Raw genomic sequence first — 57,168 nt, forward strand, 5'->3', positions numbered from 1 at the left:
GGGGGGCGGGGGAGACCACGGAGAACTTCTCGGCGAGGGCCTCGGTGTACATGAAGTCGAACGCCTCGTAGCCGACCTGGTATCCGGCTTTCCGGAGGAGCCGGTGGACATACGCGGCGGAGGCGTCGTGGCCGGCCGAGCCGGCCGCGCGGTGGCCGCCCGCCGACCCGGCTATGGCCTGGAACCGCTCCAGGTGCCGGTACGCGCCTTCGGCGGAGGAGCTTTCGACCAGCTGCCGCGAGAGTTCGGCGGCGTCCCTGGCCGGGTTCCGCGAGGCGTGTCCGCGGTCCGTGGACGCGGCGAGGAGGAGGGGTGCGGACAGGGCGGTGGCGGCCACGACAGCCGCGGTTCTGAGACGAGTCGTGTGCACTGGGGTCCTTCCGGGACGAACGGATGTGGGGGACTGACCGGAGGACCGGCGGGAGTCCGCGAGCGGCCGGGAACGGTCCCGGCCGGGAACGGCCGCTCGGAGCGTGCCGCTGTCCGGGCCACGGCCTTCGCCTGCTGTTCGTACGCCCGGGGCCCGGTGAGCGGGCCGGGGCCGGTGACCTCGGCCACCGAGCGGTGCCTTCCCGCTTCGCCGCAGACCCCGGCGGCCTTCCGTCGGCCCGTCGGACGTACGCCGGACTGTCTGTCCGGCAGGGCCGGGAGGGTCTGCGCCTCCCAGGCGCGGGACCCGGGCCGTGCGTGGGGCCGTTTCAGTGGTCCGGCTCCGTTTCCGGCGGCCGCCCGGGCCGTTCGCGCCTCACCGTCGTAGGCGGGCACCAGGTACTGGCAGAGCTGCCGTGCCCTCCCTCCGGGCTCCGAAGGAGCGAGGGGGGCCACGGCCATGGGAACCGGACTGCGGGACGGCCGTTCGTCCGCGCCGGGTCCCTGAGCGGTGCGGGCCTTGCCGTTGTCGCTCCTGGTCATGCATCCGATGATCGCGAGGGAGACCGGGTTCGGCGACTCGGCAGGACCTGAGGGTGTTGCCGTGACTACTCCGCGTGCCCCGCGTTCCCTGTGGGCGGCGGCGGCGCCGGCCGGTCCGCCCGCATCCTCAGGTAGCGGGCCTCCGGCGAGCTGAGCGTGTGGGCCGCCGCTCGCCGGTAGGCCGCGCGCGCCGCCTCGCGGTCCCCGGCCCTGTCCAGCAGATGGGCCCGTACGGCGTCCAGCCGGTGGTGGCCCGCCAGCCGGTCCTCCAGGGCCGTCACGGCTGCCAGCCCGGCCCGGGGGCCCCGCACCATGGCGAGGGCCACCGCACGGCTCAGCTCCGCCATCGGGTCGGGTGTGCGACGTAGGAGGAGGTCGTACAGGGCGAGGATCTGCGGCCAGTCGGTGTCCTCGGCACGGTCCGCCTCGTCATGCAGCGCCGCGATCGCCGCCTGCAGCTGGTACGCCCCGGCAGGCCCCTCGGAGAGGGCCTGCTCCACCAGGGCCGTGCCCTCGCTGATGGCCGCCCTGTCCCAGAGCGTGCGGTCCTGCTCGTCGAGGGGGATCAGCTCGCCGTCGGGGCCGCTGCGGGCGGCGCTTCGGGCCTCGGTCAGCAGCATCAGGGCCAGCAGTCCGGTGACCCGCCCGTCCCGGGGCAGCAGCCCGCGCACGGCACGGGTCAGCCGGATCGCTTCCCGGGCCAGGCCGGCGCGGTGCAGCGTGCTGCCGGACGTCGCGGTGTATCCCTCGTTGAAGATCAGGTAGAGCACCTGGAGCACCGCCGCGAGCCGGCTGTCGCGGTCACCGGGGCCCGGCCACCGGAACGGCACACCCCGCACCTTCTGCTTGGCCCGGCTGATCCTCTGGGCCATCGTCGCCTCGGACACCATGTGGGCCCGGGCGATCTCGGCCGTCGTCAGGCCGCCCACGGCACGCAGGGTCAGTGCGATCTGGGCGGCGGGGGACAGCTCGGGGTGGCAGCAGAGGAAGAGCAGGGTGAGCGTGTCGTCGGCGGCGGGCGCCCGGCTCTCACCGGGCGGTGGGGCCGTGAACGCGTCGCGGGGCGTGAGCGCGGCGGCCCTCTGCTCACGCCGCTGCCGTGCGGAGTCGCTGCGCAACTGGTCCGTCAGCCGTCTGGACGCGGTCCTGATGAGCCAGCCGCGCGGGTTGTCGGGCAGCCCACGGACCGGCCACTGCCGGGACGCGGCGATCAGCGCTTCCTGCACGGCGTCCTCCGCCGTGTCGAAGTGGCCGTAACGGCGTACGAGCGCGCCGAGGACCTGCGGCGCGTGGTGGCGCAGCAGATCCTCGATACCGGTCGGCCCTACGTTCACACGGTCCCTCTCCCCGGGCGGGGCGGGCGTCCTACTCCGCGGCGGCCCGGGGCTCGCCGGTGCCGTCGTCGATCGGCCGGATCAGCACCGGGTGGACGGGGGCGCCCTCCGGCTGCGGACACTCCTGGATGCGTGCGGCGATCTCGGTGACCCTGTCCAGGCTCGCGCAGTCGAGTACCCAGTACCCGGCGAGCTGTTCCTTGGTCTCCCCGTAGGGGCCGTCCGTGATCACCGGCCGGCCGTCCGCGCCCGGCATCACGGCGCGGGTCCTTGCGGGTTCGGTCAGGCCCTGGCCGTCGACCATCTCGCCCGACTCGGCCAGATCGTTGTTGAGTGCTTCCATGAAGGCGAACATCGCCTTCATGTCCTTCTCACTCCAGGCCGGGCTCCCGGCGGACGGGTTGCCGCTCATGGCCTCGTAGTCGGCCTGAGTGCCCTGAACCATCACGAGGTACTTCATGGTGTCGCTCCTCGGCTTCTCGGTCGCCGCCCCTTGTGGGCAACTCTCACAGGGGACGTCGAAGCCTGTGACCGGTTCTCGACACCACGCGGGGGCCTTTCCGGAATCACTCCGCCGCACGGGCCCGGAAGCAGTCCCCGTAGAGTTCGGCTGCGCCGTCCCGTCGACCCCGAGGTACCCCTGTGTCCCCCGCATCACCCCCGCCCGCCGTCCGGGCGCCCGCTTCCCCCGTGAGCGTCGTGGGAATCGGTGCCGACGGCTGGGCCGGCCTGCCCGGTACCGCACGCGCGGTGCTCCTGGACGCGGAGGTCCTGATCGGCGGTGAGCGCCAGCTGGGGCTGCTCCCGCCGGAGTGCGTGGGCCGGCGCGTGTCCTGGCCCTCGCCCCTGCGGCCCGCCGTACGCACTCTGCTCGCCGCGCACGCGGGGAGCAGGACAGCCGTGCTGGCCAGTGGCGACCCCATGTTCTACGGCATCGGCCGGGCCCTCACCGAGGAGCTGGGTGCCGGGGCGCTCCGTGTGCTGCCGCACCCGTCCTCGGTGTCGTACGCCTGCGCCCGGCTCGGCTGGCCGGTGGAGGACACCGAGACCGTCACCCTCGTCGGCCGCCCCACGGCCCGGCTGGCCGGCGCGCTGCACGACGGGCGCCGGCTGCTGGTGCTCTCCGCCGGCGCCGCCACGCCCGCCGCCGTGGCCGCCCTGCTGCGGGACCACGGTTTCGGACCCAGCCGGATGCGGGTGCTCGAACAGCTCGGCGGCACGGCCGAGGACTGCCTGGACGGGTTCGCCGACACCTGGGAGCACCCGCCCGGGGACCCGCTCAACGTCATCGCGGTGGACTGCCGGAGCACCCCGGGCACCCTGCGCCTCGGAGCCGTGCCCGGCCTCCCCGACGAGGCGTACGAGCACGACGGCCAGCTCACCAAACGCCATGTCCGGGCGGCTACGCTCGGGGTGCTCGCACCCGCTCCGGGCGAGCTCCTGTGGGACGTCGGCGGTGGCTCCGGCTCCATCGCGGCGGAGTGGATGCGGACCCACCCGTCCTGCCACGCCGTCACCGTGGAACGCGATCCGGTACGGGCGCGGCGCATCGAGCGCAACGCGGACCGGCTCGGGGTCCCCGGGCTGCGCGTGGTCACCGGCCGCGCACCCGGCGTCCTGGCCGGACTGCCCGTACCCGACGCCGTGTTCATCGGCGGCGGGCTGACCGCGCCAGGCCTGCTCGACGCCTGCTGGGACGCGCTGCCCCCGGGCGGGCGCCTGGTCGCCAACACGGTCACGCTGGAGTCGGAGGCGCTGCTCACCGAGTGGTACCGGCGGCTCGGTGGTGACCTGGTCCGCCTCGCGGTGGCCCATGCCGTACCCGTCGGCGGGTTCACCGGCTGGCGTCAGGCCATGCCCGTCACCCAGTGGTCCGTACAGAAAACCTCGCACGCTCCAGGAGACGACAGATGACCGTGTACTTCATCGGTGCGGGCCCCGGCGCCGCCGACCTGATCACCGTGCGCGGTGCCCGCGTCCTCGCCGCCAGTCCGGTCTGCCTGTACGCCGGCAGCCTGGTGCCACGCGAACTGCTCGCCGAATGCCCCCCGGACGCGCGGCTCGTGGACACGGCTCAGCTGGACATCGACCAGATCACCGCCGAACTGGTGCGGGCGCACGAGGACGGTCACGACGTGGCCCGGCTGCACTCCGGCGACCCCTCGGTCTTCAGCGCCGTGAACGAGCAGATGCGGCGGCTCGACGAGGCGGGCGTGCCGTACGAGGTGGTGCCCGGGGTTCCCGCCTTCGCCGCGGCCGCGGCGGCGCTCAAGCGGGAGCTGACGGTGCCCACGGTCGGTCAGACGGTGATCCTCACCCGGATCGCCCAGCGGGCAACGGCGATGCCCGAGGGCGAGGACCTGGCCACGCTGGGCCGCAGCGGCGCGCTGATCGTGCTGCACCTCGCGGCGCGGTACGTGGACCGGGTGGTCGACGAACTGCTGCCGCACTACGGGGCCGACTGCCCCGCAGCTGTGGTCGCCATGGCCTCACGCCCGGACGAGATCATCCTGCGCGGCACGCTGGAATCCATCGCGGAGCAGGTGAAGGCGGCGGGAGTGATCCGGACAGCGGTGATCATGGTCGGCCGGACGCTGGGCGCCGAGCAGTTCCACGACAGTCACCTGTACTCCCCGGCGCGGGACCGCCGCACCTGCTGACGGGCGGGGGCCGGACGGCCGCCGCCCGTCGTCCCACGCCGCTCACCGGGCTTCGCTGCGTCCCACGACGGCCCCTGCCCGGTCGATGCAGATCACATCGACCGCCACCGGTGCTCCCCGCAGCACCGACAACGCCTGGTCCCGGGCGGCCACGGCGACCAGGTCGCCCAGCGGCACCCCGGCTGCGGTGCACAGCTGCAGCGCCGCGAGGCCGGTGTTGGCGGCCTCGATCTCCGCCGCCAGCCCCTCGCTCGCACCGCCCTGCCGCGCCAGCCGTGCCAGATAGGGCTTGTCGACCTGGGAGCGGCCCGAGTGCAGGTCCAGGTGCCCGGCGGCCAGCTTGGACAGCTTGGCGAACCCGCCGCAGATCGTCAGCCGCTCCACCGGATGCCGGCGGACGTACTTCAGCACCGCGCCCGCGAAGTCCCCCATGTCCAGCAGGGCGATCTCCGGCAGCCCGTACTCGGCGGCCACTGTCTTCTCCGAGGTCGAGCCCGTGCATCCCGCGACATGCCGGTGCCCGGCCGCGAGGGCCACGTCCACCCCGCGCCGGATCGAGTCGATCCAGGCCGAGCAGGAGTACGGCACCACGATGCCCGTGGTGCCCAGGATCGAGATGCCGCCCAGGATGCCCAGGCGAATGTTCCACGTGAAACGTGCGATCTCCTCGCCGTCGTCCACCGAGACCGTGATCTCGGCGTCACCGGTGCCGCCGTGCTCCGCCGCCACGCGTGCGATGTGGTCCCGCATCATCTGACGCGGGACGGGGTTGATCGCGGGCTCGCCGACGTCGAGCGGCAGCCCGGGAAGCGTCACCGTCCCCACCCCGGGTCCGGCCCGGAACACCACTCCGGACCCCGCAGGCAGCAGCCGTACGGTGGACCGCACCAGCGCGCCGTGGGTGACGTCCGGGTCGTCGCCCGCGTCCTTGACCACACCGGCCGTGGCCTCCCCGTCGCCGAGCGCCTCCACCGCGAGCGCGAAGGCGGGGGTCTGGCCCCTGGGCAGGGTGATGGTCACCGGGTCGGGGAACTCGCCGGTGAGCAGGGCCGTGTAGGCGGCCGTGGCCGCCGCCGTCGCGCAGGCCCCGGTCGTCCAGCCCGGCCGCAGACCGGTGTGCTTGAGTTGGGCGGCACGCCCGCCCTGCGCCTCACTGCTCATGGATGGACCGATCCGATGCCCTTGCACGTACTCGTCCTCGGCGGCACGACGGAGGCCCGCCGGCTGGCGGAGTCGCTGGTGGCAGCGGACGGGGTCCGGGTGACCAGCTCACTCGCGGGACGCGTCGCCCGGCCGAAGCCACCGCCCGGCGAGGTGCGCGTCGGGGGTTTCGGCGGAGCCGAAGGCATGGCCGACTGGCTCCGTGGACACCATGTGGATGCGGTCATCGACGCCACCCATCCCTTCGCCGGAACGATCAGTTTCAACGCGGCCTCGGCCGCCGCCGCTGTCCATGTTCCCCTGCTGGCCCTCCGGCGGCCCGGCTGGGTGCCCGCAGAGGGCGACCGGTGGCACCTCGCCGATTCCCTCGCGGGTGCGGCGGAGCTGCTGCCGGAGCTGGGGTCGCGCGTCTTCCTGACCACGGGACGCATGGGTCTGGCGGCGTTCGCCGCACTGGACTCGCTGTGGTTCCTGATGCGCTCGGTGGACGCTCCCGGTGCCCCGCGTCCGGCGCGGATGGAGGTCCTGCTGGACCGCGGGCCGTTCTCCCTGGAGGGCGAACGGGAGCTGATGCGGCGGCATCGCATCGACGTCCTGGTCACGAAGGACAGCGGCGGCGACGCGACCGCCCCCAAGCTCACGGCCGCCCGCGAGGCAGGAATCCCGGTGGTGGTGGTCGCGCGCCCGCCGGTCCCCGCGGGTGTGCCGGTGGCCGGGACGCCGGAGGAGGCACTCGTCCTGCTGCGGGCCCTTCTCACGTGACGTGGCCGCGCCCGCGCTCGTGTGCGGGGGCCGTCGGCGCTTCGGCCCGCCTCAGACGCCCGTGCGGCCGTCGAGGCGCTCCCGCACGAGGTCGGCGTGGCCGCAGTGCCGGGCGTACTCGCTGATCATGTGCGTGTAGATCCAGCGCAGGGTGACCTGGCCCCCCATGAACGGGCTGGTGTCGTCGAGGGTGCGGGCCGCGCAGTTCTCCCGGGCCCGGTCCGTCTCCGACCGCCATACGGCCAGCGCCTGCTCGTACGCCGCGTCCTCGGCCAGGTCGAACCCGCCGTCGGTGTCGTCCGGGTCGGCCTCGGGTGCGTAGATCGCCGGTACCTCCTCCTGGGCGAGGACCCGGCGGAACCAGTTCCGTTCGACCTCCGCGGCGTGCTGGACGAGCCCGAGAAGGGTGATCGGTGAGGGCTCCACGGCTGCTTCGCGGAGCCGCTCGTCCGTCAGGCCCTCGCACTTCTGGGCGAGCGTGGCGCGGTAGAAGTCGAGCCAGCTCTCCAGGGAGGTCCGCTCGTCGGCGTCCAGGGGAGGCATGTGGCGTATGGGGGTGCTCATGGGCGCCATCGTGGCACGGGGGTCCGACAACGAACCTGGCACCGGCCCCCGCCGGAGCGGCAGGAGGCACCACCGGCCCGGGAGCCGGCCCGCCCACCGGTGCCGCGCGCGGGACATGACGCGCGATCAGGAGCCGGACTCCCGGACGGCTTGGGCGGGGGTGCTGACCGGCCGGGGCGGCGCCGGTCCATGGGGCGCCGCCCCGGCCGGTCAGTCCTCCGGGTAGCGGCGTGGCGTCCAGACGATCTGCCGCCCCTCACCCCTCCGCACCCAACGGGTCTGCGAGGAACCGACGATGAGGATCGTCCGCATGTCCACCTCGGCCGGGTCCAGGTCGGCCAGCCGCACCGTCCGCACGCTCTCGGCCGGGCCTCCGACATCGCGGCCGAGCACCACGGGTGTGTCCGGGGAGCGGTGCTCCAGCAGCAGGTCGCGGGCCTTGCCGACCTGCCAGGTCCGGCTGCGGGAGCCAGGGTTGTACAACGCCATGACGAGGTCGGCCGTGGCCGCCGCGCGCAGTCGCCCGGCGATGACCTCCCACGGCTTGAGCCGGTCCGAGAGCGAGATGGTGGCGTAGTCGTGGCCCAGGGGCGCACCGGCCCTGGCGGCGGCGGCATTGGCCGCGGTCACTCCGGGGAGCACCCGCACGGCGATGTCCGTGTACGCGTCCTGAGAGGCCACCTCCAGCACGGCCGTCGCCATCGCGAAGACCCCGGGGTCGCCTCCGGACACCACGGCCACCCGGCGGCCGCGGCGTGCCAGGTCGAGGGCGAACTCGGCGCGTTCCGACTCGACCTTGTTGTCGGAGCCGTGACGCTGCTGGCCCGGCCGCACCGGCACCCTGTCCAGATACGTCGTGTAGCCGACCAGGTCGTCGGCGGCGGCCAGCGCCCCGCGTGTCTCGGGCGTCAGCCACAGCGGTCCGGCCGGCCCGGTGCCGACCACGACGACCTCCCCGGTGTCCCGGCCCGCTGCCGGGGAGGGGCGGGGCGCGTCGATCCGGCTGGGCAGCACGGCGACCGCGAAGTACGGCACGGAGCCGGCGTCGGTGTCCGCCAGGTCACCGGTCCGCTCCCCGGCCATGGTGGCGCGCTCGACGTAACGCGCCTCGGGCAGCCGCCCGGACGCCTCGAACGCGCGGCGCACGGCGGGGAAAGTCCGCCCCAGCTTCATCACCACCGCGGAGTCCGTGGCCGCCAGACGTGCGGTCAGCTCTTCCTCCGGAAGGGTTCCCGGCAGGATCGTCAGCACCTCCTCGGCCTCGACGAGCGGGGTTCCCAGACGGGCGGCGGCAGCGCTGACCGAGGTGACGCCGGGGATGACCTCGGTGTCGTAACGGTCCGCGAGCCGCTTGTGCATGTGCTGGTACGAGCCGTAGAAGAGCGGGTCGCCCTCGGCGAGCACGGCGACGGTGCGCCCGGCGTCGAGGTGCGCCGCGAGGCGGGCCGCGGCCTCGGCGTAGAACTCGTCCAGCGCACCCCGGTAGCCGCCGGGGTGGTCCGTGGTCTCCGTCGTGACGGGGTAGACCAGCGCCTCCTCGATGTGGTCGGCGCGGATGTACTGCGCCGCGATCGAGCGGGCGATGGAACGGCCGTGCCGGGCGGAGTGGTACGCGACGACATCGGCCTCGCCGATGACCTGCACGGCCCGCACGGTCATCAGGGCCGGGTCTCCGGGACCCAGCCCGACGCCGTAGAGCCGCCCGGTGCTTCCGGTGCCGTCGGCCTGCTGCTGCTCGGGCACGCTCACTCCTCCTCGCTGGCGATCGCGTTGAGGGCGGCGGCGGCGATGGCGCTGCCGCCGCGCCTGCCCCGCACGACGAGGTGCTCCAGCCCGGACGGGTGGGCGGCCAGAGCCTCCTTGGACTCGGCGGCCCCGATGAAGCCGACGGGCACACCGATGACCGCGGCGGGGCGCGGGGCGCCCTCCTCGATCATCTCCAGCAGTCGGAAGAGCGCGGTGGGCGCGTTCCCGACGGCGACGACCGCGCCCTCCATCCGGTCCCGCCACAGCTCCAGGGCGGCGGCGCTGCGGGTGGTTCCGAGCTTCACGGCCAGTTCGGGGACGCCGGGATCGGACAGGGTGCAGATCACCTCGTTGTCCGCGGGCAGGCGCTTGCGGGTGACACCGCTGGCGACCATCGCGACGTCGCACAGGATCGGTGCGCCGGCGCGCAGCGCCGCGCGGGCGTCGGCCACCGCGCTCGGCGAGAAGGCGAGATCGCGTACGAGGTCGACCATGCCGCAGGCGTGGATCATGCGAACGGCGACCTGGCTCACGTCGGCGGGCAGCCCGGCCAGATCCGCCTCCGCACGGATGGTGGCGAAGGACTGGCGGTAGATCGCCGGTCCGTCCTTCTCGTACTGGTGCACAGTGCTGTCGCTTTCTTCATCGAACAAGTCGGACAGGAAGGTGGTGCGTGGTGGTCAGCTGCGCGCGCCCCGGGCCGCTGCCACGGCTGCGGCGAGTGCGCCCGGGTCGTCCCGGACCGTCACCGCCGATGCCGTCCGGTCCCCCCGGACGTGGGAGATCCGGTGGCCTCCGGGGACGGCGACCACATCGATCCACTCCCCGTGCGGATGACCGCAGCGGCGTTCGCACCCGGACCAGTACACAGGGAGCCGCCCGGCCGGGCCGACGGCGGCCCCCGCCTCGGCCCGCACATCGGCCAGTGACTTCGCGCAGCCGGGCTGCCCGATACAGGCCCCCACGCCGGCCCACGGGGAGCCCGGTCCAGTGATCAGACCGGCGTCGGAGAGGCCGCTCAGCAGGCTGCCCGCACGGTCGGGTGCGACCCCGGTGACGACGGCCCCGCGCCACGGGGTGAGGCGCAGTTCCCCGGCGCCGGCCAGCAGCCGCCACTGAGCCCGGTCCAGCCGGCCCAGCGGCACGCCGACCGACAGCGCGGTGTGGTGGCGGTGACTGCCCGGCACGGGGCCGGGGGCGGGGGGCTGGGCTCCGAGGGGGCGGGGGTGGTGGTGCGGGGCGACCGTCAGGCCGGCCTGTCGCAGCCGGCGGACGACTTCGGCGGGCAGCGCTGCCGCCGCACCGTCCGGCAGGTCCTTCACCCGCCAGGCGCCGGGCCCCCGGGCCGCGTCGAGGAAGGCCTCGGCGGCGATCAGCGCGGCGCGCGGCCCGTCGGCCCAGGGCACGCGGAGCACGGAGTCACCGGGGCCGATGCGCAGCAGGGCGCCGCCGTCACCGTGGCCGAGGAGGGTGAGGTCGGCGCCGAGGGCGTCCACGTCGCCGCGGCCGTCGTCGAGGGCGAACAGGAAACGTCCGGAGAGCGCCGTCGCGCGGTCGCTCGCGCAGAGGAGGCTGTCCAGTCCGGTCAGCCAGGGTCTGACGTCACCGGCACCGAGGCCGTCGAGCCCGGAGAGGGGGGACGCGACCATGTTGCGCACCCGTTCATGACGTGCGGAGGGCAGCAGCCCGGCCTCGTCCAGCAGCCCGGCCAGCTCGGCGCCGCAGTCCGGGCCGAGCCCGCGCAGTTGCACGTTCCCACGGGAGGTGAGATGCAGCTCACCGTCACCGAAGCGCTCGGCGGCATGCCCGAGCACCTCTGCCTGCCGGGGCGTCAGCACCCCGCCGGGTATGCGGATCCGCGCCAGCGCACCGTCATCCGCCCGGTGCAGGCGCAGCGCACCGGGACAGGCGTCATCGCTGCTCCGGGCACACGCATCACCCGGAGACCGGGACGGGAGGGAGGAGGCGGGCATGGCGGCGAGCATACCGACCGTGACCGGGTCGCATCCTGACGGTCACTGTGACCTGCGGGACACCACCTCTCCCGGCCGGTGCGCGGGCCGCCCGGGCAGGCCCCGGTCCCGGCCGGTGCGGGGGCCGTCTGGTCAGGACCCCCCACCCGCCGCCTACTATGCCTAGCGGCGGTCCGTTGGGTCCGCCATCGCCATACGGCGACATGGGAGGAAGCCCGGTGAGATCCCGGCGCGGTCCCGCCACTGTGAGCCCGGCCCCAGGCCGTGCGAGTCAGGAACTCCCATCCCCGAGCTCGGCTCCGCCCGAGCGGGGGAGACCCCCAATCCGACACCGCCTGGGGCGTGGACACCCCGGGGAAGGACTGACGCCGCATGATCCTGCTCCTGTCGACGTCCGACACCGACCTGCTCAGCGCCCGCGCCTCCGGCGGCCCGGTCGGCTTCCGTTACGCGAACCCGTCCCGGCTCTCCGTCGAGGACCTGCCGCAGCTCCTGGAGGGCACGGACCTCGTCGTCGTACGTCTCCTCGGAGGTGTCCGTGCCTGGCAGGAGGGCCTCGACCAGGTCCTCGCCACCGGCCGGCCCGTCGTCGTGCTCACCGGCGAACAGGCCCCCGACGCACAGCTGATGGCCGCGTCGACCGTGCCCATCGGCATCGCGGCGGAGGCGCACGCCTACCTCGCGCACGGCGGCCCCGCCAACCTGGAGCAGCTGGCCCGCTTCCTCTCCGACACCGTGCTGCTCACCGGTCACGGCTTCGAGGCGCCCGCCCCCGCCCCCGCGTGGGGCCCGCTGGAGCGGACCGCCGGGGACGTCACCGGGCCGACGGTCGCGGTGCTCTACTACCGCGCCCACCACATGAGCGGGAACACCGCGTTCGTCGAGGCGCTCTGCACGGCCGTGGAGGACGCGGGCGCCCGCGTCCTCCCGCTGTACGTCGCCTCGCTCCGCACCCCTGAGCCCGAGCTCATCGACGAACTCCGCGCCGCCGACGCCATCGTGACGACGGTCCTCGCCGCGGGCGGCACCAAGCCCGCCACCGCGTCGGCCGGCGGAGACGACGAGTCCTGGGACGCGGGTGCCCTCACCGGCCTCGACGTGCCCGTCCTCCAGGCGCTCTGCCTCACCAGCCCGCGGGCCGCCTGGGAGGAGAACGACGAGGGCGTCTCCCCGCTGGACGCGGCGACCCAGATCGCCGTCCCCGAGTTCGACGGCCGGTTGATCACCGTGCCGTTCTCCTTCAAGGAGATCGACGAGGACGGCCTGCCCGCATACGTCGCCGATCCCGAGCGGGCCGCCCGGGTCGCCGGGATCGCCGTACGCCACGCCCGGCTCCGCCACATCCCGGCCGCCGAGAAGCGGATCGCGCTCGTCCTGTCGGCCTACCCGACCAAGCACTCCCGCATCGGCAACGCGGTCGGCCTCGACACCCCGGCCAGCGCCGTCGCCCTGCTGCGCAGGCTCCGGGAGGAGGGTTACGACTTCGGTCCGGAGGAGGAGATCCCGGGCCTGGTGTCCGGTGACGGCGACGAGCTGATCTACGCGCTCATCGAGGCCGGCGGCCACGACCAGGAGTGGCTGACCGAGGAGCAGCTGGCCCGCAACCCGGTCCGGATCCCCGCCGCGGACTACCGCCGCTGGTTCGCCACCCTGCCCGCCGAACTCCGGGAGGCGGTGGAGGAGCACTGGGGCCCGGCGCCCGGTGAGATGTTCCTCGACCGGTCCCGCAACCCCGAGGGCGACATCGTGCTCGCCGCCCTGCGCCGCGGCAACCTGCTGATCCTCATCCAGCCGCCGCGCGGCTTCGGCGAGAACCCGATCGCGATCTACCACGACCCCGACCTGCCGCCCTCGCACCACTACCTGGCCGCGTACCGCTGGATCGCCGCGTCCGCCGACGACAACGGCTTCGGCGCCGACGCGATGATCCACCTCGGCAAGCACGGCAACCTGGAGTGGCTGCCGGGCAAGAACGCCGGCCTGTCCGCCGCCTGCGGCCCCGACGCCGCGCTGGGCGACCTGCCGCTGGTCTACCCGTTCCTCGTCAACGACCCAGGCGAGGGCACCCAGGCCAAGCGCCGTGTGCACGCCACGCTCGTGGACCACCTCGTACCGCCGATGGCGCGCGCCGACAGCTACGGCGACATCGCCCGCCTCGAACAGCTCCTGGACGAGCACGCCCAGATCGCCGCGATGGACCCGGCCAAGCTCCCGGCCGTCCGCGCCCAGATCTGGACCCTCATCCAGGCCGCGAAGCTCGACCACGACCTGGGCCTGGAGGACCGGCCGGAGGACGAGGGCTTCGACGAGTTCATCATGCATCTCGACGGCTGGCTCTGTGAGATCAAGGACGTCCAGATCCGCGACGGCCTGCACGTCCTCGGCGGCGCCCCGGCCGGCAAGGACCGCGTCAACCTGGTCCTCGCCGTCCTGCGCGCCCGCCAGATCTGGGGCGGCACGTCCTCGCTGCCCGGCCTGCGCGAGGCGCTCGGCCTGGACGAGTCGGCGGCCACCCGCACCGCCGCCGACGCGGCCGAGGAGCAGGCCCGCGCGCTCGTCCAGGCCATGGACGACGCGGACTGGGACCCGGCCGCCGTCGCCGGTGTGGCCGAGGGCCACCCGCAGGCCGTCGCCGACATCCTGGACTTCGCCGCCCGCGAGGTCGTGCCCCGCCTCGCCGCGACGACCGACGAGCTCGACCACGCGGTCCACGCGCTGAACGGCGGCTTCGTCCCCGCCGGCCCGTCCGGCTCCCCGCTCCGCGGCCTGGTCAACGTGCTGCCGACCGGCCGCAACTTCTACTCGGTCGACCCCAAGGCCGTCCCCTCCCGCCTCGCCTGGGAGACCGGCCAGGCCCTCGCCGACTCGCTCCTGGAGCGCTACCGCGCCGACAACGGCGACTGGCCCACCTCCGTCGGGCTGTCCCTGTGGGGCACCTCCGCGATGCGCACCGCCGGCGACGACATCGCGGAGGCGTTCGCCCTCCTCGGCGTCCGCCCCGTCTGGGACGACGCCTCGCGCCGGGTCACGGGCCTGGAGGCGATCCCGTACGAGGAGCTGGGCCGCCCCCGCATCGACGTCACGCTGCGCATCTCCGGCTTCTTCCGCGACGCGTTCCCGCACACCATCGGCCTGCTCGACGACGCCGTACGCCTGGCGGCCTCCCTCGACGAGCCCGCCGAGCGGAACTTCGTACGCGCCCACACCCAGGCCGACCTGGCCGAGCACGGCGACGAGCGGCGCGCCACCACCCGCATCTTCGGCTCCCGGCCGGGGACGTACGGCGCCGGGCTGCTCCAGCTGATCGACTCCCGTGACTGGCGTACGGACGCCGACCTCGCCGAGGTGTACACGGTGTGGGGCGGTTACGCCTACGGCCGTGAGCTGGACGGCCGCCCGGCCAGGGACGAGATGGAGACCGCGTACAAGCGGATCGCGGTGGCGGCGAAGAACACCGACACGCGTGAGCACGACATCGCGGACTCGGACGACTACTTCCAGTACCACGGCGGTATGGTCGCGACCGTACGCGCGCTGAAGGGCACCGCCCCCGAGGCCTACATCGGTGACTCGACCCGCCCCGAGACGGTGCGCACCCGCACCCTGGTCGAGGAGACGTCCCGGGTCTTCCGCGCCCGGGTGGTCAACCCGAAGTGGATCGAGGCGATGCGCCGTCACGGCTACAAGGGCGCCTTCGAACTCGCCGCGACGGTCGACTACCTCTTCGGGTACGACGCGACGACGGGCGTGGTCGCGGACTGGATGTACGACAAGCTGACCGAGACGTACGTCCTGGACCCGACGAACCGCGCATTCCTCCAGCAGGCCAATCCCTGGGCACTCCACGGCATCGCGGAACGCCTCCTGGAAGCCGAGTCCCGGGGCATGTGGGCGAAGCCCGACCCGGCGGTGCTCGAGGCCCTGCGCCAGGTGTTCCTGGAGACCGAGGGCGACCTGGAGGGCGAGGACTGAGCGCTGGCGCCGGGCCGGAGGCCCTCCGGTCCGGCGCCCCGCAGCCTGCCTTGCCCCCCGCGCCGAACGGGTCCACGCTGGTGGAATGGGTGACCGAGCAGACCATGCGCCCGTCGCGTCGGTCCAGCATGCGTTCCGCTTGATGGAGGCCGTGGGGGCGCACGACGGCGGCGCGCCCGCCGAGCGGCTGGCGCGGGACACGAGGCTGCCCATGGACGCCGTCCGCGAGCTGCTGTGGACCCTCACCCAGGACGGGTACCTCCGCGGACTCGAGGACGGCGGTTACGTGCTGGGCGCCAAGCTGCACGGCGGGCACTTGGCGCAGGACCTGGTCAGCCGGGTCCGCCCGGCCCTGGCCTCGCTGCGGGACGACCTGTCCGCCGCCGTCTACCTCACCTTCTACGAGGACGGTGAGATCCGGATCGCCGAGATAGCCGACGGCCCGAAGGCGCCGAAGGTCGACCTCTGGGTGGGATTCAAGGACGCGGGGCACGCCACGGCCCTGGGCAAGTGCGTCCTGCGTGAGCTGGACGTCGAGGCGCGCCGGGACTATCTGGCGCGGCACGCCCTCGCCGACCTCACACCGCGCACGATCACCCACCGGGAGGAGCTCGTCCGGCAGCTCGAGTCATCGGCGTCGGACCCGGTGATGATGGACCGGGAGGAGTACGACCTCGGCACGACCTGCATCGCGGTGCCCGTCCGCAGCGGCACGAAGTTCGGCTCCCTCGGGGTCTCCTTCCGGGCGGACCGGATGTACCGCACCAGGCAGTTCAGGGAGAGCCTGCTGGCGTCGGCGAACCGCGTGAGCAGGGACCTCGCCTTCGGCTTCTGAGCGGGGACCGTCCTGCGCCGCCCCGGGCCCCTCCGGAAGCGTGCCCGGGTGCCCCACAGCCTCGAACGCCTCCTGGCCCGCGTGTTTCCGGGCGGTGGCACGCCCCTGGTGGAGCCGGCCCGGTCCCGTTCGCTGCCGGTCAGGAATCAAGAAGCACACGGTACGGAGGCGCCATAGCTTCGTTCCATGACTTCTCCCGTATCCGTCACCCTCGGGGTGGCCGACCCCACCGCCGCCGAAGAGTTCTACGCCGCCGCCTTCGGACTGGGCCCTGAGCTGCGCATACGGGCGTCGGAGGCGCCGACGACCGGTTTCCGCGGGTACACGCTGTCGCTCGCGGTGTCCGGGCCCGCCACCGTCGACGGCTTCATCGACGCCGCCCTCGGCGCAGGGGCCCGGCCGGTGAAGCCCGCCACCAAGTCGTTCTGGGGTTACGGCGGTGTCGTACGCGCCCCGGACGGTGCTCTGTGGAAGATCGCGACCTCGAAGAAGAAGGACAAGGGCCCGGCCACCCGGGAGATCGACCGGTTCGTGCTCCTGCTGGGCGTCGACGACGTACTCGCGAGCAAGCGGTACTACGTGGAGCGCGGCCTCACCGTGGGAAAGAGCTTCGGCCGCAGGTACGTCGACTTCGATACGCCGTCGAGCTCCGTCAAGCTGGGCCTCTACGGTCGTCGCGCCCTCGCCGAGGACGCCGGTGTCCCTCCCGGGGGCACCGGATCGCACCGGCTCGCGATCACCGGGGACAGCGGACCCTTCACCGACCCCGACGGGTTCGCCTGGGAGTCCGCCTCCCGGTGAATCCGGCTGTGCCGGCCCGGTCGCCGTGGCACGATCACCCGTGTGACGAGCAGACCCGCCGAGGCCCAGCACCTGCGCGATCTCGCCCGGCTGCGCCGGGTGCGCGACCGGATCGACCGGGAGTACGCACAGCCACTGGACGTCGAGGCGCTCGCGCGCGGTGTGAACATGTCGGCCGGACACCTCAGCCGTCAGTTCCGGCTCGCCTACGGGGAATCGCCGTACAGCTACCTGATGACACGCCGGATCGAGCGGGCGATGGCGCTGCTGCGCCGTGGCGACCTCAGCGTCACCGACGTCTGCTTCGAGGTCGGCTGCTCCTCGCTCGGCACCTTCAGTACCCGCTTCACGGAGCTGGTCGGGATGCCGCCCAGCGCATACCGGCGGCAGGCGGAGAGCGGGGCGCAGGGGGTGCCGCCGTGCGTGGCGAAACAGGTCACCAGGCCGGTCAGGAATCGAGAAGCCCGCACCCACGGGCCGCCACTAGCGTGAATGCCATGGACATCACCATTCACACCTGTGTACTCCTGCACGACGACCCCGAGGCCTCCCTGGCCTTCTACCGCGACACCCTTGGTTTCGAGGTCCGTAAGGACGTCGGTACCGGCACGATGCGCTGGATCACGGTCGGTCCGGCCGGCCGGCCCGGCACCTCCATCCTCCTGGCACCGCCGGCCGCCGACCCGGGCATCACCGAGGAGGAGCGCCGCACCGTCGCCGAGATGATGGCCAAGGGCACCTACGGGTGGCTCCTCCTGGCCACGAAGGACCTCGACGGCACCTTCGAGAAGCTGCAGGCCGACGACGCCGAGGTGATCCAGGAGCCGACCGAGCAGCCGTACGGCGTGCGCGACTGCGCTTTCCGCGATCCCGCCGGAAACCAGATCCGCATCCAGGAAGTGCGCTGAGCCCCCGGCGCCCCCGACCGTGACCGACGCGTCGGTCGCCGAAGCCCGGCATCGGGCGGCCGACGCGGTCAGGCGCACGCTTCGAGGCGAGGGCAGCGCCCCGCCGCAGCCGAACAGGGCCGGCCCCTCCCAGAGTTGTCCGCGCTGTGCGCCCGCGCCCTCGGACTGATGTTCCACGGGTGAATATGCGGGCATCGCGGTGCACCGGGAGCCGGGCCCCGGCAGTCTGCTGAGGGCGGGAGCAACGGTGGACCGCGCAGGCCGGTGACCCGTCGGCTCCGCGACCGGGGCCGGTCACGGAGCCGGCGAAGCTCCGGACGCGGTCCGCGAGTCGAAGGGGGCGCTTCAATGACATCCGGTGGAGCAGGGCCATCCGGTCAGGCGTATCCGACGGGTGCGCCGGCCGTCGGCGTCGGCACGAAGTCACAGCTGCCCGCCTCACCGGCGGTTCCGGTACAGCCGGGCCGCCCGCCCGGTGAGGAGCGGCAGCGCCCGGTGCCCCGCCATGTCGCGTGCGTGATGGACGGGAACGGCCGGTGGGCGCAGCAGCGCTCCCTGCCGCGCACGTCAGGGCACAGGGCGGCGGAGACGACGGTGATCGACGTCATCGAGGCGGCACGGTCGGCGGGGGTCGAGTGGCTCAGCCTGTACGCCTTCTCCACCGAGAACTGGCGGCGCCCCGGCGAGGAGGTCGACTTCCTCATGCGCCTGGTGCGCCGCGTGGTGCGCAAACACGCGGCACTGCTGCACGCACGCGGCATCCGCTGCCGGTTCCTGGGAGCCGGGGACCCGAGGATCCCCGCCGCCCTGGCCCGTGACTTCGCCGATCTGATGACACTCACCGAGTGCAACCGGGGCATGACGCTGACCGTGGCGTTCGACCACGGGGGGCGCCAGGACATCGTCTCCGCGGCGCGGTCCCTCATCCGCTCCGGGGTGCCCGCCGACGCCGTCGACCAGGCGTGCTTCGCCGAGCATCTGCCCGTCCCCGACATGCCCGACGTGGACCTCGTCATCCGCACCTCCGGTGAGCAGCGCATCTCCAACTTCATGCTCTGGCAGGTGGCTTACGCCGAGTGGACCTTTCCACCGGTGCTCTGGCCCGATTTCCGTGCGCCGCACTTCCTGGAATGCCTGCACGACTACCGAAACCGCGACCGCCGCTTCGGCGGCGTGACGCCGCAGACGAACGGAGAGCCCCACAGGTGAAGGACACGGACAGCAGCCACCCCACGGGGACCGGTGCCGGCTCCACGGGGCCGTCCGAGGACCCCGGCAGGGCGGCCGCCGAAGGGCCGGCCGAATCCCTCTTCGGCCCGGAGTCGGAGTTCCACCGGTTCTTCAACGATCCCCGCTGGGCACTGGCCGTCGTCAGGGCCACGGTGCTGGAGGCCGCCCACCCGCAGGTCGGCGCGGCACTGGCCGACAACTCCTCCTTCGTGGTGCACCCGTGGCGACGGCTGCGCAACACCCTGGTGAGTCTGCAGCGCATGTTCGGAGCCGACGAAGCCGTACGACAGCGGGAAGCGGCCCGGCTCAACCGCCTGCACTCACGGCTGAGCGGCACGGACGCGAGCAACCGGCCCTACGACGCGATGGACCCCGAGGTCCGGGCGTGGGTGGTCGCGACGCTCTTCGAGAGCTCCGTCACCATGTGCCGGCTGAGCGGACAGCCCCTGGACCAGCGCACCATGGAGCGTCTCTACGCCGAATTCCAGGCCTTCCTGGCCGCCCTGGGGGACCAGGCGGGCCACCTCCCGCCCACCTTGCCCGAGTTCTGGAAGTACTACGACCGCATGGTCGCGGAGGAACTGCAGAACACGGAAGCGCTGCGCATCATCCTCTTCAGGCTCTTCGAACATCTGCCGGCGCCGCCGCTGTTCGCCGGCCTGCCCACGGTCTGGGCGACCGGCCGCGCGCTGGCGGGGCCGGTCCTCGGCACCATCACCGTGGCCTCCCTCCCGGAGGCCTTCCGCCGTCGGGCGGGACTGCCGGAGGTCCCCGGTGCCCAGACCCTGATGCAGAGTGCCTACATGGCTGCCCGCCTGGCCCGCGCCCTGCCGGACAACTGGCTGCAGACCGAGAACGTCGTCGGTCTGCTCCACCTCTCGCCTGACGGCGACGGCCCGTACACCGAAGCACTCGGCGCCTTGCGCACCCGGATGAAACGGGCCGGCGCGCTCCTGCGGCTGATCACACCGGTGCCGGCCCAACGCGAAGGTACGGGCGGCACGGACGGGACCGGGAACCGGCGCGGTGCCCGTGTGTTCTTCACCGAGGTGCTGGACCAGACCGGGGATGGCTACCTGGACTGGCCCGATCTCGCCGCGATGGCCCGGGAGATCTGCACCCGTCTCGACCTGGACGAGCCGGAGGAGACCCGGTTGTACGACGCGTACGCCGCGTGGTGGAGGGAGCTCCAGGCGGCCCTGGACAGTGACGGCGACGGCCGGGTGAGCGAGGAGGAGTACGCGGCCGCGGTCCCGTCCCTGGCAGGAGCGGCACTGATCAGGGTCGCCGAGGTCCTCTTCGACGTCACCGACGCTGACGGGGACCGGTACATCGACGCCGAGGAGTACCGGGCCCTGTTCAGGAGAGGGTTCGGCCGAAACGTCGTGGACGCCGAAGGGCGTTACTCCCGAAGCGCATTCGTGCGGGACTTCCTCTCCTTCATGTCAGGGCGTGAGCGCTCGACCCCGTACGACCCGATGCTCACCGACGCGTAGGGCTCCGTAGCGGACCGGGCCGGACCTGCGGAGGTGCTCACGAAGCGCGTGCGGTTCCGCTCGGCCTGGGTCCGCCCCCTTCGTCCGAAGGTTCGGAGCGGGACTCGGGCGTTCTGGCCTGGGCCCGAGCCGGACATCGGACGGATGGTGAACGGCACCGGGCGGGGGTGGATGAGACCCCAACTGAGACCGGGGCGCCGGGTCATACCTTTTTGACGGCGATCGGCTTCGGGACCAACCTCTCCAGGTCGTCCGCATCCGAGGTGAAGACGGTGACCTGCCCCTTCTGCCGGCGCGCGATCAGGGCGAGTATCGCGGCGATCGCATATTTGTGGCCGTGCAGCTCGGCATCCGCCCGCAGGCGGCGGGCCTGGCGGGCCTCGTCCTTCCCGATGTCAGCGACTTCGAGCCGGGAAAGCACCCAGTCCCAGCGCTTCTCGGTGGTTCTGCCGTCGTGCGCCTCGACCAGCGTCATCGGAGACGTGACCACCTCCGCTTCCCCCCGGGCTGCGAGGTCGAGCCACGCGATCATCTTCCGGTCGCCGCGCACGGCCAGGGACAGGGCTTCGCAGCCGAGGACGAAGACGCGCAGCGGTCGCTGCCCGGACTCCCCGGACCGCTTCTTCACGCGGCTTCTCCGGCGCCGTACGTTCCGGTGGCGCGTCGGCGCTCGTGTTCGGCATCGAGGTCCTCCAACTCCTCGAACGCAGTGCTGCGCTCTTCTTCGGTGAGAGGACCGTGTTCGTCCTGCAGCCAGTCCGGCAGTTCCCGCAGTCGGTCCCGGTCGCGCTTGAAGCGCAGCGCCTCGGCGACGTACGCCGACATGCCCCGTTCTGCCGCCTCCGTGCGGATCTCGTCCAGGAGGTCCTCGGGGATTGTCACCGTTACCTTCTCCGACGCCGTACAAGAGGCCATACTCTTGGTAGCACGATCCTTACCAGGGCGTTCACGTGACCGCCGGGCCGGCGGTCAGGCGGTCGTGGCGGGACGTGGGCTGCCGTGGAAGACCTGGCCGGTGTGCCAGGAACGGTGGGCGGCGGCGATGGGGCGGACGCCCGGCTGGGGGCCGGTGAGCGGTCGGCCGGCGAGCGCGATGACGTGCTCGCGGGCGGCGGTGCTGTGGCCGATGAAGCTCTGCGAGACCAGGATGCGGTGGCCCTCGCCGAGACCGAGTACACCCTTGTCGAACAGCTTGTGGTGCAGCGAGCACAGGCACAGCCCGTTCTCGACGTCGTCCGGTCCGTTGAACGCCCACCAGCGCACGTGGGCGGCCTCAAGCCCGACCGGCACCGCGCCGATCCTGCCGTCGTACCCGCAGAAGGCACACTGGTGCTCGTACGCCGTCAGGACCATCTCCCGCATCCGCCGGTCCCGCTGCCTGCGCGCGGCCGAGAGCGGTCCGGCCCCGGCCTCCTCCAGCTCCAGGCCGACGGCTTCGCACAGCTCGCCGTGGAGGGAGGGCGGGAAGTTCATGTCGAGCAACACCCGTGCCATCCGGCCGAGCAGGGACGGCTCCCGCCGCAGCGCCGCCCGTAGCTCCGGCGTCAGCCGCCCGGTGGCGCCGGTTGCGCGCAGTTCCCTGACCCCGGTCCCGGGGCTGCCCGGCCCGCGCTCGGTGCACACCTCCCAAACGCCGTCACTCACCAGGTGATGGAAGGGGTAGGCGGGAGTCGTCCGGATACCGGGACCGTATTCGGCGAGCAGCCCCCGCAGGTCCTCCTCCACAGCGCTGTACCGCAGCTCGCCATCGGCGTCCTGCTGGAACCGGCTGAGCGCGTACAGGAACAGCAACGGCTTGTGCGGAGCCCGCGTCCCGCTCCTCGTCCACTGTCTCAACTGCGCGGCGCGCTCGACCCAGTTCATGGTCGACGATCGTAGTGGCGGCTCGCCGCAGCGCTTGGCCGTGGGGCATCGCCCCAGTGGCCGGGCGGTCACTGAGCCACGATGCGGATCCCGGCTACCCGGGCATGACGGGTGGATGCGGGAGAGGGGGGAAGACCCGGCCGTCGTCACACAGACGGCACCAGGCATACGAGTAGGAGACGGGTCGAGCACGAGCTCGCTGAGGGTGAGTACGGCCCGGTTGCCCGAGGCGGCGACGTACTCGGCAGTGAGGGCTGTGCCGGCGCCGACGGCATGGGCGAGCTGACGGACGTCGCTGTACGCCAGGTTCTTCGCGCAGTCGGCGACGATCTCCGCCGTGTCCGTGTCGTAGGGGGCCCCGGTGCCGAACGGGTCCGAAGCGGGAAGTGTCGTCAGGACGGCCCGCAGCCTGGCCGCCAGCTCGCTCAGGCGGGGTGCCACCGGAGTCACCGCCGCCAGGGACTGCTGCCGCCGGCCTGGGGCAGGGGCGACGGCAGGCCGGCCCCGGGCCTTTTCGACGCGTACGGTTCCGTCGGCCCTCTCGGCGATGTGGGCGCGACCGGAGGACCGGAGGACCGGAGTACGAGGAGGGTATTGTCGAAATATCTCTTATGCCGGAAATGAATGAGACCGGAACTGGGACCACGTACGTCGAAGGGCCCCACCGCAAGCGGTGGGGCCCTTCGACGTATTGCCCGGTGAGAGCAATGGCGGAGGATACGAGATTCGAACTCGTGAGGGGTTGCCCCCAACACGCTTTCCAAATGTTCGTCTGGGGATACGGGGTAGATCATCAGCGTCCTGACCTGCGCCGGAATGAGAGGCGTGGCGTCCGGTGGACGTTGCTGGACGGGGGTGAACGAGACCAGAACTGAGACCACATCCCTTCCCGGACCTCGGCCTTAGCAGCAGCTCGCGGGCGCCGGTCATGATCTTCATCCCGCTCGGCCGCCCGCTGCACGTCTGAAGGTGGCTGTGTCGCGATTCAGGACGACACAGTCCAATCTGGCTCAAACGGTAGACAGAGCGCTCCGGAAAAGAAAAAAGGAGCAGTGGCCACAATGTGGCGAGTGCTCCTTTAAGTCTGCTTAGACAGTATCACACCAGGAGGGAATGCGCAGGGAGAGGATGCATGACCCCGATAGGGTGCTGGAGTGAGCTCTTCAGGGGTGGACACCGTTGCCCAGCACGTCCTGGCACGTATGGTCGACTACTTTCAGGATGCGGGAACGCCGTGGCCGCGGCGCCTATGGGACGTCGGCTCGGTCCTGGCGCTGGAGGAGCTGTGGGAAGCCTGCCGCTGGCAGGCCCGCAATGTGCTGTCTTCTGCGGCTTGCGATTGGCAACGCAACGAGCTAGGCGCGCTGATCGGCCCGGACCGTGGCCTTGGCGAGAGGGACCTGCGCAAGGAGATTACGGAGCTGCTGAAGCGCTCGCTGGTAGACCCGAGCCCCGAGCACCGTCGCCTGAAGGTCATCATCGAATACGCCCGTGAGGGCTACCTGGAGCGGTGGGCCGAGGCTGCCAAGGCTGGCTCAGTCAAGCCGGAGCGGCTATCCCGCACCGTGGCTGCGCACCTGTTGGACCTCGGATACAGCAGCAGCTTTCTGTTGGCCTGGGCTCGGCAGACCGCCCGGTCCAGTCCGACGACGGTGGACATCCTTCTCGCGGCCGCCGAGCTTGCGGCTAAGGGCCGACGAGACTTCGAGGTGCTGATTGCCTTGGATAAGGTGCCCCGCCGTGACCTGGCCGAGCCGCTGCCCAACTGGCTCAGCAAGGGAGGGGTCGTTGCGTGGCTCAGGGAGAATGGCCACGACACGACCGGCTTTCGTGCCGGCGGTGGGTTCGTCTACACGGTGCCCGCCTGGGACGCCTTTGGCGCGGCGGGCCAGGCTCGCCAGTTGCTGGAGCGGATGAGGGCGCGGGCGGAGTTCCTGCGCAAGGACCGAGGAGGGGTCGCGCCACTGCCGTCGATCTGGGTCGCCGGCCACCGCGCCGCAGTTCCGCTCAGTCCTCCTGCCCGCGGGGCGGATGTGCTGTCCCTGGTTCATGAAGGCCACCTTTACAAGGTGGAAGGTCACCGGACTCGCATCGACGACGCCCTCGAGCTTGCGGCTGCGGTCAATCGCGGTGCCATAACCCCTGCCGTCGCTGGCGGCTGGGCCGCTGTCGAGTCGTTGCTGTCGCATCCAGACGACCCAAAAGGCGAGGAACGCTCCGGTAAGGCCGTCGCAGCCGACCGGCTGGCCGCGATCCTCGCGTGTTCCTGGCCTCGCGCCGAACTCACCACCCTTGCTCATCGGCACGCCCCAGTCCAACCCGACCCCCTCTTCGCAGCGGTTGCTGCAGCTGACACCAACCTGCGCTGCTGCCAGCTCATCGTGGATGCGCTCCAAACCGGTGGCGTCGGCGCCCTGGCACTGACCAAGAACACCAAGCTCTCCGACCGTGCTGCTGCTGACCGCATGGCCGCCTTGATTGTCGCCCCCACTCAGCAACTGCAGCAGGTCAACAAAGCTTTCCGGATTGCACTGCGTCGTCTATACCGGACACGCAACATCATTCTGCACGGCGGCTCCATCGATGGAGCCGCGTTGGAGGCGTCGCTGCGCACCGCCGCGCCCTTGATCGGCGCGGGACTAGACCGTGTTGTTCATGCCTACTACACGGAGGGCCTTGAACCCCTTGACCTTGCCGCCCGTGCTGAGGTTGCTCTCCAACTCATCAACGGCGAGACCGGTCTGAGCCTGGTGGAGCTACTGGAGCCTCGCCGCCGCTGACTGGGCAGATCCGTGTATTGCTGGGTGCCCCGACAGAGGCATGGATCAGCACAAGGGCTGGGAGGCGAGCATCATGCTGGCTGGGCTTCCGTCCGTATGCCGGACGCAATGATGCACAACATCACCCCGCAAGATCAGGAAAGTCATCTCGGAGTCCAAGAGAGTACCGCTGCGAGCACGAGCCATGATGGCTTTCGGTGAAGGGCCGGGCGGGAGGCGTCCGGCCCTTCACTTGCCGTGCGGGGCCAGCAAGGAGTTACTTGATGGCCACCATGCACGCCGAACAGGTAGCGGAGACCGCGTGCTTCACGGAGCTCGGGTTTCTGCGCTCGTCATCCTCGTCGGCCCGGATGCCGGGCCTGGGTGCTGCAACGTCTCGCCGGCGTCTCCTAGGCTGAAGAGAAGCGTCAGGACGGTCATGACGCCCACTGCCGCTCCGATCGCGCCCACCAGGTCTCCTCGGGTAGAGGCACCGTTATGGGTCTGCGTGGTGTGCTTGTAGACGGCGAGCCCGACGACGCAGCCGATGACGAGGAGCATCACGGCTTCGGAGGAGATCTGTACGGTCATCGCTGGCTTGCCTCGAAGAACTGCGGCCGACTGATCTTCCCGCTCGCCGCGAGCACACGAGCGGTTCCGCGGAGCCGGCGCAGCTGTCCCTCGACCGCGCGGGCGCTCATACCGCCCAGCAGAGCACCGATCTCGCGCTGGTTTAGCTCTGGGCGGCGCAGCATCAGTGTGCAGATGGCAGCAGCCTCCGGGGTGGCCTCGCTCAGTATCCGTCGCAGCGTGTCACGCGAGGCGACCGTTTCGGCGGGGTTGTCGAACAGACTGAGCTGACCGGGGAACACGGCTTCGATATCAGTGAGGTTGAGGAGCCCGTACGCCCTCATCTTTACTTCCCGGCGTCGCTTCCGGGACCAGGTCTTGAAGACGTCGCCGAAGGCCATAACGCATCCGCCCACGAAGAAGGTGAACATGCTGGCGCCCTTGTCCGGGTTCCATTCGCCGCCGCGCAGCGAGCGCTCCAGGAAGCGGGGTGCGGCCGCCGTGACGCTGTCCACGGCCAGGGCTTCGCGCACCTCTGAGGTTCGAGCGAAGATGGACAGTTCGATCTCTGAGGCGTCGAAGGCAACGTTGTAGCGGTGGCAGTGATGGGAGATGGCGCCCGATCGCATCCATGCCGTCAGGGTGCGGATGCCGTAGGTCCACAGCTCCTGGGCGAAGACGTCGTAGCGAGGGCCGCGGAACTCCACCCGCAGCAACTCGTCGTACAGTTTCCGGTCCTGCACGAGAGTCGGGGGAGGCGGATCGTCCCCGTCCTCGAATGGGATCTTCACCTTCAGCTCGGCCTCGTCGCCACTGCTGATCATTTTGAGCAACACCAATCCTCGCACGGTAGTTGTAAGTCTGGCGACTCATATGGATGCGAAGACTCGAGACCCCACACTTTGCTGCGACTTTTTTCTGGCGCTGCCGATAATTTCTTGGCGCTGTGCATCGGCGGTCAGCGATGGCAGGACTTGGACCCAACGCCGGTCATCGATGCCGTCGTAGTCGGATCGCTTCCGATGGGCGGCAAGCACCCGACGCTCCATCTGTCCGGCCCCAGCAAGCAGGCCAATCGGATCGCCGGACTCTTCACCGGCACCGCTTCGCCACCCGGGCGGAAGCGAGGCTGAAGATCGCGATATGGGTCACCGGCTTCTGTCGCACCAGGCGTATCCACCGCGTGGCCGACGGGCAGCTGCCCGCCATCTTCGAGAACACCATCCGAGAAGCGCGTGGCCCCACCGCTCACCAGGACCAGACTGCATGACCGAGGTCTCTACGAAACCCGGGGGTTGACACATCCTGATCCTGTTGCAGCGTGCTGGTGTTGCCAGTCTCTCCTGACCGCCGTAGCCGAGCACGTCCGGTCGATTCAGTTGAGACTGAGCGGGATTCCGCTGGGGCACGTAATGAGCATGAACGGATCGATGGCGAAGTGGGCATGGTCGGTGGCCGAGGGGGAGCTGCGTGAGCCTCTTCCTCGTCGATGGATGCACTCGCAAGGGGTCGCGCGGCGCGCGGCCGAGCTGACTGAACTCCTGGGTGGAGACGCGGACCTGCTGGCTTCTGCCGCCGTGCTTCACGACGTGGGCTACGCACCGCGGCTGGCAGCGACAGGCTTTCATCCGCTGGATGGTGCCCGGTTTCTCCGTGACGACCATGCTGCGGATGAACAGCTGGTTCGGTTGGTGGCGAACCACTCGTTCGCGTTGCTGGAGGCCGAGGAGCGCGGGCTGCGGGGCGTTCTTGAAGCCGAATTTCCGCTGTCCGACGGCCACCGGCTCGTGGATGCCTTGGTGTATTGCGACATGACGACGACGCCTGACGGGAAGGACACGTCTGCCGAGGATCGGCTGGAGGAAATCATGGGGCGCTACGGTGCAGACAGCCTGGTGGGGCGGTTCATCCGTCGGGCCTCGCCGGACATCCTGGCGGCCGTAGGGCGGGTGGAGGCGGCGTTGGCGGCTCAGCCCAGGTAGGGGTAGGTGCCGGCGAGGTAGTCGCCGATCTGTTGGCGCATGCTGGGGTGGATGTCGTAGTCGTCCAGGTCGTTCGGCTGGACGTAGCGGACGCCGTCGGCCTCGTCATTGATTGTGGGCTCGCCGCCGACCGGGCGGCCGATGTAGGTGTTCTCGTACTGCTGGCGGATCTCGCCGTCCGTGTAGGCCACGATGTGGTTCGGATTTGTGTAGACCCCCAGAAAACCCGTGACCTCGGCGATGATCCCGGTCTCCTCAAGGCACTCACGCACAGCGCACTGGGCCGCTGTCTCGCCGATGTCCTGCGCGCCGCCCGGCAGGGCCCATTGGCCTGTGTCCCGGCGGCGCTGGAGCAGTATGGCGCCGTTTTCGTCGACAACGAGCAGGTTGTTGGCGGGGATGAGCGTGTTCGCCTTGGGGGCCTTGGGGTCGTTGTAGTACTCAGTCCTGCCCATGTGACGCGGGCCCCTCCTGGTCTGGTGTCCAGGGCCGTGCGGTGGCCCAGACAGCTTCGAAACTCTGAGCGTAGTTGTCGAACCAGCCCGTGGTGGCGGCTCTGCGGAGATGCAGGACGGGGTTGGCGCTGGCCGGTTGACCCCAGACGTGCGGGTTGGCCAGGAGGTTGTTGTCGTAGCGGAACATGGAGGTGTAGAGCGTGGTGTCGTGCAGTCTCACCTCGCAGCCTGCCACAGAAAGTAAAGGCCGGTAGTAGGTCAGGGAGGCACGGATCTTGGCGGCGAGGGTGTCGCCGATGCCCTCCTCTCGGCCTCGAATGGCTGCTGCCTGACCGTTCGAGTCGCCGAAGCAGAGACGCACTCGCACCCCGTCCGACGCACGCTCGGCGAGCATCTTCGCGACGTGGGGATTGGACTGGGCAAAGAAGGTGCCGGAGAAGACGAGGACGCTGATCTGCTCCTGCGCGCCTCTGAGCAGCGACAGCCATGTGTCCCGTGGGACGCTCGCTCGGTTCTGGTAGGTCGTGACGAGCTCCTGCTCTGACCCGGCGGCTTGCTGTAAGGCTGAGCGTTCCGGTGCCGGCCAGAGGAACAGTTCCTCCACCCGCAGGTGCCGTGCGACGCGGAAGCGGTGGCGGGCGTGGGGAACACGTCCGCCGAGCCATCGGCTCACCGTCTTGGGGTCCACCTCGCAGACTTCGGCGAGGGATTCGGGTGGGATGCCGCGCTGGGCGAGTACGGAGTGCAGTCGCTCGTTCACAGTCGCCATACAAGCTGAAGGGGCCGGGAGCGGCAAGGACGTTCCGGGACGTTCTGCGGGACGTCGACGGCACGACCAGGGTGCTTACGCTGGGCATATGGAGCTCATCGTCCTGTGGGACATCGACCACACGCTGATCGAGAATGCCGGGGTCAGCAAGGAGATCTACGCCGCTGCCTTCACAGCGCTGTCGGGGAGAGAGCCCATGGGGCCGGCGCGGACAGAGGGCCGTACGGATCGCCTGATCATGCGCGACATGTTCCACCGAAATGGTGTGTCTGAGCCGGACTGGGGTGCTGTCGAGGAAGCCCTCACGGCCGCAGGTGCCGCGCGTCTGTCCGAGCTAAGCCGACGCGGCACAGCCTTGCCTGGCGTGCGTGAGATCTTGAAGGAAGCCTCCGTACGCAGTGCCTGGGTGTCCTCGGTACTCACCGGCAATATCGCGGCCAACGCGCGGGTGAAGGTATCGGCCTTCGACCTCGATCCCCTGCTTGATCTGCGAGTTGGCGCCTATGGTGCTGATGCTCTGCAGCGGCCGGACCTGGTTGCTGTCGCCCGTGATCGTGCCCAGCAGCTGCGAGGCGCACCAGGCGACGTGCCCGTCGTGCTCGTGGGCGATACGCCCAGGGACGTCGAGGCGGCAATCTCCACGGGTTCCGAGGTCATCGCGGTCGCCTCCGGCGTCCACAGTGCCGAGGAATTGGCCGCTGCCGGTGCGCATAGGATTCTGCCCGACCTGACGGACACCGCTCGTGTGCTCGGAATCCTGGAGGCATTCGCGGCGTCCTGAAAACGTCCCAGGACGTCCTTGGAGCGTCCCGATATGCGGTGACGGGGTCCGTACCTGTCCCGCCAGTATCAGGTCTCCCACCAGGCAAACGCCCGAAGGAGACCCTCGTGATCAGCGAAGTCACCGGGATCCGCAGAATCCGGATGCTGTACCTGCAGCTGCTGTACCGCTGCAACTTCGAATGCCTGCACTGCTTCCACGGCAAGCGGCTCCAGCACGCCGACGCCTTCACCGCGGACGAGGCGATCAACCTCCTCACCCTCATGCGCGACCAGTACGGCACCGAGGCTGTCACCCTGCTGGGCGGCGAACCGTTCGTCTACCGGGACCTCACCCAAGTCGTCCAGTACGCCAAGCGGGATCTGGGCCTGCGGGTCGAGATCTGCACCAACGGCTACCGGATTGAGCGCCGGCTGACCGAGATCGCCGCCGACCTGGACCTGCTCCGGGTATCGCTGGAGGGCATCGGCTCGACCAACGACCAGATCCGTAAGTTCGGAAGCTACCGCAGCGCGCTGAGCGCCCTCGAAATCGCCCAGCGGCTCGGTGTCCGCACCGGTGCCACCATGACGGTCACCTCACGCAACATCGAAGAGGTACTGCCGCTCGCTCGCGTACTCCAGGGCTACGGCGTGGAGCAGCTGAAACTGCACTGCCTCCGGCCGGTCGGCAACGCGGCCGATCACCCCGAGCTCCTGATCACCAACCCTGCGGCCTACACCCGCCTCCGGGGCCGGCTCGATGCGGCCGACCTGGAGATCGAGGTGATCGTCGACGAGGACCTGTCCGAGGCCGGCGCCCCGGATGCCTGCGTTCCCGATGGCGGCCCTGTCGAGATCGAACGGATCGAGGCCGACCCTCGCGGCGCGCTCACGATGTCCTGCAAGGCTGTCGGTAAGGACTCGCACGCGTTCTGGTACGACAAGCTGGCCGACCACATCGATCACCGGCCCTCCCCCACTGACGAGCTCACGCTCGCGGTACCGGATGTGGTGTACGCCCGTGTCTGACGGTCCGCTGTTCGAGAGCCTCGAAGGGCTCCGCGGCACCGGAAAGTCGACCATAGCCCCGATGCTGGCAGCGGCCCGCCGAGCCGTCCTGGTCCCGACCGTGCCGCTCTTCTACCAGCCGCTGCGCCGGGAGGTGGACCGGCGTGGAAACACCGAGGCCCGGATGTGCTTCTACCTGTCCGCGCTGTTCACCGTGACCGATGAGATCCGGCGCCTCCTGGCCGAGGGCACCTCGGTGGTCGTGGAGAGCTACTTCGCCCGCTGCCTGGCCAACCATCAGGCACTCGGCTCCAGCCTCGGCGTCAGGCTCCCACCCAGCCTGCCCCAGCCCGTGACGTACCAACTGACGTGCGGCAAGGGCGAGCGCGGTCGCCGGCTCGCCGAGCGCATCAAACCGGCCTCCCGCTGGGACGTCCTGGCGGAAGAGGCGGCAGACCGCGTTACCGACGCCTATGCCCAGTTCCCGATGCACCACGTGGACACCACACATCGGGACCCCGACGAGGTCCTCCAGACGATCTTGTCCATCGACACGCAAGGAGCCCGCCACCGTGCAAACGCAGAGCCTGTGGGAGCACACCCTCACGTTTTTCCCCCAGTTCCTCGCCGCGCTGAAGGAGCGTGCCGCTCCTGACGCCACGGTCATGGTCGTGGGGGCGAGCGACGGTAAGTTCGTCCTGCCCCTGGCCGCGGCCGGCTACCAGGTGGTCGCGGTAGAGCACGACCCGCTCGCTCTGCATGGTGGCGAGGTCATCCTCCCGGGTGACAACCGGGCCCACGCGATGGGCCTCGTCGACCGCCTCAAGCTCGAATCTCTCCACGACCGCGTGCAGATCGTGGAGGAGGGCTTCCTCCAATGGGAGCCTTCGGGCACGCCCTGCGATGCCATCTGGACGAGCTGCTCCTGGCATTACAGTGCCAACCATCATCGCCCGCTCGCTGATTTCGTCACCCGCATGCAGTCCTCTGTCGGCCAGAGCGGCCTGTACGGCGCGGAGTTCATGATGCCCATCACCCAGCGCCAGCACCTGATCGAGCACTACACGTCCCCCGAGAAGCTCAGGCGCCACTTCATCGGCGACTGGGACGTCCTGCTAACCCTGCGCACGAACGAGTTCGCCGAACGAGCCCACATCGGCCAGCTCCAGGACCACACCCACCGGATGGGCCTGCTCCTCGCGGCCCGCACCCCCTCCTAGTACGAAGGACGAACCCGTGAAGCACGAGTACGAGGCCAAGTTCCTCGCCATCGACGTCACCGGCCTCCAGAACCAGCTGACCGCCCTGGGCGCCACTCAAGCGTTCCCGCGTACCCTCCTGACTCGCAAGATCTTCGAGAACGACGCACTCGAAGGAGGCGCTTGGGTGCGGCTGCGGGACGAGGGCACCCGATCGACGCTCACGCTCAAGCAGGTCACCGACGCCACCACGATCAACGGCACCACCGAGATCGAGACCGAGGTGACGGATCTGCACGCCATGGCGGAGATCCTGCGCAGCCTCGGCATGCGCGAGGTGCGGTACCAGGAGAACTACCGCGAGGAATGGCGCCTCGGAGAGGTCGCCTTCGACTTCGACACATGGCCGGACCTCCCCACCTTCGTCGAGATCGAAGGCCCCGACGAGGCATCGGTCCGCCAGGCAGCTGCCCTGCTCGACCTCGACTACTCCGAAGCACGTTTCGGCAGCGTCGATGAGATCTACAAGAGCGAGTCCGGCAGGGACATCCTGGCCGAACCCACACTCCTCTTCGCCGACGCCGACAAGCGGGGTTCGGACAGGGCAGCTGTTCCGAGCGAGTGATCTTGAGGACCGAGCTGTGTTTATAGAACTGGCCGTGACACCTCGGGTCATACCCGGCATCGCCGAGTTCGCGCGCGGCGGTCTCCCTGCCGCGGCAGACACTGACGACGGCAATACGTGGACGGACGGCTTCTGCTGGCTCTACTGCGGCCAGCGATGGACCCGTGTCCTGTGGATCGGCCCCGTGAGTGTGGCTGGTGCCCAGGCAGCCATGTTCGCCTGCGGCCCGTGCATCCGCGTTTTGCAGGAGCAGGTCTGGCAGTCTCTTCTCCTTCACGATGAACCTGCTCGCCAGGTCCCGGTAAGCACGGCCCCCGCGCCCAAACAACCTGACGGACGCCGAGTCGGAAGGCATCGGGCGCGGGGCGGCCTGTTCAGTCGTGGATGAGGCCGCCGGAGGCATCGAGCCGATGCCGCCCCCACCGTGCTCGCGGGGCATTGGCGCTCTCCTGCGGCTGGGCCGGTCACCAGGCGTGGTGACCGGCCCAGCCGCTACCCACGCGCATCGGCGGCGTTGGCTGGCTCCAGGGTGGGTGGCGATAACTGTGGCTGGGGGCGTGACCCTTGTTGCTGAACAGTCTCTATGGATCTGGCTCGGCTCCGCGGGCGTGTCCTCCACCAGGCAGGCCGGCGCCAGCCTCGCGGAGGCGGCGGGTGAGGTCGGCCAGATCAACCTTGCCGAGTTGCTGCCGGTGCAGGTGGTGAAGGGGGCTTCGATGCCGGCGATCTGGCAGGCGGCGAGGCGGTTGTGGCCGTCGAGGATGGTTGCGTCGGCGTCGAGGACGATGCCCTTGTGCTGGCCCTTAGGTTCGCCGGGGTTGAGCATCGGGTCATGTCGGCGACGGGGTGGATCTTTAGGGTGCGTTCCATGTCGGACGTAGGGCGGGGCTCAGCGCGTGCGGCGCTGCTGGTCGGTGTGGACGGGGCGGTAGGGGGCCGGCTGTGGTGCCGGGCCACGGCTGGTTATTCGTTGGTTCAGGTCGGCGAGACGGTGCAGCCGCCAGGTGAGGACCTCGCTGACGCTGGTCGCGGTGTCGAGTTCTCGCCCGTGCGCGGCTTGGGCGAGGAGGGCGGTGGGGTTGTGGCCGGCGCTGCCGGCCTGGGCGAGGGTGGCTGCCAGGGCGGGCCAGCCGGTCTCGGTGAGGATCTGCTCGGCCTGCTCGGGGAGGGCTCGCCGGACGGCGTTCGCTTGCTGGTGGCGAAGCCATTCGGGCAGCTGGGTTCCTCGCTGATGGATCACTGCCAGTGGCGCGGTCGCGGCGGCCTTATACGCGGTGCGGAGGTGCACGGCGGCCTGTGATGCGGCCTTGGCCTGTTGGGTGTGGCCGCGAGCGCGGTGCCAGTGCTGCGCAGCCACGGCTGCCAGGAGGACGGCGTCGAGAAGGACCGTGAGGAGGACTCCGTCCTTCGGAGCGGGTTCACGCAGGATCGCTTTGACTGCTTGCCGGGTGGCGTGGGCCTGTTGGTGCTGTGCGCGGATTCGGGAGCGGCTCGCCCGCTCGAAGACGGTGGCTGCTTGCAGGAGCTCGGACCGCAGGCTCGTGGGGGCGGAGAGGGGCAGGACGTCGAGGGCTTCGGCGAGGACGGTGACGTGGGCCTGACCGGCTTCGGCGTCGTCGTTGCTGAGGTGGTCGGGGATCTGGTCGATGGCGACGGTGAGGCGCCGCCAGGCCGGGAAGCCGGTGCCTTCCTTCGGTGCCGCCTTTGGAGCCGTGAGGCGATCGGCGATCTTGGGATAGGAGAGGTCGGGGGCGAGGGTGGAGCCGGAGAACCACACCGGTTGGCCCCGGGCGTTGGTGTCACCGTCGAGCGCGACCTTGTAGCCGCGGACGTCCCCGGACGGGAAGTACTGGATCTCGACGAGCGCGCCGGAACCCTCGACGAGCCGGAAGAACTCCTCGGTGTCCGTGGCCGCCGAGACAGCGGTGCGGACGACGGTACGAAGGTGCTCACGGGAGGTCCGGGCGTTCCCCGTGCGGCGGGCTTTCTCCTGCTCGGTGCGGGTGGGGCGCTTGGCGGCGGTACGGTCGCCGCGCGGGACCTGCCGTAGCCCGTACGCCTTCTCGATCGCTTCGAGTTCCTTGTCGGCGCGCAGGAAGTCGTTCCAGTTCCGTGGCGGGCGGAGGTCGCCTCGGACCTTGGTGGCGACGATGTGGATGTGGTCGTCGGCGTGGCGGACGGCGACCCAGCGGCAGGCGTCGGGGTCACCGTCCGGGGCGATGCCGGTGGCGTCCAGGACACGGCGGGCGATGGCGGCCCACTTGGCGTCGGACATGTGGCGGTCCTCGGGGGCGGCGCGGATCGAGCAGTGCCAGACGTGGTTCTTCAGCGCCTTGCTGCCGGCCTGCTTGACCCGCAGGTCGAGGACGTCGGCGAGCTGGGCGAGGGTGGCGTCGGGGTCGCGGCCGGGGTCGGGTGCGAAGCCGTCGAACGAGGCAACGATGTGGGGGTCGGTGTGTTCGTTGGCGCGGCCGGGACCGTAGAGGTAGTTCAGGACGCCCCTGGTCTTGTGGCCGGGCTTGACGATGTTCGCGATCAATCAGGCCGCCCGGTGGATCGTGGCGGCCGCATCCGCGGCGGCGTCGACCGCTGTGATCGTTTGCTTCACGACAGCCACGAGCTGACGGGCCTCCGCGAGCACGGCGGAATCCACAGGGTGTGCATCGCCGTCGGCGTTGAGGCGGTGGGCGATCTGGTTCGCGTTCGTGCCGATCCTGGAGAGCTCCGTCCGGAGGGCGGCGTACTCGTCGATCAGGTCGTCGTTGGCGGTGCGCTCGGCGGGCAGGGCCAGGTCGTCGTTCAAGTGGGCCATGACGATGGCGCCGACCAGGTGCGCGCCGGCCAGGCCGAGGCGACGGGCTTCCGCCAGAATCGCCTGCTTCTCGTCGACGCCGTAGCGGACATCGACACGCTCCTTACGCTGCACGTCCTGGCGGGCACGGCGGCGTGCCGCTCGGTACAGCGCGGCCTCATCGGCGGCACGCACACCCCCGGTGCCCGGTGCGCCCTCGCGCTGGGGACCCGCCTCCGCCACCCCCGGGGCGGAGGCTTCGGCATTGGACCGGCCCTTGGACGGTCCAACGCCATACCTTGCTCCGCCCGGGGCTGGGTGGGTGGCCGACTGCATTTGGAGCTGGGGCGTGGTGGGTTCGGGAGGGGAGTAGGGCATGGATTTCCTTCCGGTTAGGAGGGGGCAGATGGCCGTCAGCCTTGGCGGAAGGCGTGACGTTCGGTTTTGACCGCCCGGACCATGGCCCCGGCGTGGTCGCTGGCGACGCTGTATCCGTCGTCGCGTACGGCCTGCTCCAGGAGGTCGCGGGACAGGCGGCCGTGCCCGTCAAGGAGCCTCTGGGCGTAGCTGCGAAGAACCTCGTCTGTAGCGCGGAGCTTCTGGCCGGGCCGTTCTGCTTTCGGCGCGGAGCAGTCGCCCGTGGTGGGTTCTGAGCTGCTGCCCGTGGGAGGCGAAGCTGCGGTTCGCGGGCGGGCAGGAGCCGGGCCGGAACGGGCGGTGGGGCCCTGGCGATCGTCGAAGCCGGGCGACTCGTCGCCTGGCTCCGACGGGTGCAGGCGTGGCTGCTTCTGCACTCGATCGCCGCCATCATCCGCCCGCTCGACGGCTTCCGCCCGAGAGTGGTCGGGCTGGGCTGCGGGCGGGCTGGCGGGCCGCCCGGAGGGCGGGGTCCACCGTCCGTGCAGGTCGATGGTGGCCAGATCGGCTGCCTGACGTCGGGTGGCGAGCTGACGAAGAAGCTGCTCGTTGCGGAGCGGGTCGGCATCAACGCCGGAGCGGGCGAGGGCCTTGGACAGACGACGCACGGTGCGCCGGCCCGTCCGCCCGGTGCGCTGCCCGGGCGTCATCTCGGCGAGACGGGCGGCCAGCGCGACCGCCCGGTGCGTGGCCCGGTCATGGATGATCTGGGCGGCGCCCTGGTCCTGCTCGACGATGCCGAGGCGGGCGAGCAACCGCTCGCGGGCCTGCCGGACGAGGACGGCCACGAGCCCGCGGGAGGCGGAGCCGGGTGTGTGCTGGCGTAGCTCAATGCCCATGGCCAGGTGCCACAGCACCGCAGCCATCACCGGACCGGTGAAGGCACGCACGGTGCCTCCGACCGGGCCGGACTCTGCGTAAGCGGGGATGGCCTGCATCGTGGTGATGACCCAGACCAGGACTCCGGGCAGCCCGGCCGCGCTCCTCGGCCCGTGCAAATTCTGGCGGGCCATCAGAGCCATGGAGAACAGCGCGAGCTCAGCGGCTGCGAACATCACGGCGCGCTCGGTGGTGTCGCGCATGCCGAGGTGGTGGGCGGCGAACCGCCAGCTGGTATCGGCGCTGTAGGCAGTACACACAAGCGCCGCCACCGCAGCGGTGACGACTGCTGCCGAAGGGTTCTGCTTCTGATCACGGGCGCGACGACGGCTGCGCCGAGTCCGCAGGCCCGCAAGGAGCGCACCTGCGGCGACGGCCAAGACGGTCACGGGCAGGAGGGGGCTGTCGGCGTTCGGGAGCGAGATGGTGGCGAGCATTTCGGATATTGCGGGGGCCATGTAGAGGGCTACTCCGAGACAGGGCAGGGAAGGCGATCACACGCGTTCACGGAGGGGGCGTACACGCGGGCCCCCTTCTAAAGGGGGGCCCGCGCGTGATCGCTCGGGCGTGTGAGCGGCGTGAACGGTCGTGTGATCGCTTGACCTGCGGTTTTTCTGTGAGCGTGTGCGCTGTGAGCGGTTCGCGGCGGTCTGAGGCTGCGGAGGCCGCGTGTACGGTCGCGTGAACGCTCCGAGAGGGTCGGAGCGGGGATCAGCCCACGGAGATGAGGTGGCGAGCGGAGGCGTAATAGCGGGCCTGCTGGCCGCCTCCGGCCCCTCCAGCGATGCCGTCGGTCTTGGTGGCAAGACTGCTGTCGACGAGGCGGCCGAGATGGCGGCGCGCCTTCTCGACGTCGGCTCGCTCGGGTTCGCCACCGACGAGGATGGTCGCCAGTTCGCGTGCGGTTAGCCCGCCAGGGGCGTTCCGCAGCAGGACGGCGGGGTCCTTGGTGGGGTCGACGGTGGTGGTCCCACGTACATGGTCGTGGGTGACGTCAAGGGGGCCGACTTCGCCGGTGGGCGTCTTGAGGTGGTGCAGAGTGACTGCGGGGTCGCCTGCCCTGCCGGTGATGAACAGGACGCTGCCGGCGCCGGCGGTGAACCAGGTGGAGCCGTAGACCTGGTCCAGGCTGGGGCGCTGGCCGCGTGGCCCGTCGGCGGTTGCCTTGCGCTGGTGGTGCAGCTCCATGATCTCCACCCCGTTGCGTAGGGCGCGCATGCGGGCGTTGTGGAAGGCGACCGCGAGGCTGTCGTCGACCATCGTGCTAACCGCGTCCTTGAGGCTGTCGATCACGATGGTGTCGGCCTGGTGGGCGGCGGCGAGGTCGGCCAGGAGGTCGGGCTCTTTGTCGAGGGTGGCGGGCAGCGGGCCCTCCCAGACCACGAGCCGCTCGCGCAGGATCCTCTCGTCGGTGGAGAAGACACGGCGGGCCATGGCCTTGGCGATCTGTTTCGGGCGGTCCATCGCCAGGTAGAGCACGCGCCTGCTGGGTGCGACGGGCATCTCCAGGACGGTCTCCGTCAGGCCGAGGCGAGCGAAGATTACCTGATGGGCCAAGGTCGTCTTACCGACGCCCGGAGCACCGACGATCATCAGACTCTCGCCGGGCGCCCAGATGCTCTTCTCGCCCGTGCCCCACAAGGGCTCGGCGTTCGCGCCACTCTCTTTGACGAACGACCATCCGTCGGTGGCGAAGCGGGACAGCCGCCCCTGTCCCGAAGCGAGTGCGCGCTCGCGTTCGGCTCGTACTTCCGTTTCGATCTCGCTGCGGATCGCCTCGGGATCAGCGCCGGGCTCCCGGACCCGCTGGAGAGTGCGCACGGCTGAGGTCACCAGGCGGCGCAGGTCTGCCTTGGCGCGGACGATTTCCGCGTGATACTCCGCGCTGCTGGTGCCGTAGGGGGCGTCGGCGAGCTGGGACACGTAGACGGGGCCGCCCACGCGCTGCAGGTCGCCCTGCTGCTGGAGCAGCTCGGTCAGAACGATCGGGTCGGTTGGCTTGTCCTCGCGATGCTGTGCGAGGAGCGCGCGCCAGATGGTCTCGTGCGCGGGCCGGTAGAAGGCGTCGTCGCCGAGGATGGGCCTGACAGCGGCGATGATGCTGGGTTCGTGCATGCAGGCGCCGAGAACCGCGCACTCGGCTTCCAGGTTGAACGGATGCTCCGTCGGGGCGGGGCCTTTGTCGAAGCGGGATGGCGTCTGGGAGGGCAGGGTCGTACCCTGGTTCACGGAGCTCCTCACCCGGCAGGCCACACGGGGCGGCAACCCCGGCCTCCGGTTTCGATCGTTCAGGGATGGATGGTTGTGCGGTGGAGCCTCTACTTCGGCCCCGGTGTTCGTAGCACCGGGGCCGCTTTGCGTGTGCGGTTCCGTCCGTCGCTGTACGGCGGACTACGACCATAGCCGAGATTTTCGGTAACGCAATGCCTTGCATTTCAATCCGCAACGATGTTTAGTTGTGGGTGCTGGATCGAACTGATCTGTTATCGCGTGAAGGGAGGTGTGAGTGAGCGAGGAGGAGGGCGCGGAGCGCGCCGGCCCAGGCCGACCGGTGCCGGAAGATCACGTCGCCGCACGCGTCAAGCTGGAACGCGAGGTCCGCGGTTGGAGCACGGTGAAGCTCGCCGAGGAGATGGCCGCCGTCGGCCATCCGATCAATCAATCCGCGATCTGGCGCATCGAGAGCGGCAAGCCGCGTCGCAGGGTCAACCTCGACGAGGCGCTCGGCTTCTGCAAGGTCTTCGATCTCACCATGCAGGACCTGACCGGGCCGCCGGACGAGCTGGCCACGCCCCGCATCCGCCAGCTCGCACACGAGTACGTTCAGATGACGCTGGAGTACCGCCAACTGCGAGCGGCGATCGACCGAAACCAGATGCACCTGCGTGAGATCGATGTCGAACTCAACGCCTACGGTGACAAGGGTCCTGAGCAGAGAGGACAGGTCGACGAACTCCTGCGGTTCGAAGAACGGACGCAGCAGAGAAATCTGCACCCGTCCAGGGCTCACCTGAGAAATCAGAAGCAGTCACCGGCCGGCGAGTAGCCGACCACTGTCTTTCTGCGGCGCTACGAACGCCAACGAGCCCCACACGGCGACTGCCATCGCCGACGATCATCCACCGCCCCATCCATCCCTGAACGACGCCGCTGGCCAGGCCGACGGGAGTTGCCGCTCCCTCGACGCCGCAGGCCGGCGCAAGGAGCACCTCCATGCCGCAGCCCGTCCTGCCCGTTTCCCAGATAGCCCAGCTTCTGGATGTCCCCGAAGACGCCCTGCGCACTCTGATGGCCGAGCGCCGCCCCACTGGGGACACGACCCTTGTCGCGCTCACCGTCACCGAGGCCGCCCGCCGAATCGGCATCGGCCGCACCAAGCTCTACGAGTACGTCTCCTCCGGCGAGATCGCATCCGTCAAGATCGGGAGCCTGCGCCGCATCCCGGCGGAGGCAGTGAACGACTTCCTGGCCCGCCGCCTGTCGACAACCGACTTCAGGGCCGCCGCGTGACTCGCTCCTTCGCATCGAAGCCCCGCCAGCCCAACGGCGCCTCGTCCATCTACCTCGGCAAGGACGGACGCTGGCACGGCCGAGTCACCGTCGGCGTCAAGGACGACGGCACCCCTGACCGCCGCCACGTCAGCCGTAAGACCCGCGCCGAGGTCACCAAGGTCGTCCGCGAGCTGGAGCGCCAGCGGGACAAGGGCGCGGTGCGCAAGGCCGGCCAGAGCTGGACGCTTGCGACCTGGCTAACCCACTGGGTCGAGAACATCGCAGCGCCGAACGTCTCCGAGAACACCATCGACGGCTACCGGGTTGCGGTGAACTACCACCTCGTACCCGGCCTTGGTGCCCACCGCCTGGAGAAGCTGGAGCCGGAGCACCTGGAGCGCTTCTACAAGAAGATGCAGGAGACTGGCAGCGCCGCCGGCACTGCCCACCAGGTGCACCGCACCCTCCGTACCGCGCTCAACGAAGCCGTGCGCCGTGGGCACGTCGTCCGGAATCCGGCGACGATCGCGAAGGCCCCGCGTCTCGAAGAGGACGAAGTCGAGCCGTACTCGGTCGAGGAGGTCCAATGCCTCCTGGCGGAGGCGGGGAAGCACCGCAACGCGGCCCGCTGGGTCATCGCCTTGGCGCTCGGACTCCGTCAGGGCGAGGTCCTCGGCATGCAGTGGACCGACATCGACTTTGAGCTCGGAGTCATCCGTGTCCGACGAGGGCGCCTCCGGCCCCGCTACGAGCACGGCTGCGGTAACCGCTGCGGGCGCAAGCCCGGCTACTGCCCGCAGAAGATCAACGTCCGGCGCGAGACCAAGAGCGTGAAGTCACGAGCCGGTCAGCGGCCCATCGGCGTTCCTGACGAGCTGATGACCCTGCTCCGCCGGCACAAGGAGGAGCAGGGCCGAGAGCGCGCTCTCGCCCGTGACCTCTGGACGGAGAAGGAGTACGTCTTCACCTCGCCGGTCGGTGAACCCCTGAACCCGAACACCGACTTCCACCGGTGGAAGGACCTGCTGAAGGCTGCGGGGGTTCGCGACGGCCGCCTTCACGACGCCCGCCACACGGCGGCCACGGTCCTGCTCATCCTCGGGATCTCCGACGCCGTCGTCGACAGCATCATGGGCTGGGAGCCCGGCAAGTCCGCACGGATGCGCCGCCGCTACCAGCACATGACCGGCCCCGTCCTGCAGCAGACTGCTGCCAAGATCGGAGCCCTGCTCTGGGCCGTGCCTGCGGACGCCGCGGAGGAGGTTGGCTCCCGTGCCGCCGTGCGCTCCGGCCCTGCCTCGGTCGACTCAGCTGTCTACCTCGCTGACCTTGGCGGCCGACGCCTGGCCTTCGCCGCCCGCGAGCACGCGGAGCAAGTGATTGCCCAGTGGAGCGAGGACCGGCCAGGCCAGGCGGCACAGGTCGAGGAGATGGGGCGGGAACACTGGGAGGCCGAGGCGGGAGGTGGAGCCCAGCTCATCCGCCATGAGGTTCCCGACCGCCGAATGGTGCACCACGCTCATGCCGTGTTCCTGACGGGAGGTGAACGGCTCAACGTCGGGAGTCCTGCCCGATGGTCGACATGGGCCTGGGACTTCGAGCCCGATCTGTACACGGACCTGCCAGTCCGCTGGCACACTTCTCGTCGGCCAGGCCAGGAGGTCGAGGCCCACGTGCGGGGCACGGACGAGAACGCGGTCTCGTCGGCCTACGGGGAGGCGTGCGCACAGGCTGTGGACCGGGCGCGTAATCCCGCCACGTACGGCGATGGGCAGAGTTAGCGGCCCGCAGCGCGGAAGAACGCGCTGCGAAGGAGAGCGATGGAGGCCCCACGGCATGAAGTACAAGAACGAAGCCGAGATCATGCGCGCGCTCGGGATCGACACCTGGAGGCATCTCTCCAAGGAGAAAGCGGTCAAGTTCGCGGCCATGATGCCTGACATGGACACCGAAGTGGCCATGAAGATCGTCGAACAGTTCCCCGAGTTCAGGAAGTTCGCCACGGATGCCTTCGGCGCCATTGAGAAGGCCCACGAGGCCACTCTCGCGGACGGCAGGCATAGCCTGGATCAGGTTTACCAGGCCCTCCGGGAGAACCGGGTGATCTTCGAGCGAGAACTCCACAGAGGCGACCTGACCTGGGAACAGAGGAAGCACCTCCTCGAACTCATCCAGGAAACGGCAAGACTTGCTTCTCAGAAGGACTCTGAGCACAAGCGGCACGTGGACGGTCTACTGAAGAAGGTCATGGTCGGTGTCGGTTCCGGGCTGGCTCTGGCTGTGGTTTTCGTCGGGGGCCGGATCCTTACCCAGGACAAGGAAGAACCCGATGACTCTGGGGAGTCGTGAGACCTGGCGGCGCCGGCCCTTGACCTCGGTGACCGTCTCATCGACCGGGCCGCGCTGGGCTGTGACTCCCGCTCAGAGCGGGGGCGTTGTCAGTGGCGTGCGTCAGACTCGGAGCACGGTACACGCCCGTGCCGGCTGTCTGTCCACGCACCGCACCCCCGCCCGCAAGGAACGGTCATGGCACATCTGCACAATCAGTTCGACGACCTGCTCACTCTGATCAACGTAGATCCCGACGTCCTCGCGGCGACGCGCGAACGTCTGGTGCTGGCCCGCAGGTTGGCCGAGCAGCACCCCGAGGGCCGTACGTCGTACAGCTCGGGTTCGATCCCCGTTCGCACCCACATTCAGCCGCACGCGGGAGCCGTCAGCGACGGGGACGGCGGGATCATCCTGGACCGTGTCCGGCACCCGGAGCTTGGTCCTGACGGCGAATGGGAGGCCCCGCACGCCGTCACCGACGAACTCGTCGCGTTCATCGGTCCGAAGCTCCGCGACCCGGGGCGCACCCCGTCTTATCCAAAAGCGCGAGTGTGCAAGTCCCGGCGGGGTCTCAAGATTCATTTCGGTGCTCCGGTTAACGGCACGGATGTCACGGTCGATCTCATCGTGGCGCTGCGCCGCCGCGATGGGCGCGGACTGTGGATCCCCGACCTGCAGCGGGCCCAGGGCTCCAAGAAGGCATGGAGTGCCAGCGACCCCCAAGGCCACGTGGAGCTGTTGACATCCGGCGCCGACGCCCTGCGGCGCACCCGGCGCCGCGCCATCCGCATCCTTAAGGCGTGGAATGCTCAGGCTACGAAGCCAGGCTTTTCCTCGCACCAACTCTCGGTATGGGCATATGAGTTCGTCGAGCCGCGAATGGGCCTCGTCGGCGCCGTCCACACGGTGCTGCGGGAGGCCGCCCTGCGCCTCCAGCGTGGCGAGCCGACCAAGGATCCGCGCTCCGTCTCGCCCGACCTCAAGCCGCTGATCCCTGATGCGGACGCGGAGCGGCGGCTGCGGGTCGCCGCCGACAAGCTCGCGAAGGCCATAGCCGACCCCGACGACATCGAGACGGTGGCGGAGGTCTTGGAGCAGCTCTTCCCCAAGACGATGCGTGAACGCGAGCGCGTCTTCTCCGCCGCCTCCACTCCCCTGAGCACCACCGCCAGCCTCGGTCTCGCCGGCGCGAGCGTGCTCCTTCCGAAGACGCGCTCGTGGAGAGAGGACGTGGCCGTTGAGCGGTGACCGGCGTCCCGCGCGCCGTCCTTGGTTCGCCCGTCCCATGGCCCGCGCCAAGCTGTTGACCGAGATGTGTTCAACGGGGCTCGACGTGCGCGAGGTGGAGAAGCCCGCCGACTTCGCGTCCGGTTTCACTGTCCAGGTCTACCCGCACGTGCAGATCCTGCCCTCGCACAGTCTCCGCATCGTCTTCGCTCCCAGCGATCCGGCATTCCCCCGCGTCCACGCACGCGGACCTGACTGTCCCGCCCACCGCAACTCCGACGGCTCCCTTTGCCTCTGGTACCCGAAGGACGCCCCTTCGCGCCGCTGGACGCCCGGTGACGGCGGGCGGCTCCTCATCGCGATCATCGTCCGCCATCTGCGCTGGGAGTCCGCCTACCGCGCCACCAACATCTGGCCGGGCTTCGAAGCACCCCACGGCCACGGTTCGCCGGGCCTCGACGAACAGGACCACATCATTGGCTGACGCGATCAAAGTCTTCGGCCCCTACGCCGCTGTTTTCGCCGCACTCGTGACCGGCCTCGTCCTCGGCCTCCAGGCGCGGATTGGCCGTCGCGCCCAGCTGCAGGAGCGGAAGCAGGAATTGTTCGCGAGCGCGTACGAGGCGAGCATCCAGTACGCGGAGATGGCTTACGCCGTGCGGCGCCGCCGCGCGGACGCTGCCGCCGAGGAGCGGGTCCGCCTGTCGGAGCAGCTGCGAGAGATCCAGTCCAGACTGACCTGGCACGAGGCGTGGGTCCGCTTCGAGGCTCCGGAGGTGGGCGCCGCGTATGACGAACTTGTCGCCCGTACGCGGACGGTGGCCGGGCAGAGCATGAAGGATGCGTGGCTCTCGCCCCCAGGGGCGGACGACACGGCGATGGTGATCCCGACGTCGGTGATCGACCTACGGGCGTTGGCGGATGTCCGCGAGCGCTACATGGCCGCGGTGGAAGCGCACCTTCGCCCCCGGGGCCGTGCCCGCCGCCTTTTCCCGCGCCCGCGCCCGCGCCGCGCCATGCCACCCCCACCCGTGCCTGCTCCCCCGGCCGGTGGGACGACCCCCGGCGGCCCCGTCGGCGGCTCGCCGTGAGGCGAAATACACGCACACCCCCGCCTCCGGCCGGCACTGGCCCTGGACCCACGTGATCATCGACGCCCTCGAACGGCTCGCTCTCCTACCGAACCCCGGGTGACCAGAAGGTCTCCCCGTTCCCACGCGAGCCCTTCACCCGGAGCAGTGAAACCCCGCGCCACCCCGAGACGACATTTGGGCCCCCGACCTGCCCCTCTACCCACCACACGAAACGGCCGACCGACTCCGCGGCGGACCGTCAAGCAAGATCGAGGTTGGGGACCTCGCCCCTGCGAAGGCATCCGAATGCGGGGCCTCGACCAGATCGGTCGGGGCCCGCTCGTCCTTTTTCCTAGCCGGGGATCCCGAGCTCCTTCAAATACGTGAGGCGGGCGCTTATGGCAGCCGAGAAGTGCCGCCAGTCAAGGCTGTTCACCAGTTCGACGGGCTTGGGGTCCTCGGCTGAGGACGTGACATAGCAAGCGGCGTCGTACAGCTGCTCGGCCACAAGGCGCTCGCAGAAGATCCCGAACCGGTCCTGATACGAGGTGCCGTGCCAGATTGAATCGGCAGGCAGCGCGCCCTCCGCGATGCTGACCGGCCTCCGAGAGCCGCTGCCGTCCTCCATGATGAAGAAGTAACCGAGCCAGGGCTTCTCCTTCGGATACAGCTCGGCCAAGGCGGCCCGTCGCAGATCCACCGCGCTGCCGAGTGCTTCCTCAACCCGGTTGTTGTAGTTGTTTCCGAACGACGGCCCACCGAGGGCCTTCAGTTCGAAAGCCGCAACCAGCACTCCCTCGTGGACCACCACGAGGTCCCACTGCTTCTGGGGGCGGTAGTAACCGGGGAGTTCCAGACCTTGTTTCTTGGTGACCCGGATGCTCTCGGGCGGGTAGCCGGCTTCGAGGAAGAACTTCGACAGGAGGATCGCGATCGCGTCGAAGTGCTTACCACCGCGCACGGATCCGGCGGTGCCGGCGCCGACCGCGGCCTTGATCGCGGACTGCTCCCGCTGCAGCTGCTTGGCGCCCCAATAGGTCGCTATCGCGTCCTCGAAGTCCTGGCGGGTGACCGTCAAGATCCGCTCTCCTAGTCAGGAAGCTCGGCAAGTCCGTAGACGCGCAGGGCGGCCTCCGTGGCGGCCCTCACGTCTCGCTTGTCGAAAGCTGCCGCCAGGGCTTCTCGGTCGCGCTCGCTGATCGCTTCCGGGTCTGGGACCCGGATCTTGCGGAGGTACTGAGCCTGGAAGCGGAGGGTCCCCCCTCGCATCTTGACCGCGTACGCCTCCACGAATGCTTCCGCGACCTTGGAGAGTAGGAGACCACCCAGCACGCGCATGTCCCAGACGTCCGAGACGATGAAGTACAGGTTGTGGTGAGGGTACAGTCCGCCCTCGTCGAGTACCGGATGGATCGTCAGCTTCATGTCCGGGAGCAGCAGCTTGGGCCGCCGAGTCAGCGCATGATCGACCTTGTCGATGGTCTTGTACCAGCGGTGTGGCTGCTTGACCGCTACGTAGCGCTTGCGCAACGCGGCTCCGTGTTCGTCGAGATACCTGGCAAGCCGGGGATACGCGGCGAGGTCGACCAGATCGCCGTTGGCCGTCCAGGGGTTGACCAGGTAGGTGCCGTTCCAGTTGAGCGTGCCGCTCGTGGTGTCGCGAACCATGGCCATCGGCAGGAGGCGGTCGTCTTCGATCAACGTGCCGTCGTCGGTGAGGAAGACCTTGTCCGCTCCGGTGGCGATGCCGATGCCGACTCGGGTACCGGACTTCTTGCTCTCAAGCAGGTGGAAGCGCTCTGTCAGTTCCTCGAGGACTGCCAGTCGTGCAGGTGAAGCACTCGGCCAGGAGTCCTCGTCCGGGAACCAGTGCGGCATCCGAGCGGCCTGGAACGCTGGTGTCGTGACCGACTCTGTCTGGTCAGTCGCGTACCAGCGTGCGAAGGCGGTGGCCTCAGGAGCACCGAAGTCTCGCGTGGTGTCCGCTGCCACAGCGGTGCCTTGGGGTCGTTTGCTGATCAGCGTGATGGCGGGGTACGCGGAGACCTGGTCGTCGAAGGCGTCCACATCGTGCATGACCAGAGCCAGGTCCATGCTGAAGCTCTTGGTCACCAGCTGGCGCAACTGCCGGCCGTACTGATTGCGCATCCAACGGTCCGCGCAGATGAAGCCCAGTTGTCCGCCTGCCCCGAGGCTTCGAAGGGCGACTTCGAAGAAGCCGACGTAGATGTCTGCGCGGCCGCCCATGGTGGGACACGCGTGACGATAGACAGCCATTCTGTCCGCCGGGACGTCCTCCAGGCGGATGTAGGGCGGGTTGCCGACCACATAGTCCGCGTGCTGGGTCCCTTCGGGCTGGAGTAGGTAGTCACCCTGCTCGACCCAGGCCGCCGCCACCTGCTTGGCATCTGTGGGGTTCCAGCCGTCGTCGACCAAGTGCTGCTCGACGACTTCGCGGCTCCTGCGGACGTTGCGCTCCAGCAGATCGAGCGCACGCACGGCATGGCTTGCGTCACTGATGGGACGGTTTCGCTCGCGGCAGGATGCGCTGATCCGCGAAGCCACGGCTCCTAGAAAGGCTCCTGAACCGCAGGCCGGCTCCACGAGCTTCAGGTCGCAGAGGGCTTTGTCAGACGTGTAGCCCACAAGGTCGAGGATCAGATCGACGACCCAACGCCGGGTGAACACCTCGCCGTGCTCCACGGCCTCCTCGGGGACTGAGGGGAGGGTGTGGAGGGCGGTGTCAAAGAACAGGGGAGTGGCCACGTCTTGACACTACTAGGGAGGATTTCGGCCACGAGCGTTATCCACAGGCGTCGCTCGCACTCAACGGAGTGATCTGTTCCATCTGCGGAGCATCGGGCCCGTGGGAACGACATCCACTCGTACCCATGATCAACGAGAGCGCGCTCTGGCTCGTCGGCCTTGAGGGGGTGCGCGGCGGAGGAGAGCGGACCAGCAACCGAGCCGACGCGTCACCTCGGAGCAACTGAGACCAAAACTGAGACCACCAACGTCGAAGGGCCCCACCGCAAGCGGTGGGGCCCTTCAACGTATTGCCCGGTGAGAGCAATGGCGGAGGATACGAGATTCGAACTCGTGAGGGGTTGCCCCCAACACGCTTTCCAAGCGTGCGCCCTAGGCCACTAGGCGAATCCTCCGCGGCAAACAATACAAGACGTTGGAGGGTGCTCGCGAACATGTTCCCCGGAGATCGTTCCGGAGCGTCCTCCGGAAGGGGTTCGGCCGGGGAGCGGGTGGACGGCAGGGGGCGGGGATCGGCTAAGGTGGGCGTCAGCCCCTCACGTGGCGCTATCTGACTGAACTCCCCCAGGGCCGGAAGGCAGCAAGGGTAGGTCGGCTCTGGCGGGTGCGTGGGGGGCCCTTGCGTGTCCGGGGTGCGGTGTCCCGCCGGGCGTCCGGCCCGGGCGGGGCCGGTTGTCGGTCCGCCCCGATAACCTCGTATGTGTGTCGTCCCTTGCGCTGTACCGCCGTTATCGCCCCGAGTCCTTCGCCGAGGTCATCGGTCAGGAGCATGTCACTGACCCGCTGCAGCAGGCCCTGAGGAACAACCGGGTCAATCACGCGTACCTGTTCAGCGGGCCGCGTGGCTGTGGCAAGACGACCAGCGCGCGCATCCTCGCCCGCTGTCTGAACTGCGAACAGGGCCCCACGCCGACCCCGTGCGGGGAGTGCCAGTCCTGTCGGGACCTCGCGCGGGGCGGGCCGGGATCGATCGATGTCATCGAGATCGACGCCGCGTCGCACGGTGGCGTGGACGACGCCCGTGACCTGCGGGAAAAGGCGTTCTTCGGACCCGCGTCGAGTCGGTACAAGATCTACATCATCGACGAGGCGCACATGGTCACCCCGGCGGGGTTCAACGCCCTGCTGAAGGTGGTCGAGGAGCCTCCGGAGCATCTCAAGTTCATCTTCGCGACCACCGAGCCCGAGAAGGTCATCGGCACGATCAGGTCGCGTACGCACCACTACCCCTTCCGGCTGGTTCCTCCCGGGACGCTGCGCGGTTACCTCGCAGAGGTGTGCGGCAAGGAGAACAGCCCCGTCGAGGACGGCGTGCTGCCGCTCGTGGTGCGGGCCGGCGCAGGCTCCGTGCGTGACTCGATGTCCGTCATGGACCAGCTGCTGGCTTCCGCCGCCGACGACGGTGTGACATACGCCATGGCCACCTCGCTCCTCGGCTACACGGACGGCTCCCTGCTGGACTCGATCGTGGACGCCTTCGCCGCCGGTGACGGGGCGGCTGCGTTCGAGGTCGTGGACCAGGTGATCGAGGGGGGCAACGACCCCCGGCGCTTCGTGGCGGATCTGCTGGAGCGGCTGCGCGACCTGGTGATTCTGGCCGCCGTGCCGGATGCCGGGGAGAAGGGGCTCATCGATGCGCCCGCCGACGTCGTGGAGCGGATGCAGGCGCAGGCGGCCGTCTTCGGCGCCGCGGAGCTGAGCCGTGCCGCCGACCTGGTCAACGAAGGGCTCACCGAGATGCGCGGGGCGACCTCGCCCCGGCTCCAGGTGGAGCTGATCTGCGCCCGGGTGCTGCTGCCCGGCGCCTTCGACGACGAGCGTTCCCTCCAGGCCCGGCTGGACCGGCTGGAGCGCGGTGCGTCCTTCGCCGCTGCCGGTCCCGGCCCCGCCATGGGGTATGTGCCGGGGCCGGAAGCCCATGAGGCGGGCGTCACTCTCCCCGCCGGAAGCGGCGCGGGTCCCACTGCGGCTCGTGCGGCGGTCCGGGGCGATCTCCCGGGTGGCGCCCCCGCCGAGGTGCCCCGGGCCGCACCCGTGGCCGCCGCGCCCGTGGTCCCGTCCGCCGCCCAGGAGCCCCGGCCCGCAGCACCGCAGGAAGCGCTCGCGGCCCAGCAGCCGGCCGCCACCGAGCCCGCCGGTCAGCGTCCTGGCGCCTGGCCCGCGGCGGCGGGGGCCGGCAGCGGTGCGGGCGGGGCGGAAGCCGCGCGCCGGCCCGGGGGCTGGCCGACCGCTTCGGCGCCAGGCAGCGGTGTACCGCAGGCGCAGGCGCAGGCGCCGGCCCCCGCTCCCGCGTCCCCGGCCCCCGTCGCGCAGGCGCCCGCGTCCGGTGGGCAGGACATGGCGCAGGGCGCCGCCCAGGTGCGGAACATGTGGCCGGACATCCTCGAGGCCGTGAAGAACCGCCGCCGGTTCACCTGGATCCTGCTCAGTCAGAACGCCCAGGTCACCGGCTTCGACGGCGCCACCCTGCAGATCGGCTTCCTCAACGCCGGTGCCCGTGACACCTTTTCGAGCAGCGGCAGCGAAGAGGTGCTCAAGCAGGCGCTCGCCGAGCAGTTCAACGCCCGGTGGCGGGTGGACGCGGTCGTCGACCCGTCCGGCGGTGGGGGGCAGCCTCCGCAGGCCGGTGGCGGAGGCGGTGGCGGCAGGCCTCCGGCCGCCCCGTACCAGCCCCCGCCCGCGCCGTCGGCTCCGTCGTACGAGCCCCGGCCGGCCGCTCCCGCGGCGCAGACGCCGCCACCGGCTCAGCAGCCCCCGGCGCAGCAGTCCGGGCGGCCCGAGCAGTCGTCGTACGACCGCGCGGCGCCCGAGCCGCCGCGGTCGGTCGCGCCCGAGGACGACACCGCCGAGGCGGACGACCCCGACCTGGTCGACTCCGCGCTCTCCGGGCATGACCTGATCGTCCGCGAGCTGGGCGCCACGGTCGTCGAGGAGTTCACCAACGAGTAGCGGATTCTCCCGCCCGGCCCTCCCGCGGGGCTCCGCGGGCCGCTCCCGGCCCGGCCACCCGCTGTCCAGGGAGCGGCGGCCGTCGAGGCCCCGGGCCCCCGGCGGTTAGGCTGCACCCCGTGAAGGTCCTCGTCATCGGCGGCGGCGCCCGCGAACACGCCCTGTGCCGCTCTCTCTCCCTCGACCCCGATGTCACCGCTCTGTACTGCGCCCCCGGCAACGCCGGAATCGCAGAGGTGGCCGAACTGCACCCGGTCGACGCCCTCGACGGTGAAGCCGTCGCGCGCCTCGCCACCGAGCTGGGCGCCGGGTTGGTGGTCGTCGGCCCGGAGGCACCGCTTGTCGCCGGTGTCGCCGACGCCGTGCGCGCGGCCGGTATCCCCTGTTTCGGCCCTTCGCGCGAGGCTGCCCGGCTGGAGGGCTCCAAGGCGTTCGCCAAGGACGTCATGGCCGGTGCCAACGTTCCGACCGCCCGCAGCTACGTCTGTACGACGCCCGCGGAGATCGACGAGGCCCTGGACGCCTTCGGCGCCCCGTACGTCGTGAAGGACGACGGTCTCGCGGCCGGCAAGGGTGTCGTCGTCACGGACGACGTCGAAGCTGCGCGTGCCCACGCCCTGGCCTGCGACCGTGTGGTCGTCGAGGAGTTCCTCGACGGTCCCGAGGTGAGCCTCTTCGCGATCACCGACGGCACGACGGTGCTGCCCCTGCAGCCGGCCCAGGACTTCAAGCGCGCCCTGGACGGCGACGAGGGCCCGAACACCGGCGGCATGGGTGCGTACTCCCCGCTGCCGTGGGCCGACCCGAAGCTCGTCGACGAGGTCATGCAGACCGTCCTGCAGCCGACCGTGGATGAGCTCCGCCGTCGCGGTACCCCGTTCTCCGGGCTGCTGTACGCGGGCCTCGCCATCACCTCACGCGGTGTGCGGGTCATCGAGTTCAACGCCCGCTTCGGCGACCCGGAGACACAGGTGGTCCTGGCCCGGCTGAAGACGCCGCTCGCCGGGATCCTGCTCGGTTCGGCCAACGGCACCCTGGATGTCGTACCCGCGCTGAAATGGCGTGACGACGCCGCCGTCACCGTCGTCATCGCCTCGCACAACTATCCGGGTACGCCCCGGACGGGCGACCCGATCGAGGGCCTCGCCGACGTGGTGGCACAGGATGCACCTCACGCGTTCGTCCTGCACGCGGGCACCCGGCAGGAGGGCGACGCGGTCGTCAGCGCCGGAGGCCGGGTGCTCTCCGTCACGGCGACCGGCAAGGACCTCGCGCAGGCCCGGGAGCGTGCCTACACGGCGGTGGGCCGGATCCGGCTCGACGGCTCCCAGCACCGCACGGACATCGCCCGCAAGGCTGCCGAAGAGGCCTGAGACCTGTCCGTCCCCTGTGCCCGGCCCCCCTCACGGAGGCGCCGGGCACAGGCGTGTCCGGGGCCTCTCGCGCCGGGAGTCCCCCGCGCCGGGCAAGTCCCCGGTCACGGGACCGCCGAGGGGCCCGTGAACGCCGACGGGGCCGTGGCCGAACACCGGGAGCAGGGGACGAGGTATCACCGAATGCCAGGGCACCGACACGTCAGCAGCTTTACCCAAAGCCATTCCATCGAGTGACGACTCGGCCATCCGGATGACGCCCGCCGGAGCCCCAACTAGGGTGCGGCGCAAGCGTTCCGGCACTTGGCCCACCGATATTGCGATGTCGGTGGCGGGTGCCACAGTGGGGGAGTGACCAACACCGTCGCGGGGGCAGAGGGGGTGACGTCCAGTCGTGTCCGGTACCGGTTCGGTTGAGGAACTGGGTGCGCGCGCAGCGCGGGCCAGGGCTGTGGCTCTGCTGCGCATCCGCAGCAGAGCCACAGCCCTGGCGATCCTGCCGGCGGGCGCGGCCGTCGTGCTGCTGGCCGCGGTCGCCCAGGGACGCATCGGCCCAGGGGTGTGGTCCGCGGTCAGCTGGGCGGTGGCGGGCTGTGCCGTCGTGGTGCTGCTGCTCGCCGCGCTGGTCGCCGTCGCGGTGGCGCGCGCGAGGCCGGCGGTCAGTCCGACCGTCCCTCTCACCGAGGACTCGGCTCCCGATCTCTACCGGCTGGTCCGCGACCTCGCCGACCGGCTCGACGTCCCGGCGCCGTCGGCCGTAGAGCTCACCCCGGACTGCGACAGCTGGCTGGAGGACCGTACGCATCCCGCCGGCCGGCCCGGGGCGAAGGGCCTCGGAGAACCGGCGGAGGCCCGGCGTGGCCGCCGGGAGCCGGCGGCACCCGTGCTGGTGATCGGCTCTCCTTTCCTGTGGTGGATGAGGGTCGCCGAGCTGCGGGCGGTTCTCGCCCCGGTCGTCGCGGGTACCGGGCCGGCCTCGCACCCCGACATAGCCGCCGCCCGTCGTTTCGTCCGTGGCCTGGACGCCGCGATCGCCGACGCCGCTGTGCCCGGCAAGGGCTTCGTACGCGCCGTTCCCGCGGCTTTCGTGGGACGGATCGCCAGGGCGCTGCTGCGCGGCTGCCGCGGTCACGCGGCAGAGATGGAGCGGTGCGTCGCCGCCGCCGCGTCGGGGCGCGCCCAGGAGGTGGACCACGGGCTGCGGATCGTCGCCCAGGAGCAGGTCGGTCTGGCCTACGCCGGCTGGGACCGGCTGCTGACCCGGGTGGCGCTGCCGGCCTGGCGGATGGGACGTTGGCCTTCCCGGCTCGACGCCGGTGTCGTATCCGCGCTCACGGAGCTCTCCCGGCGCGACCGGCTGGCCGAGGGTTTCACCTCACGGCTGGGGGAGCGCCCCGCATGCGACCTGATCGAGGAGCCCGGGGCGGCCGACGAGGCGGCCTCGCTGCTGGCCGCCAGGCTCTTCCACGGAGGGCCGGCGGAGGCCGGGCCCGGCTGGTCCCCGGTCGACTGGCAGCAGTACCCGGAAGAGGTCGTGGACCGGAAGTGGCGGACGGAGGCGGCACGCCTGCATCGGGTGCTCGATGCCATGGGAGTGGCCACCGGCGTCGCCGTGGGCGGGCCGGACCGTCCGGCCGCCGGTGGTTCCGCGGTGCCCACGCTGGCGCGTGTGATCGACCACCTCGCCACGCCGGGCGCCGACAGCGAGGCACTCGCGGCCGGGATCGGCGCCGCCGTCGCCCGCGACGAGAAGAGGGCTGCACCGGGGTGCGGCGCCGGCGGCGGCGCCCCGGTCGCCGGTGCGCCGACGGGAGCCGGTGCCGACCCCCTCGACCTCTGGGGGCCCGTCCCGCTCCCGCTCTTCCCCCTCCAGCCGCCCCGCACGGGCACCGAGCTGCTCGCCGACCACGTCGTGGCGATGGTCTGCTGTGCCGCCGTGGACACGGCGGGAGCCGCGCCAGGGCTCGACTGGCTCGACGGCCCCGCGCTGCTGGTCGACGGCGGTCGCAGGTCGGACCTCGGCGCCCCCGTACTCAGTCTCGTCGAGGACGGTGACGCGGAGCCGCTGCTCTCCTGGCTCACCGCGGTAGGAGTGCGCACCGACAAACCCGTACGCCTGGGCTGAAAGGTGCGCCTGGGTCGCCGGGTGACCTGAGTTGCACGGCCGTCCGTCCAATTAGATGGACAAATATCCTGAATGTCCGCCCCATAACCGGAAGATCGGGCTTCGGTCCCGCGAATTCGCAACGAACGGTGACGGAGTGCGTGCGTAATGTGATGTGCTGGGGGCGCGTCGGCATCCGGCGCATCCGGCGCATCCGGCGCATCCGGCGCATCCGGCGCAAAGGTGCGTCGGGGGACGAGGGAGGGGAGCGGGATGAGGGCGGAGCAGATCCGGCGGTGGGAATCGGGTGCCCTCGCGCACGCGGTGAGCGACCCCTTCGGCCAGGGGCCGCTGCCCTGGCTGCGCGGCAGCGAGAATTACTTCGACGACACCGGCCAGGTCGTCCCCTGGTATGCCGACCCCGGCCTCGGCCGCGGTGGGGCCGGCGGCGGTACGCGTACGGCGGACGACGTGCGCCAGCAGATCAAGGGGTTCGTGTCCCCGGGGGCCGCGGCGCCCGGCGAGGCGATCGACTTCCACATCACCGTGGACCCGCCCCAGCAGTTCTCCGTCGACATCTACCGCATCGGGCATTACGCGGGCGACGGCGCCGCCAAGATCACCACCAGTCCGCGCCTCTCCGGCATCGTCCAGCCGGCGCCGCTGGCGGCCGAGCGGACGGTCTCCTGCCACCACTGGTGGCTGTCCTGGCGGCTGCAGATCCCCAGCTACTGGTCGGTCGGCGCCTACGTCGCCGTGCTCACCACCGCTGACGGACACCGCTCGCACGTCCCCTTCACGGTCCGGGACGACCACCCGGCGGACCTGCTGCTCCTGCTTCCCGACGTCACCTGGCAGGCCTACAACCTCTATCCGGAGGACGGCCGCACGGGGGCGAGTCTTTACCATGCCTGGGACGAGCAGGGCCGGCTGCTGGGCGAGGAGGACGCCGCCGTCACCCTCTCCTTCGACCGCCCCTACGCGGGCGCCGGCCTTCCTCTCCACGTCGGCCACGCCTACGACTTCATCCGCTGGGCCGAGCGTTACGGCTACGACCTCGCGTACGCGGACGCCCGCGACCTGCACGCCGGCCGCGTCGATCCCAGCCGTTACCGGGGCCTGGTCTTCCCCGGACACGACGAGTACTGGTCGGTGCCGATGCGCCGCACCACCGAACTCGCCCGGGACACCGGTACCTCGCTCGTCTTCCTCTCGGCCAACACCATGTACTGGCAGGTGGGACTCGGTCCGTCCCCCTCCGGGGCCCCCGACCGCCTGCTCACCTGCCGCAAGCGCCGTGGCCCGGGGAAGGCCGCGTTGTGGCGTGAGATCGACCGCCCCGAGCAGCAGCTGCTCGGTGTCCAGTACGCGGGCCGGGTCCCCGACCCCCACCCGCTGGTCGTGCGGAACGCCGGCCACTGGCTCTGGGAAGCCACCGGCGCGGGTGAGGGCGACGAGATCGACGGGCTGGTCGCCGGTGAGGCCGACCGCTACTTCCCGCGTACGGCGCTGCCCGAGCACGAGCGCCGCATGCTGCTCGCACACTCGCCGTACGCGGACAGCGAGGGGGCCACCCGGCACCAGGAGACCTCGCTGTACCGCGCCCCGTCGGGTGCGCTCGTCTTCGCCTCGGGCACCTTCGCGTGGTCCCCGGCCCTGGACCGGCCCGGCCATGTCGACTCCCGTATCCAGCGGGCCACGGCCAATCTGCTCGACCGGATCTGCAAGCGGGACTGAGGAGCGGGACCCGGTCACCGGGCCGGCCTGGGGGCGGGACCGGGAAGCGGAACCCGGCGGCCGGGCCGCGTAAGGGCCCGGCCGCCGGCCGTGGCGTGGAGCTCGACACCGGTTCCTCCACCGCACCGCCCTGTCCACGGGGCGACCCCTGGCGCCGCGGCTCCTTCGCATGCGGGACAATCGGAACGACTCCTGGATCAACCTACGCGGAGGCAGCGTGTCCGGTTTCGTAGAAAAGCCCGAGCCCGTGCAGGTGCCGGGGCTCACCCACCTGCACACCGGGAAGGTGCGCGACCTGTACCGGAACGAGGCGGGCGACCTCGTGATGGTCGCCAGCGACCGTATGTCCGCGTACGACTGGGTCCTGCCCACCGGGATCCCGGACAAGGGCCGTGTGCTCACCCAGCTGTCGCTGTGGTGGTTCGACCAGCTCGCCGATCTCGTGCCCAACCATGTGCTGTCGACGGAGCTGCCGCCCGGCGCCCCCGCCGACTGGGCCGGCCGGACCCTGATCTGCCGTTCGCTGCGGATGGTCCAGGTCGAGTGCGTGGCGCGCGGTTATCTGACGGGATCCGGCCTGACCGAGTACAACGCGACCCGGACGGTCTGCGGGCTCGGTCTGCCCGAGGGTCTCGTCGACGGCTCCGAACTCCCGGGGCCGATCTTCACCCCGGCCACGAAGGCCGCGGTCGGTGATCACGACGAGAACGTCTCGTACGAGGAGGTCGCCCGCGAGGTCGGCCCCGAGACGGCGGCCGTGCTGCGCCGGACGACGCTGGACGTCTACGGCCGTGCCCGGGACATCGCCCGTGAGCGCGGGATCATCCTCGCCGACACGAAGTTCGAGTTCGGCTTCGCGCCGACCGAGGGCGGTGGTGAGGAGCTGATCCTCGCCGACGAGGTGCTGACGCCCGACTCCTCGCGCTTCTGGCCGGCCGGATCCTGGGAGCCGGGCAAGGCGCAGCCTTCGTACGACAAGCAGTTCGTGCGCGACTGGCTGACCTCACCGGCCTCCGGCTGGGACCGCCACAGCGAGCAGCCGCCCCCGCCGCTGCCGCAGGACATCGTCGACGCGACCCGGGCCAAGTACCTGGAGGCGTACGAACTCCTGACGGGTATGAACTGGCCGGCCCAGGAGATGTGACGGCAGAAGGCCCCGGTCACGAGGACCGGGGCCTTCTCACATGGAGCGAACGACGAGGTTCGAACTCGCGACCTCAACCTTGGCAAGGTTGCGCTCTACCAGCTGAGCTACGTTCGCATGCGCCGCAGCGCGCTGCCCACTATACCCAACCTCTCTCCCGCGCGAGACGCACTGCCGCATGACGGTTCTCCGCCCCGAGTTTGGAGACCGCCGCCGACAGGTAGTTGCGCACGGTGCCCTGCGACAGCGACGCCCGCTCCGCGATCTCCGCGACCGGCGCCCCGTCCGCCGCCAGCTCCAGCACCTCGGCCTCCCGCGCGGTCAGCGGGGAGTCTCCGGCGGAGATCGCGTCGGCTGCCAACTCCGGGTCCACATAACGGTTTCCCGCGTGGACGGTACGGATGATCTCGGCCAGCCGCCGGGCGCTGACCGTCTTGGGCACGAACGCCCGGACACCCGCCTCCAGCGCCCGCTTCAGGTTCCCCGGCCTGCCGTGACTCGTCACGATCATGGTGCGGCAGCCGGGCAGTCCGGCTCGC

Annotated in this window: 51 protein-coding genes, 2 tRNA genes, 1 other RNA gene and 1 riboswitch (2 of these 55 only partly in view); of the genes, 30 read left to right on the forward strand and 24 right to left on the reverse strand. The window is 70.5% G+C overall.

What is annotated here, in order from left to right:
• The 3 genes from ACF1FZ_RS16980 to ACF1FZ_RS16990 form a co-directional block, all read right to left on the reverse strand.
• On the reverse strand, nt 1–370 hold the start of the coding sequence (locus ACF1FZ_RS16980) for a M20/M25/M40 family metallo-hydrolase (RefSeq protein WP_391774163.1). It extends 1,169 nt beyond the left edge of the window; only the first 370 of its 1,539 coding nucleotides appear in the window; the start codon lies at nt 368–370; its stop codon lies off the left edge, out of view.
• 607 nt (nt 371–977) lie between these two features.
• Nucleotides 978–2,246: an RNA polymerase sigma factor gene (locus ACF1FZ_RS16985; RefSeq protein ID WP_391774164.1), complete on the reverse strand. Its 1,269-nt coding sequence runs from the start codon at nt 2,244–2,246 to the stop codon at nt 978–980.
• Nucleotides 2,247–2,277: 31 nt separating this feature from the next.
• Nucleotides 2,278–2,706 carry a YciI family protein gene (locus ACF1FZ_RS16990; RefSeq protein WP_391774165.1) on the reverse strand — a complete coding sequence of 143 codons (429 nt, stop codon included), beginning with the start codon at nt 2,704–2,706 and terminating at the stop codon, nt 2,278–2,280.
• Between the two features lie 182 nt (nt 2,707–2,888).
• On the opposite strand from ACF1FZ_RS16990, the gene cbiE reads away from it, so the two are divergent.
• The gene (gene cbiE / locus ACF1FZ_RS16995) at nt 2,889–4,160 is read left to right on the forward strand and encodes a precorrin-6y C5,15-methyltransferase (decarboxylating) subunit CbiE (RefSeq protein ID WP_391774166.1); all 1,272 of its coding nucleotides are present in this window, start codon (nt 2,889–2,891) and stop codon (nt 4,158–4,160) included.
• Entirely contained in the window at nt 4,157–4,906 is a 750-nt protein-coding gene (gene cobM / locus ACF1FZ_RS17000; protein ID WP_391774167.1) for a precorrin-4 C(11)-methyltransferase, read from the forward strand. Before cbiE ends, cobM begins: the two co-directional genes overlap by 4 nt.
• Before the next feature lie 42 nt (nt 4,907–4,948).
• Here cobM and ACF1FZ_RS17005 read toward each other — a convergent pair whose 3' ends face one another.
• Entirely contained in the window at nt 4,949–6,067 is a 1,119-nt protein-coding gene (locus tag ACF1FZ_RS17005; RefSeq protein ID WP_391774168.1) for a cobalt-precorrin-5B (C(1))-methyltransferase, read from the reverse strand.
• Between the two features lie 15 nt (nt 6,068–6,082).
• On the opposite strand from ACF1FZ_RS17005, the gene ACF1FZ_RS17010 reads away from it, so the two are divergent.
• Nucleotides 6,083–6,829 carry a cobalt-precorrin-6A reductase gene (locus ACF1FZ_RS17010; RefSeq protein WP_391774169.1) on the forward strand — a complete coding sequence of 249 codons (747 nt, stop codon included), beginning with the start codon at nt 6,083–6,085 and terminating at the stop codon, nt 6,827–6,829.
• Between the two features lie 51 nt (nt 6,830–6,880).
• On the opposite strand, the gene ACF1FZ_RS17015 is transcribed toward ACF1FZ_RS17010, so the two are convergent.
• The 4 genes from ACF1FZ_RS17015 to ACF1FZ_RS17030 all read right to left on the reverse strand — a co-directional run bounded on the left by ACF1FZ_RS17015 (nt 6,881) and on the right by ACF1FZ_RS17030 (nt 11,124).
• A complete protein-coding gene (locus tag ACF1FZ_RS17015; protein ID WP_391774170.1) occupies nt 6,881–7,393 on the reverse strand; it encodes a DinB family protein in 513 nt (170 codons plus the stop codon).
• Between the two features lie 210 nt (nt 7,394–7,603).
• Nucleotides 7,604–9,142 carry a precorrin-3B C(17)-methyltransferase gene (gene cobJ / locus ACF1FZ_RS17020; protein WP_391774171.1) on the reverse strand — a complete coding sequence of 513 codons (1,539 nt, stop codon included), beginning with the start codon at nt 9,140–9,142 and terminating at the stop codon, nt 7,604–7,606.
• On the reverse strand, nt 9,139–9,765 hold the full coding sequence (locus tag ACF1FZ_RS17025) for a precorrin-8X methylmutase (RefSeq protein ID WP_391774255.1): 627 nt from the start codon (nt 9,763–9,765) through the stop codon (nt 9,139–9,141). Before ACF1FZ_RS17025 ends, cobJ begins: the two co-directional genes overlap by 4 nt.
• 54 nt (nt 9,766–9,819) lie before the next feature.
• On the reverse strand, nt 9,820–11,124 hold the full coding sequence (locus tag ACF1FZ_RS17030; protein WP_391774172.1) for a cobalamin biosynthesis protein CobG: 1,305 nt from the start codon (nt 11,122–11,124) through the stop codon (nt 9,820–9,822).
• A gap of 148 nt (nt 11,125–11,272) precedes the next feature.
• A riboswitch (cobalamin riboswitch) is annotated at nt 11,273–11,413 on the forward strand.
• Nucleotides 11,414–11,484: 71 nt separating this feature from the next.
• Between ACF1FZ_RS17030 and cobN the strand changes: the two genes are divergently transcribed.
• The 7 genes from cobN (at nt 11,485) to ACF1FZ_RS17065 (ending at nt 20,354) form a co-directional block, all read left to right on the forward strand.
• Entirely contained in the window at nt 11,485–15,084 is a 3,600-nt protein-coding gene (gene cobN, locus ACF1FZ_RS17035; protein WP_391774173.1) for a cobaltochelatase subunit CobN, read from the forward strand.
• 85 nt (nt 15,085–15,169) lie between these two features.
• Nucleotides 15,170–15,919 (forward strand): IclR family transcriptional regulator, encoded by a 750-nt coding sequence (locus tag ACF1FZ_RS17040; protein ID WP_391774174.1) that lies wholly within the window; start codon nt 15,170–15,172, stop codon nt 15,917–15,919.
• A gap of 186 nt (nt 15,920–16,105) precedes the next feature.
• A complete protein-coding gene (locus tag ACF1FZ_RS17045) occupies nt 16,106–16,720 on the forward strand; it encodes a glyoxalase (RefSeq protein WP_391774175.1) in 615 nt (204 codons plus the stop codon).
• A gap of 42 nt (nt 16,721–16,762) precedes the next feature.
• Complete coding sequence (locus ACF1FZ_RS17050) at nt 16,763–17,212, forward strand: helix-turn-helix transcriptional regulator (RefSeq protein ID WP_391774176.1); 450 nt, start codon at nt 16,763–16,765, stop codon at nt 17,210–17,212.
• A 5-nt stretch (nt 17,213–17,217) separates the two neighbouring features.
• On the forward strand, nt 17,218–17,628 hold the full coding sequence (locus tag ACF1FZ_RS17055) for a VOC family protein (protein WP_391774177.1): 411 nt from the start codon (nt 17,218–17,220) through the stop codon (nt 17,626–17,628).
• A gap of 495 nt (nt 17,629–18,123) precedes the next feature.
• Nucleotides 18,124–18,837, forward strand: a complete 714-nt coding sequence (gene uppS, locus ACF1FZ_RS17060; protein ID WP_391774178.1) for a polyprenyl diphosphate synthase — start codon at nt 18,124–18,126, stop codon at nt 18,835–18,837.
• Entirely contained in the window at nt 18,834–20,354 is a 1,521-nt protein-coding gene (locus ACF1FZ_RS17065) for an oxygenase MpaB family protein (protein ID WP_391774179.1), read from the forward strand. The genes uppS and ACF1FZ_RS17065 overlap by 4 nt, the downstream gene beginning before the upstream one ends.
• Nucleotides 20,355–20,556: 202 nt before the next feature.
• On the opposite strand, the gene ACF1FZ_RS17070 is transcribed toward ACF1FZ_RS17065, so the two are convergent.
• The 3 genes from ACF1FZ_RS17070 to ACF1FZ_RS17080 are packed head-to-tail and all read right to left on the reverse strand — an operon-like array spanning nt 20,557 to nt 22,217.
• A complete protein-coding gene (locus tag ACF1FZ_RS17070; protein WP_391774180.1) occupies nt 20,557–20,982 on the reverse strand; it encodes a hypothetical protein in 426 nt (141 codons plus the stop codon).
• Nucleotides 20,979–21,269: a CopG family transcriptional regulator gene (locus ACF1FZ_RS17075; protein WP_391774181.1), complete on the reverse strand. Its 291-nt coding sequence runs from the start codon at nt 21,267–21,269 to the stop codon at nt 20,979–20,981. The genes ACF1FZ_RS17070 and ACF1FZ_RS17075 overlap by 4 nt, the downstream gene beginning before the upstream one ends.
• A gap of 54 nt (nt 21,270–21,323) precedes the next feature.
• Nucleotides 21,324–22,217: a phosphorothioated DNA-binding restriction endonuclease gene (locus ACF1FZ_RS17080; RefSeq protein WP_391774256.1), complete on the reverse strand. Its 894-nt coding sequence runs from the start codon at nt 22,215–22,217 to the stop codon at nt 21,324–21,326.
• Between the two features lie 1,169 nt (nt 22,218–23,386).
• Here ACF1FZ_RS17080 and ACF1FZ_RS17085 point away from each other — a divergent pair.
• On the forward strand, nt 23,387–24,997 hold the full coding sequence (locus tag ACF1FZ_RS17085; RefSeq protein WP_391774182.1) for an integrase: 1,611 nt from the start codon (nt 23,387–23,389) through the stop codon (nt 24,995–24,997).
• Between the two features lie 306 nt (nt 24,998–25,303).
• Here ACF1FZ_RS17085 and ACF1FZ_RS17090 read toward each other — a convergent pair whose 3' ends face one another.
• Together ACF1FZ_RS17090 and ACF1FZ_RS17095 are read right to left on the reverse strand one after the other, a co-directional pair.
• Nucleotides 25,304–25,567 carry a hypothetical protein gene (locus tag ACF1FZ_RS17090; RefSeq protein WP_391774183.1) on the reverse strand — a complete coding sequence of 88 codons (264 nt, stop codon included), beginning with the start codon at nt 25,565–25,567 and terminating at the stop codon, nt 25,304–25,306.
• Nucleotides 25,564–26,385, reverse strand: a complete 822-nt coding sequence (locus ACF1FZ_RS17095) for a hypothetical protein (RefSeq protein WP_391774184.1) — start codon at nt 26,383–26,385, stop codon at nt 25,564–25,566. The genes ACF1FZ_RS17090 and ACF1FZ_RS17095 overlap by 4 nt, the downstream gene beginning before the upstream one ends.
• 579 nt (nt 26,386–26,964) lie before the next feature.
• On the opposite strand from ACF1FZ_RS17095, the gene ACF1FZ_RS17100 reads away from it, so the two are divergent.
• Nucleotides 26,965–27,528, forward strand: a complete 564-nt coding sequence (locus ACF1FZ_RS17100) for an HD domain-containing protein (RefSeq protein WP_391774185.1) — start codon at nt 26,965–26,967, stop codon at nt 27,526–27,528.
• Here ACF1FZ_RS17100 and ACF1FZ_RS17105 read toward each other — a convergent pair.
• Both ACF1FZ_RS17105 and ACF1FZ_RS17110 read right to left on the reverse strand, forming a co-directional pair.
• Nucleotides 27,516–27,983 (reverse strand): NUDIX domain-containing protein, encoded by a 468-nt coding sequence (locus ACF1FZ_RS17105; protein ID WP_365888033.1) that lies wholly within the window; start codon nt 27,981–27,983, stop codon nt 27,516–27,518. The two genes, ACF1FZ_RS17100 and ACF1FZ_RS17105, sit on opposite strands and share 13 nt — an antisense overlap.
• Complete coding sequence (locus ACF1FZ_RS17110; protein WP_391774186.1) at nt 27,970–28,743, reverse strand: XRE family transcriptional regulator; 774 nt, start codon at nt 28,741–28,743, stop codon at nt 27,970–27,972. Before ACF1FZ_RS17110 ends, ACF1FZ_RS17105 begins: the two co-directional genes overlap by 14 nt.
• 97 nt (nt 28,744–28,840) lie before the next feature.
• On the opposite strand from ACF1FZ_RS17110, the gene ACF1FZ_RS17115 reads away from it, so the two are divergent.
• The 5 genes from ACF1FZ_RS17115 (at nt 28,841) to ACF1FZ_RS17135 (ending at nt 32,346) form a co-directional block, all read left to right on the forward strand.
• Nucleotides 28,841–29,533, forward strand: coding sequence for an HAD family hydrolase (locus ACF1FZ_RS17115; protein WP_391774187.1), 693 nt, complete (start codon nt 28,841–28,843; stop codon nt 29,531–29,533).
• A 107-nt stretch (nt 29,534–29,640) separates the two neighbouring features.
• Nucleotides 29,641–30,543 carry a radical SAM protein gene (locus ACF1FZ_RS17120; RefSeq protein ID WP_391774188.1) on the forward strand — a complete coding sequence of 301 codons (903 nt, stop codon included), beginning with the start codon at nt 29,641–29,643 and terminating at the stop codon, nt 30,541–30,543.
• Nucleotides 30,536–31,177, forward strand: a complete 642-nt coding sequence (locus ACF1FZ_RS17125; RefSeq protein WP_391774189.1) for a hypothetical protein — start codon at nt 30,536–30,538, stop codon at nt 31,175–31,177. Before ACF1FZ_RS17120 ends, ACF1FZ_RS17125 begins: the two co-directional genes overlap by 8 nt.
• Nucleotides 31,095–31,742, forward strand: a complete 648-nt coding sequence (locus ACF1FZ_RS17130) for an SAM-dependent methyltransferase (RefSeq protein WP_391774190.1) — start codon at nt 31,095–31,097, stop codon at nt 31,740–31,742. The genes ACF1FZ_RS17125 and ACF1FZ_RS17130 overlap by 83 nt, the downstream gene beginning before the upstream one ends.
• Nucleotides 31,743–31,758: 16 nt before the next feature.
• Nucleotides 31,759–32,346 carry a class IV adenylate cyclase gene (locus ACF1FZ_RS17135; RefSeq protein ID WP_391774191.1) on the forward strand — a complete coding sequence of 196 codons (588 nt, stop codon included), beginning with the start codon at nt 31,759–31,761 and terminating at the stop codon, nt 32,344–32,346.
• Nucleotides 32,347–33,235: 889 nt separating this feature from the next.
• Here the strand turns inward: ACF1FZ_RS17135 and ACF1FZ_RS17140 are convergent.
• From ACF1FZ_RS17140 to ACF1FZ_RS17155, 4 genes are all read right to left on the reverse strand, one after another.
• Entirely contained in the window at nt 33,236–34,885 is a 1,650-nt protein-coding gene (locus ACF1FZ_RS17140) for a relaxase/mobilization nuclease domain-containing protein (protein WP_391774192.1), read from the reverse strand.
• The gene (gene mobC, locus ACF1FZ_RS17145; protein ID WP_391774193.1) at nt 34,886–35,380 is read right to left on the reverse strand and encodes a plasmid mobilization relaxosome protein MobC; all 495 of its coding nucleotides are present in this window, start codon (nt 35,378–35,380) and stop codon (nt 34,886–34,888) included. It abuts the gene before it with no gap.
• 170 nt (nt 35,381–35,550) lie between these two features.
• Complete coding sequence (locus ACF1FZ_RS17150) at nt 35,551–36,891, reverse strand: hypothetical protein (protein ID WP_391774194.1); 1,341 nt, start codon at nt 36,889–36,891, stop codon at nt 35,551–35,553.
• 253 nt (nt 36,892–37,144) lie between these two features.
• Nucleotides 37,145–38,662 carry a DnaB-like helicase N-terminal domain-containing protein gene (locus ACF1FZ_RS17155; protein ID WP_391774195.1) on the reverse strand — a complete coding sequence of 506 codons (1,518 nt, stop codon included), beginning with the start codon at nt 38,660–38,662 and terminating at the stop codon, nt 37,145–37,147.
• A gap of 322 nt (nt 38,663–38,984) precedes the next feature.
• On the opposite strand from ACF1FZ_RS17155, the gene ACF1FZ_RS17160 reads away from it, so the two are divergent.
• From ACF1FZ_RS17160 to ACF1FZ_RS17190, 7 genes are all read left to right on the forward strand, one after another.
• Complete coding sequence (locus tag ACF1FZ_RS17160; RefSeq protein WP_391774257.1) at nt 38,985–39,479, forward strand: helix-turn-helix domain-containing protein; 495 nt, start codon at nt 38,985–38,987, stop codon at nt 39,477–39,479.
• A gap of 167 nt (nt 39,480–39,646) precedes the next feature.
• Nucleotides 39,647–39,943, forward strand: coding sequence for a helix-turn-helix domain-containing protein (locus tag ACF1FZ_RS17165; RefSeq protein WP_391774196.1), 297 nt, complete (start codon nt 39,647–39,649; stop codon nt 39,941–39,943).
• Nucleotides 39,940–41,706 (forward strand): tyrosine-type recombinase/integrase, encoded by a 1,767-nt coding sequence (locus tag ACF1FZ_RS17170; RefSeq protein WP_391774197.1) that lies wholly within the window; start codon nt 39,940–39,942, stop codon nt 41,704–41,706. The genes ACF1FZ_RS17165 and ACF1FZ_RS17170 overlap by 4 nt, the downstream gene beginning before the upstream one ends.
• A 55-nt stretch (nt 41,707–41,761) precedes the next feature.
• Nucleotides 41,762–42,274: a hypothetical protein gene (locus tag ACF1FZ_RS17175; RefSeq protein WP_361899080.1), complete on the forward strand. Its 513-nt coding sequence runs from the start codon at nt 41,762–41,764 to the stop codon at nt 42,272–42,274.
• A 177-nt stretch (nt 42,275–42,451) separates the two neighbouring features.
• The gene (locus ACF1FZ_RS17180) at nt 42,452–43,504 is read left to right on the forward strand and encodes a hypothetical protein (RefSeq protein WP_384072696.1); all 1,053 of its coding nucleotides are present in this window, start codon (nt 42,452–42,454) and stop codon (nt 43,502–43,504) included.
• Nucleotides 43,505–43,541: 37 nt separating this feature from the next.
• On the forward strand, nt 43,542–43,967 hold the full coding sequence (locus ACF1FZ_RS17185; RefSeq protein ID WP_391774198.1) for a hypothetical protein: 426 nt from the start codon (nt 43,542–43,544) through the stop codon (nt 43,965–43,967).
• Entirely contained in the window at nt 43,960–44,574 is a 615-nt protein-coding gene (locus tag ACF1FZ_RS17190; RefSeq protein ID WP_391774199.1) for a hypothetical protein, read from the forward strand. Before ACF1FZ_RS17185 ends, ACF1FZ_RS17190 begins: the two co-directional genes overlap by 8 nt.
• A 334-nt stretch (nt 44,575–44,908) precedes the next feature.
• On the opposite strand, the gene ACF1FZ_RS17195 is transcribed toward ACF1FZ_RS17190, so the two are convergent.
• From ACF1FZ_RS17195 to ACF1FZ_RS17205, 3 genes are all read right to left on the reverse strand, one after another.
• On the reverse strand, nt 44,909–45,634 hold the full coding sequence (locus tag ACF1FZ_RS17195) for a PaeR7I family type II restriction endonuclease (RefSeq protein WP_030594928.1): 726 nt from the start codon (nt 45,632–45,634) through the stop codon (nt 44,909–44,911).
• Between the two features lie 11 nt (nt 45,635–45,645).
• Nucleotides 45,646–47,322, reverse strand: coding sequence for an Eco57I restriction-modification methylase domain-containing protein (locus ACF1FZ_RS17200; RefSeq protein WP_391774200.1), 1,677 nt, complete (start codon nt 47,320–47,322; stop codon nt 45,646–45,648).
• Between the two features lie 307 nt (nt 47,323–47,629).
• Nucleotides 47,630–47,717: transfer RNA gene (locus tag ACF1FZ_RS17205), tRNA-Ser, on the reverse strand.
• A 132-nt stretch (nt 47,718–47,849) separates the two neighbouring features.
• Here ACF1FZ_RS17205 and ffs point away from each other — a divergent pair.
• From ffs to ACF1FZ_RS17235, 6 genes are all read left to right on the forward strand, one after another.
• An RNA gene (gene ffs, locus ACF1FZ_RS17210) (signal recognition particle sRNA small type) lies at nt 47,850–47,946 on the forward strand.
• Nucleotides 47,947–48,024: 78 nt separating this feature from the next.
• Complete coding sequence (locus ACF1FZ_RS17215) at nt 48,025–50,271, forward strand: DNA polymerase III subunit gamma and tau (RefSeq protein ID WP_391774201.1); 2,247 nt, start codon at nt 48,025–48,027, stop codon at nt 50,269–50,271.
• Between the two features lie 119 nt (nt 50,272–50,390).
• Nucleotides 50,391–51,644 (forward strand): phosphoribosylamine--glycine ligase, encoded by a 1,254-nt coding sequence (gene purD / locus ACF1FZ_RS17220; RefSeq protein ID WP_391774202.1) that lies wholly within the window; start codon nt 50,391–50,393, stop codon nt 51,642–51,644.
• 394 nt (nt 51,645–52,038) lie between these two features.
• On the forward strand, nt 52,039–53,769 hold the full coding sequence (locus ACF1FZ_RS17225) for a hypothetical protein (protein ID WP_391774203.1): 1,731 nt from the start codon (nt 52,039–52,041) through the stop codon (nt 53,767–53,769).
• Between the two features lie 252 nt (nt 53,770–54,021).
• Nucleotides 54,022–55,485 (forward strand): N,N-dimethylformamidase beta subunit family domain-containing protein, encoded by a 1,464-nt coding sequence (locus tag ACF1FZ_RS17230; RefSeq protein WP_391774204.1) that lies wholly within the window; start codon nt 54,022–54,024, stop codon nt 55,483–55,485.
• A 217-nt stretch (nt 55,486–55,702) separates the two neighbouring features.
• Entirely contained in the window at nt 55,703–56,629 is a 927-nt protein-coding gene (locus tag ACF1FZ_RS17235) for a phosphoribosylaminoimidazolesuccinocarboxamide synthase (protein WP_391774258.1), read from the forward strand.
• A 41-nt stretch (nt 56,630–56,670) separates the two neighbouring features.
• Here the strand turns inward: ACF1FZ_RS17235 and ACF1FZ_RS17240 are convergent.
• Both ACF1FZ_RS17240 and ACF1FZ_RS17245 read right to left on the reverse strand, forming a co-directional pair.
• Nucleotides 56,671–56,746 (reverse strand) — tRNA-Gly (locus ACF1FZ_RS17240).
• A gap of 22 nt (nt 56,747–56,768) precedes the next feature.
• On the reverse strand, nt 56,769–57,168 hold the 3' portion of the coding sequence (locus ACF1FZ_RS17245; protein WP_391774205.1) for a response regulator. 224 nt of this gene lie beyond the right edge of the window; 400 of the gene's 624 nt are visible here — the last part of the coding sequence; the start codon falls outside the window, past its right edge; its stop codon occupies nt 56,769–56,771.

Origin of the sequence: Streptomyces sp. NPDC014623 (genome assembly GCF_043088245.1) — a bacterium.
GTDB lineage: Bacteria > Actinomycetota > Actinomycetes > Streptomycetales > Streptomycetaceae > Streptomyces.

What these genes read in the sequence shown, in the direction of transcription:
- ACF1FZ_RS16990 (WP_391774165.1), bottom strand. Translation starts at nt 2,706, where the DNA reads ATGAAGTACCTCGTGATGGTTCAGGGCACTCAGGCCGACTACGAGGCC.
- cobM (WP_391774167.1), top strand. Translation starts at nt 4,157, where the DNA reads ATGACCGTGTACTTCATCGGTGCGGGCCCCGGCGCCGCCGACCTGATC.
- ACF1FZ_RS17005 (WP_391774168.1), bottom strand. Translation starts at nt 6,067, where the DNA reads ATGAGCAGTGAGGCGCAGGGCGGGCGTGCCGCCCAACTCAAGCACACC.
- ACF1FZ_RS17010 (WP_391774169.1), top strand. Translation starts at nt 6,083, where the DNA reads ATGCCCTTGCACGTACTCGTCCTCGGCGGCACGACGGAGGCCCGCCGG.
- ACF1FZ_RS17015 (WP_391774170.1), bottom strand. Translation starts at nt 7,393, where the DNA reads ATGAGCACCCCCATACGCCACATGCCTCCCCTGGACGCCGACGAGCGG.
- ACF1FZ_RS17030 (WP_391774172.1), bottom strand. Translation starts at nt 11,124, where the DNA reads ATGCTCGCCGCCATGCCCGCCTCCTCCCTCCCGTCCCGGTCTCCGGGT.
- cobN (WP_391774173.1), top strand. Translation starts at nt 11,485, where the DNA reads ATGATCCTGCTCCTGTCGACGTCCGACACCGACCTGCTCAGCGCCCGC.
- ACF1FZ_RS17040 (WP_391774174.1), top strand. Translation starts at nt 15,170, where the DNA reads ATGGGTGACCGAGCAGACCATGCGCCCGTCGCGTCGGTCCAGCATGCG.
- ACF1FZ_RS17045 (WP_391774175.1), top strand. Translation starts at nt 16,106, where the DNA reads ATGACTTCTCCCGTATCCGTCACCCTCGGGGTGGCCGACCCCACCGCC.
- ACF1FZ_RS17055 (WP_391774177.1), top strand. Translation starts at nt 17,218, where the DNA reads ATGGACATCACCATTCACACCTGTGTACTCCTGCACGACGACCCCGAG.
- ACF1FZ_RS17075 (WP_391774181.1), bottom strand. Translation starts at nt 21,269, where the DNA reads ATGGCCTCTTGTACGGCGTCGGAGAAGGTAACGGTGACAATCCCCGAG.
- ACF1FZ_RS17080 (WP_391774256.1), bottom strand. Translation starts at nt 22,217, where the DNA reads ATGAACTGGGTCGAGCGCGCCGCGCAGTTGAGACAGTGGACGAGGAGC.
- ACF1FZ_RS17090 (WP_391774183.1), bottom strand. Translation starts at nt 25,567, where the DNA reads ATGACCGTACAGATCTCCTCCGAAGCCGTGATGCTCCTCGTCATCGGC.
- ACF1FZ_RS17100 (WP_391774185.1), top strand. Translation starts at nt 26,965, where the DNA reads ATGAACGGATCGATGGCGAAGTGGGCATGGTCGGTGGCCGAGGGGGAG.
- ACF1FZ_RS17105 (WP_365888033.1), bottom strand. Translation starts at nt 27,983, where the DNA reads ATGGGCAGGACTGAGTACTACAACGACCCCAAGGCCCCCAAGGCGAAC.
- ACF1FZ_RS17115 (WP_391774187.1), top strand. Translation starts at nt 28,841, where the DNA reads ATGGAGCTCATCGTCCTGTGGGACATCGACCACACGCTGATCGAGAAT.
- ACF1FZ_RS17150 (WP_391774194.1), bottom strand. Translation starts at nt 36,891, where the DNA reads ATGGCCCCCGCAATATCCGAAATGCTCGCCACCATCTCGCTCCCGAAC.
- ACF1FZ_RS17165 (WP_391774196.1), top strand. Translation starts at nt 39,647, where the DNA reads ATGCCGCAGCCCGTCCTGCCCGTTTCCCAGATAGCCCAGCTTCTGGAT.
- ACF1FZ_RS17175 (WP_361899080.1), top strand. Translation starts at nt 41,762, where the DNA reads ATGAAGTACAAGAACGAAGCCGAGATCATGCGCGCGCTCGGGATCGAC.
- ACF1FZ_RS17180 (WP_384072696.1), top strand. Translation starts at nt 42,452, where the DNA reads ATGGCACATCTGCACAATCAGTTCGACGACCTGCTCACTCTGATCAAC.
- ACF1FZ_RS17185 (WP_391774198.1), top strand. Translation starts at nt 43,542, where the DNA reads ATGGCCCGCGCCAAGCTGTTGACCGAGATGTGTTCAACGGGGCTCGAC.
- ACF1FZ_RS17230 (WP_391774204.1), top strand. Translation starts at nt 54,022, where the DNA reads ATGAGGGCGGAGCAGATCCGGCGGTGGGAATCGGGTGCCCTCGCGCAC.